The organism is Nocardia asiatica NBRC 100129 (genome assembly GCF_000308415.1).
Classification (GTDB): Bacteria; Actinomycetota; Actinomycetes; order Mycobacteriales; family Mycobacteriaceae; genus Nocardia; species Nocardia asiatica.
The window spans coordinates 1-55,418 of record NZ_BAFS01000471.1 but is presented as its reverse complement, the minus strand read 5'-3'; the positions used below and the strand labels follow the sequence as shown (position 1 = coordinate 55,418).

General features: G+C 69.5%; 56 protein-coding genes and 3 pseudogenes (1 of these 59 running past the window's edge). 28 read left to right on the top strand and 31 right to left on the bottom strand.

What is annotated here, in order from left to right; genetic code table 11:
- The 4 genes in view from ON27_RS37980 to ON27_RS37965 are tightly spaced (at most 11 nt apart) and all read left to right on the top strand, a layout consistent with a single transcriptional unit that may run on beyond the window.
- Positions 1 to 1,192, top strand: partial view of an SCO2524 family protein gene (locus ON27_RS37980; RefSeq protein WP_043738731.1) — the 3' portion only. Its footprint begins 659 nt before the window's first position; only the last 1,192 of its 1,851 coding nucleotides appear in the window; the start codon falls outside the window, past its left edge; the stop codon is at positions 1,190 to 1,192.
- A gap of 11 nt (positions 1,193 to 1,203) precedes the next feature.
- A complete protein-coding gene (locus ON27_RS37975) occupies positions 1,204 to 2,118 on the top strand; it encodes an SCO2523 family variant P-loop protein (protein ID WP_043738729.1) in 915 nt (304 codons plus the stop codon).
- A complete protein-coding gene (locus ON27_RS37970; protein ID WP_043738727.1) occupies positions 2,119 to 3,129 on the top strand; it encodes an SCO2522 family protein in 1,011 nt (336 codons plus the stop codon).
- A gap of 1 nt (position 3,130) precedes the next feature.
- Complete coding sequence (locus ON27_RS37965) at positions 3,131 to 4,102, top strand: SCO2521 family protein (protein ID WP_043738725.1); 972 nt, start codon at positions 3,131 to 3,133, stop codon at positions 4,100 to 4,102.
- Positions 4,103 to 4,114: 12 nt separating this feature from the next.
- Here the strand turns inward: ON27_RS37965 and ON27_RS37960 are convergent, their stop codons facing one another.
- From ON27_RS37960 to ON27_RS37945, 4 genes and pseudogenes are all read right to left on the bottom strand, one after another.
- A complete protein-coding gene (locus tag ON27_RS37960) occupies positions 4,115 to 4,936 on the bottom strand; it encodes a hypothetical protein (protein WP_157227925.1) in 822 nt (273 codons plus the stop codon).
- Between the two features lie 2 nt (positions 4,937 to 4,938).
- Positions 4,939 to 5,415 (bottom strand): GNAT family N-acetyltransferase, encoded by a 477-nt coding sequence (locus ON27_RS37955; protein WP_051047509.1) that lies wholly within the window; start codon positions 5,413 to 5,415, stop codon positions 4,939 to 4,941.
- A 129-nt stretch (positions 5,416 to 5,544) separates the two neighbouring features.
- Positions 5,545 to 6,136, bottom strand: a pseudogene (locus ON27_RS37950) (SDR family NAD(P)-dependent oxidoreductase); the annotation flags it as partial.
- 52 nt (positions 6,137 to 6,188) lie between these two features.
- A complete protein-coding gene (locus ON27_RS37945) occupies positions 6,189 to 6,842 on the bottom strand; it encodes a TetR/AcrR family transcriptional regulator (RefSeq protein ID WP_043738721.1) in 654 nt (217 codons plus the stop codon).
- 449 nt (positions 6,843 to 7,291) lie between these two features.
- Here ON27_RS37945 and ON27_RS37940 point away from each other — a divergent pair.
- From ON27_RS37940 to ON27_RS37925, 4 genes and pseudogenes are all read left to right on the top strand, one after another.
- Positions 7,292 to 7,922, top strand: a pseudogene (locus tag ON27_RS37940) (acyl-CoA dehydrogenase family protein); the annotation flags it as partial.
- 15 nt (positions 7,923 to 7,937) lie between these two features.
- A complete protein-coding gene (locus ON27_RS37935; RefSeq protein WP_157227923.1) occupies positions 7,938 to 8,282 on the top strand; it encodes a hypothetical protein in 345 nt (114 codons plus the stop codon).
- Between the two features lie 108 nt (positions 8,283 to 8,390).
- Complete coding sequence (locus ON27_RS37930) at positions 8,391 to 8,744, top strand: hypothetical protein (RefSeq protein ID WP_157227921.1); 354 nt, start codon at positions 8,391 to 8,393, stop codon at positions 8,742 to 8,744.
- Between the two features lie 57 nt (positions 8,745 to 8,801).
- Entirely contained in the window at positions 8,802 to 9,557 is a 756-nt protein-coding gene (locus ON27_RS37925) for a DUF6882 domain-containing protein (protein ID WP_063711457.1), read from the top strand.
- 35 nt (positions 9,558 to 9,592) lie between these two features.
- Here ON27_RS37925 and ON27_RS37920 read toward each other — a convergent pair whose 3' ends face one another.
- The gene (locus tag ON27_RS37920; protein WP_043738718.1) at positions 9,593 to 10,792 is read right to left on the bottom strand and encodes a lipase family protein; all 1,200 of its coding nucleotides are present in this window, start codon (positions 10,790 to 10,792) and stop codon (positions 9,593 to 9,595) included.
- A 285-nt stretch (positions 10,793 to 11,077) separates the two neighbouring features.
- On the opposite strand from ON27_RS37920, the gene ON27_RS37915 reads away from it, so the two are divergent.
- Both ON27_RS37915 and ON27_RS37910 read left to right on the top strand, forming a co-directional pair.
- Positions 11,078 to 11,662, top strand: a complete 585-nt coding sequence (locus tag ON27_RS37915) for a hypothetical protein (RefSeq protein ID WP_043738717.1) — start codon at positions 11,078 to 11,080, stop codon at positions 11,660 to 11,662.
- Positions 11,663 to 11,844: 182 nt separating this feature from the next.
- Entirely contained in the window at positions 11,845 to 13,800 is a 1,956-nt protein-coding gene (locus ON27_RS37910) for an FAD-dependent oxidoreductase (RefSeq protein ID WP_043738716.1), read from the top strand.
- A 22-nt stretch (positions 13,801 to 13,822) separates the two neighbouring features.
- On the opposite strand, the gene ON27_RS37905 is transcribed toward ON27_RS37910, so the two are convergent.
- From ON27_RS37905 to ON27_RS37885, 5 genes are all read right to left on the bottom strand, one after another.
- Positions 13,823 to 14,197, bottom strand: a complete 375-nt coding sequence (locus ON27_RS37905) for a DUF742 domain-containing protein (RefSeq protein ID WP_043738715.1) — start codon at positions 14,195 to 14,197, stop codon at positions 13,823 to 13,825.
- Positions 14,194 to 14,610, bottom strand: coding sequence for a roadblock/LC7 domain-containing protein (locus ON27_RS37900; RefSeq protein WP_043738714.1), 417 nt, complete (start codon positions 14,608 to 14,610; stop codon positions 14,194 to 14,196). The genes ON27_RS37905 and ON27_RS37900 overlap by 4 nt, the downstream gene beginning before the upstream one ends.
- A gap of 31 nt (positions 14,611 to 14,641) precedes the next feature.
- Positions 14,642 to 16,963, bottom strand: a complete 2,322-nt coding sequence (locus ON27_RS37895; RefSeq protein ID WP_245560557.1) for a sensor histidine kinase — start codon at positions 16,961 to 16,963, stop codon at positions 14,642 to 14,644.
- Positions 16,964 to 17,795: 832 nt separating this feature from the next.
- Positions 17,796 to 19,673, bottom strand: a complete 1,878-nt coding sequence (locus ON27_RS37890) for a 3-deoxy-7-phosphoheptulonate synthase (RefSeq protein WP_043738710.1) — start codon at positions 19,671 to 19,673, stop codon at positions 17,796 to 17,798.
- A 50-nt stretch (positions 19,674 to 19,723) separates the two neighbouring features.
- Positions 19,724 to 21,199 (bottom strand): NAD(P)/FAD-dependent oxidoreductase, encoded by a 1,476-nt coding sequence (locus tag ON27_RS37885; protein ID WP_043738708.1) that lies wholly within the window; start codon positions 21,197 to 21,199, stop codon positions 19,724 to 19,726.
- A gap of 861 nt (positions 21,200 to 22,060) precedes the next feature.
- Here ON27_RS37885 and ON27_RS37875 point away from each other — a divergent pair.
- Positions 22,061 to 22,513, top strand: coding sequence for a VOC family protein (locus ON27_RS37875; RefSeq protein ID WP_043738704.1), 453 nt, complete (start codon positions 22,061 to 22,063; stop codon positions 22,511 to 22,513).
- Positions 22,514 to 22,627: 114 nt separating this feature from the next.
- Here the strand turns inward: ON27_RS37875 and ON27_RS37870 are convergent, their stop codons facing one another.
- Entirely contained in the window at positions 22,628 to 23,962 is a 1,335-nt protein-coding gene (locus tag ON27_RS37870; protein WP_281032801.1) for an erythromycin esterase family protein, read from the bottom strand.
- Between ON27_RS37870 and ON27_RS37865 the strand changes: the two genes are divergently transcribed.
- Positions 23,924 to 24,661, top strand: coding sequence for a TioE family transcriptional regulator (locus tag ON27_RS37865; RefSeq protein ID WP_043738702.1), 738 nt, complete (start codon positions 23,924 to 23,926; stop codon positions 24,659 to 24,661). The two genes, ON27_RS37870 and ON27_RS37865, sit on opposite strands and share 39 nt — an antisense overlap.
- 33 nt (positions 24,662 to 24,694) lie before the next feature.
- Here ON27_RS37865 and ON27_RS37860 read toward each other — a convergent pair whose 3' ends face one another.
- Together ON27_RS37860 and ON27_RS37855 are read right to left on the bottom strand one after the other, a co-directional pair.
- Positions 24,695 to 24,931: a hypothetical protein gene (locus ON27_RS37860; RefSeq protein WP_157227919.1), complete on the bottom strand. Its 237-nt coding sequence runs from the start codon at positions 24,929 to 24,931 to the stop codon at positions 24,695 to 24,697.
- 24 nt (positions 24,932 to 24,955) lie between these two features.
- Positions 24,956 to 25,885 carry an RNA polymerase sigma-70 factor gene (locus ON27_RS37855; protein WP_043738699.1) on the bottom strand — a complete coding sequence of 310 codons (930 nt, stop codon included), beginning with the start codon at positions 25,883 to 25,885 and terminating at the stop codon, positions 24,956 to 24,958.
- A 394-nt stretch (positions 25,886 to 26,279) separates the two neighbouring features.
- Between ON27_RS37855 and ON27_RS37850 the strand changes: the two genes are divergently transcribed.
- From ON27_RS37850 to ON27_RS37840, 3 genes are all read left to right on the top strand, one after another.
- Entirely contained in the window at positions 26,280 to 26,873 is a 594-nt protein-coding gene (locus ON27_RS37850; protein ID WP_043738697.1) for an LppA family lipoprotein, read from the top strand.
- Positions 26,874 to 27,633: 760 nt separating this feature from the next.
- Positions 27,634 to 28,068, top strand: a complete 435-nt coding sequence (locus ON27_RS45280) for a hypothetical protein (RefSeq protein WP_245560556.1) — start codon at positions 27,634 to 27,636, stop codon at positions 28,066 to 28,068.
- Positions 28,069 to 28,173: 105 nt separating this feature from the next.
- Positions 28,174 to 29,391 carry a glycosyltransferase 87 family protein gene (locus ON27_RS37840; protein WP_157227917.1) on the top strand — a complete coding sequence of 406 codons (1,218 nt, stop codon included), beginning with the start codon at positions 28,174 to 28,176 and terminating at the stop codon, positions 29,389 to 29,391.
- Here ON27_RS37840 and ON27_RS37835 read toward each other — a convergent pair.
- The 6 genes from ON27_RS37835 to ON27_RS37810 form a co-directional block, all read right to left on the bottom strand.
- The gene (locus tag ON27_RS37835; RefSeq protein ID WP_043738766.1) at positions 29,363 to 29,872 is read right to left on the bottom strand and encodes an HAD domain-containing protein; all 510 of its coding nucleotides are present in this window, start codon (positions 29,870 to 29,872) and stop codon (positions 29,363 to 29,365) included. The two genes, ON27_RS37840 and ON27_RS37835, sit on opposite strands and share 29 nt — an antisense overlap.
- Before the next feature lie 5 nt (positions 29,873 to 29,877).
- Positions 29,878 to 30,597: an alpha/beta fold hydrolase gene (locus ON27_RS37830; RefSeq protein ID WP_043738691.1), complete on the bottom strand. Its 720-nt coding sequence runs from the start codon at positions 30,595 to 30,597 to the stop codon at positions 29,878 to 29,880.
- 30 nt (positions 30,598 to 30,627) lie between these two features.
- Complete coding sequence (locus tag ON27_RS43745) at positions 30,628 to 31,056, bottom strand: hypothetical protein (protein ID WP_157227915.1); 429 nt, start codon at positions 31,054 to 31,056, stop codon at positions 30,628 to 30,630.
- A gap of 175 nt (positions 31,057 to 31,231) precedes the next feature.
- Positions 31,232 to 32,542, bottom strand: a complete 1,311-nt coding sequence (locus ON27_RS37820; protein WP_043738686.1) for a Dyp-type peroxidase — start codon at positions 32,540 to 32,542, stop codon at positions 31,232 to 31,234.
- Positions 32,543 to 32,577: 35 nt separating this feature from the next.
- A complete protein-coding gene (locus tag ON27_RS40970; RefSeq protein ID WP_063711456.1) occupies positions 32,578 to 33,630 on the bottom strand; it encodes an HD domain-containing protein in 1,053 nt (350 codons plus the stop codon).
- A 145-nt stretch (positions 33,631 to 33,775) separates the two neighbouring features.
- Positions 33,776 to 34,771 carry a GlxA family transcriptional regulator gene (locus ON27_RS37810; protein ID WP_051047507.1) on the bottom strand — a complete coding sequence of 332 codons (996 nt, stop codon included), beginning with the start codon at positions 34,769 to 34,771 and terminating at the stop codon, positions 33,776 to 33,778.
- A 125-nt stretch (positions 34,772 to 34,896) separates the two neighbouring features.
- Here ON27_RS37810 and ON27_RS37805 point away from each other — a divergent pair, with 125 nt between their 5' ends.
- From ON27_RS37805 to ON27_RS37795, 3 genes are all read left to right on the top strand, one after another.
- Entirely contained in the window at positions 34,897 to 35,535 is a 639-nt protein-coding gene (locus ON27_RS37805; RefSeq protein ID WP_051047506.1) for a hypothetical protein, read from the top strand.
- Positions 35,536 to 35,851: 316 nt separating this feature from the next.
- Positions 35,852 to 36,274, top strand: coding sequence for an Hsp20/alpha crystallin family protein (locus ON27_RS37800; RefSeq protein ID WP_043738685.1), 423 nt, complete (start codon positions 35,852 to 35,854; stop codon positions 36,272 to 36,274).
- A gap of 605 nt (positions 36,275 to 36,879) precedes the next feature.
- Entirely contained in the window at positions 36,880 to 37,674 is a 795-nt protein-coding gene (locus ON27_RS37795; protein ID WP_245560555.1) for a PAS and ANTAR domain-containing protein, read from the top strand.
- A gap of 88 nt (positions 37,675 to 37,762) precedes the next feature.
- On the opposite strand, the gene ON27_RS37790 is transcribed toward ON27_RS37795, so the two are convergent.
- Both ON27_RS37790 and ON27_RS37785 read right to left on the bottom strand, forming a co-directional pair.
- A complete protein-coding gene (locus ON27_RS37790; protein WP_043738683.1) occupies positions 37,763 to 38,149 on the bottom strand; it encodes a hypothetical protein in 387 nt (128 codons plus the stop codon).
- A gap of 269 nt (positions 38,150 to 38,418) precedes the next feature.
- A complete protein-coding gene (locus tag ON27_RS37785; RefSeq protein ID WP_043738681.1) occupies positions 38,419 to 39,216 on the bottom strand; it encodes a universal stress protein in 798 nt (265 codons plus the stop codon).
- A 150-nt stretch (positions 39,217 to 39,366) separates the two neighbouring features.
- Here ON27_RS37785 and ON27_RS37780 point away from each other — a divergent pair, with 150 nt between their 5' ends.
- Together ON27_RS37780 and ON27_RS37775 are read left to right on the top strand one after the other, a co-directional pair.
- Positions 39,367 to 40,308, top strand: coding sequence for a universal stress protein (locus ON27_RS37780; RefSeq protein WP_043738679.1), 942 nt, complete (start codon positions 39,367 to 39,369; stop codon positions 40,306 to 40,308).
- 132 nt (positions 40,309 to 40,440) lie between these two features.
- Positions 40,441 to 41,622, top strand: a complete 1,182-nt coding sequence (locus ON27_RS37775; protein ID WP_043738677.1) for an NAD(P)/FAD-dependent oxidoreductase — start codon at positions 40,441 to 40,443, stop codon at positions 41,620 to 41,622.
- A gap of 101 nt (positions 41,623 to 41,723) precedes the next feature.
- On the opposite strand, the gene ON27_RS37770 is transcribed toward ON27_RS37775, so the two are convergent.
- Both ON27_RS37770 and ON27_RS37765 read right to left on the bottom strand, forming a co-directional pair.
- Positions 41,724 to 42,752 (bottom strand): MerR family transcriptional regulator, encoded by a 1,029-nt coding sequence (locus ON27_RS37770; protein ID WP_043738676.1) that lies wholly within the window; start codon positions 42,750 to 42,752, stop codon positions 41,724 to 41,726.
- Positions 42,746 to 43,393 (bottom strand): HEAT repeat domain-containing protein, encoded by a 648-nt coding sequence (locus ON27_RS37765; RefSeq protein WP_245560554.1) that lies wholly within the window; start codon positions 43,391 to 43,393, stop codon positions 42,746 to 42,748. The genes ON27_RS37770 and ON27_RS37765 overlap by 7 nt, the downstream gene beginning before the upstream one ends.
- A 273-nt stretch (positions 43,394 to 43,666) precedes the next feature.
- On the opposite strand from ON27_RS37765, the gene ON27_RS37760 reads away from it, so the two are divergent.
- Positions 43,667 to 43,972, top strand: a complete 306-nt coding sequence (locus tag ON27_RS37760; RefSeq protein ID WP_051047513.1) for a hypothetical protein — start codon at positions 43,667 to 43,669, stop codon at positions 43,970 to 43,972.
- Between the two features lie 45 nt (positions 43,973 to 44,017).
- On the opposite strand, the gene ON27_RS37755 is transcribed toward ON27_RS37760, so the two are convergent.
- Together ON27_RS37755 and ON27_RS37750 are read right to left on the bottom strand one after the other, a co-directional pair.
- The gene (locus ON27_RS37755; protein ID WP_043738675.1) at positions 44,018 to 45,196 is read right to left on the bottom strand and encodes a Dyp-type peroxidase; all 1,179 of its coding nucleotides are present in this window, start codon (positions 45,194 to 45,196) and stop codon (positions 44,018 to 44,020) included.
- Between the two features lie 25 nt (positions 45,197 to 45,221).
- Positions 45,222 to 45,776, bottom strand: coding sequence for a copper chaperone PCu(A)C (locus ON27_RS37750; protein WP_083888118.1), 555 nt, complete (start codon positions 45,774 to 45,776; stop codon positions 45,222 to 45,224).
- On the opposite strand from ON27_RS37750, the gene ON27_RS37745 reads away from it, so the two are divergent.
- Positions 45,775 to 46,050, top strand: a complete 276-nt coding sequence (locus tag ON27_RS37745) for a hypothetical protein (protein ID WP_157227913.1) — start codon at positions 45,775 to 45,777, stop codon at positions 46,048 to 46,050. The genes ON27_RS37750 and ON27_RS37745 overlap by 2 nt on opposite strands.
- A 31-nt stretch (positions 46,051 to 46,081) precedes the next feature.
- Here the strand turns inward: ON27_RS37745 and ON27_RS37740 are convergent, their stop codons facing one another.
- From ON27_RS37740 to ON27_RS37725, 4 genes are all read right to left on the bottom strand, one after another.
- Complete coding sequence (locus ON27_RS37740; protein ID WP_051047505.1) at positions 46,082 to 46,609, bottom strand: hypothetical protein; 528 nt, start codon at positions 46,607 to 46,609, stop codon at positions 46,082 to 46,084.
- 142 nt (positions 46,610 to 46,751) lie between these two features.
- Positions 46,752 to 47,456: a formylglycine-generating enzyme family protein gene (locus ON27_RS37735; protein WP_051047504.1), complete on the bottom strand. Its 705-nt coding sequence runs from the start codon at positions 47,454 to 47,456 to the stop codon at positions 46,752 to 46,754.
- A 34-nt stretch (positions 47,457 to 47,490) separates the two neighbouring features.
- On the bottom strand, positions 47,491 to 48,204 hold the full coding sequence (locus ON27_RS37730) for an endonuclease/exonuclease/phosphatase family protein (protein ID WP_043738671.1): 714 nt from the start codon (positions 48,202 to 48,204) through the stop codon (positions 47,491 to 47,493).
- A gap of 53 nt (positions 48,205 to 48,257) precedes the next feature.
- A complete protein-coding gene (locus ON27_RS37725; RefSeq protein WP_051047503.1) occupies positions 48,258 to 48,887 on the bottom strand; it encodes a TetR/AcrR family transcriptional regulator in 630 nt (209 codons plus the stop codon).
- A 114-nt stretch (positions 48,888 to 49,001) separates the two neighbouring features.
- Here ON27_RS37725 and ON27_RS37720 point away from each other — a divergent pair, with 114 nt between their 5' ends.
- Positions 49,002 to 50,138 (top strand): lipase family protein, encoded by a 1,137-nt coding sequence (locus tag ON27_RS37720; RefSeq protein WP_043738669.1) that lies wholly within the window; start codon positions 49,002 to 49,004, stop codon positions 50,136 to 50,138.
- A gap of 22 nt (positions 50,139 to 50,160) precedes the next feature.
- Here the strand turns inward: ON27_RS37720 and ON27_RS37715 are convergent.
- A pseudogene (locus ON27_RS37715) lies at positions 50,161 to 50,361 on the bottom strand (MFS transporter); the annotation flags it as partial.
- Positions 50,362 to 50,423: 62 nt separating this feature from the next.
- On the opposite strand from ON27_RS37715, the gene ON27_RS37710 reads away from it, so the two are divergent.
- The 5 genes from ON27_RS37710 (at position 50,424) to ON27_RS37690 (ending at position 54,635) form a co-directional block, all read left to right on the top strand.
- Positions 50,424 to 51,119 carry a response regulator gene (locus ON27_RS37710; protein ID WP_043738666.1) on the top strand — a complete coding sequence of 232 codons (696 nt, stop codon included), beginning with the start codon at positions 50,424 to 50,426 and terminating at the stop codon, positions 51,117 to 51,119.
- A 170-nt stretch (positions 51,120 to 51,289) separates the two neighbouring features.
- Positions 51,290 to 52,222, top strand: coding sequence for a HAMP domain-containing sensor histidine kinase (locus ON27_RS37705; protein WP_245560558.1), 933 nt, complete (start codon positions 51,290 to 51,292; stop codon positions 52,220 to 52,222).
- Between the two features lie 314 nt (positions 52,223 to 52,536).
- Positions 52,537 to 54,006, top strand: coding sequence for a DUF4153 domain-containing protein (locus tag ON27_RS37700; protein ID WP_245560553.1), 1,470 nt, complete (start codon positions 52,537 to 52,539; stop codon positions 54,004 to 54,006).
- A 34-nt stretch (positions 54,007 to 54,040) separates the two neighbouring features.
- On the top strand, positions 54,041 to 54,319 hold the full coding sequence (locus ON27_RS37695; RefSeq protein ID WP_043738665.1) for a hypothetical protein: 279 nt from the start codon (positions 54,041 to 54,043) through the stop codon (positions 54,317 to 54,319).
- A complete protein-coding gene (locus ON27_RS37690; protein WP_051047502.1) occupies positions 54,312 to 54,635 on the top strand; it encodes a ribbon-helix-helix domain-containing protein in 324 nt (107 codons plus the stop codon). The genes ON27_RS37695 and ON27_RS37690 overlap by 8 nt, the downstream gene beginning before the upstream one ends.
- Before the next feature lie 267 nt (positions 54,636 to 54,902).
- On the opposite strand, the gene ON27_RS37685 is transcribed toward ON27_RS37690, so the two are convergent.
- The gene (locus ON27_RS37685; protein ID WP_083888123.1) at positions 54,903 to 55,391 is read right to left on the bottom strand and encodes an SLOG cluster 4 domain-containing protein; all 489 of its coding nucleotides are present in this window, start codon (positions 55,389 to 55,391) and stop codon (positions 54,903 to 54,905) included.
- Between the last annotated feature and the right edge of the window lie 27 nt (positions 55,392 to 55,418).

Genomic DNA, 55,418 nt, shown 5'->3' with positions numbered 1-55,418 from the left:
CGAACGGTTGTCGGCGCAGCTGGAACGCCTGCGGGTGCAGGCGGCCAACGAGGTCAGGCTCAGTCAGACCACCGAGGTCGACATCGCCGACGACGGGCGGCTGTTCGAGTGCGGGTGGAGCTGGGGCATCGTGCACAGCTCCGAACCGATCGAACTCGTGCCCGGCCGGGTCAGCAGCGCGATCGGTCACGCCGAACCCCGTCCCTATCTGTACTTCACGGCGGTGGCCCTGGACGGCATCATCGACCTGTCGTCGCAGCGCATCCGGGAACTCGACCTGTTGACCGACGAGCAGCGCCTGCTCGCCGACGCGCTGCAGCTGCGCTTCGAGCTGACCCGCAACTACTGGTCCAGGGTCGCGCGCTTCGGCAGCGGCCGCTGGCCGCTGGAGGACATCCCGTGGCGCACCTCCGACGGTGAGGAATCGGAGTACTTCAGTCTCGTCATCGCCGCCATGCTCATCCAGGACCTGGTCTACCGGGAGAGCACCGAGGATCTGTCGCGCACGGTGTCGGTGCTCGACCAGCTGGCCCGCCGCGGACGCATCACCAGCCGGTTCACCGTCGGCGATCCGGCCGCGCCACTGCACTATCCGGGTGTGCGGCTGAACCTGGCGGGCAGCGAGGAGATCGCTCCCGGCCCGCCGCTGGTCTGGTACGTGCCCGATTTCGCGACCATGCTGCTCAAGCGCTGCCTGCAGGCGGCGAGCCTGCGCACCGACGTGGACACCCGCGACCACCTGATGGCGCTCGCCGAAGCGGCCATGGAACACCTCGACCAGCGCGTACTGCGCGACGGCGAGGTGCTCGGCCTGTGGGACGACATCGGCAGGCTGGTCGGCTCCGCCGACCCGAGATCGGACGGGCCGTCCTGGTTCGTCACGGAGCGGATAATGGAGTGCCTGGTCATCGCCTATGGCACTTTCGAGCAGCCCCCGCTGGCGCCGCAGGCGATGGTCGCCCGCGCGGTGGACCTGCTCAGTGAGGCCGAACATCTGCTCAATCAGGAGGAACTGGAGATCGAGGGCCAGGACCTCTCCCCGAAACAGGCTGCCGTCAACCGGATCCGGCAATCGCTCGACCGGGCTCGCCGCGTGCTGCGTGAGCGTCCCGGCACCGCCTACAGTCTGGCCACCCAGGCACTGGTGCAGCTGGACGAACTGGCGTACGCCCGCCGGGACGCGACACGGTAGGGGGTGGCAGGGTGCTGGTGTTCTCCACCTCCGACAAGGGCGGCACCGGGCGGTCGGTGACCAGTTGCAACATCGCCTACCGGCTGTGCCGTTCGGGCCTGAACGTCGCCTACGCCGACTTCGACCTCGGCTCACCCACGGCAGGCGCGCTGTTCGAGATCGGCGCGGCCGAACGCGGCGTGCCGCGCGGCGGCGTGCATTCCTACCTGCTCGGCGAGAGCGGAACCGTGGCCCGGCTCGATGTCGGCGCGGCGACCGATCGGCCGGAACTGTCCCGCATCGGCCCCAACTCGGGCCGGCTGGTGCTGCTGCCCGGGGACGAGGGCGGCGCGGAGTTCCTCACCGACGACGACGCGGTGGTGCAGCGCTGCGCGGAACTGCTGGTGGCGCTGGACCAAGAGTTCCGCGTGGTGATCGTGGACCTCAGCGCGGGCCGCTCGGCGGCACTGCAGATCGTGTTGCAGGCCACCGCACTGCCCCAACTGCGCGGGCGCATCGCCCGATGGTTGATCTTCCACCGCTGGACGCGCCAGCACATTCTGGCCGCCGCCGGTCTGGTGTACGGCTCGCACGGACTGCTGAAGGCAGGCGCGGAATGCGGTCACGACCCGGAGGAGTTGCTCGGCTCGGTGCGCTACGTGCGTACGGCGGTGCCCGACGCCAACTGGGACGGGGTCGCCCAGCGCCCGGCACAGGCGGCGTGGCTGCAAGAGCAGGACGCCGCCCTGCGGCGGCTGGCCACCGCCAAGCGGCTCGGCACGACCGCGGTCCTCGGCTCCACTCCGATCGAGCCGGTGTTGCAGCGGCGCGAACAGCTCATCCTCGATGCCGACGTCAACGCCCAGATCGCCAATGAGGCGACCGCTTCGGCCTATGCCGAACTGGCGCGCCGACTGGTCGACATCGCCACCTGGGAAAGGCTGTAGATGGGGGATACACAGGGCTACAGCGAGGCGACCGAACAGCCTCGGATCGTGTCGGTCCCGTTGTCGCACTTGTCGATCGAGGTCGGGCATTTCTACCTCAACGACATCACCTCCGATATCGAACGGGTCGGGGCGGAGTTCCGCCGCATCGTGCCTCTGGTGTCGGCCTTCGCCGAGTCGGCCAAGGTGCAGTACGGCCCGAACGCGCGCGTGAGCACTTGCTACCTGATCGACGACTACTTCCAGCCGGATACCGATCCCTCCGCGATCCTCGCCAAGCTGCTGGACGCCGCGGAGGAATCCGGATTGGTCATCGACTATCTGGCGCGCGAATCCGGTTGCTGGCGGGCGTCGAAGTTCGTCGACGGCGTGGCGTTCGGCGAGCCGATTCCGGTGGCGGAGATGGTGGCCGCGCGCATCGTCGCCGAGCCCGCACCGCCGAGCACCGGCCGCAGGCCGCCGACCGCCGAGTCGGGATGGCTGTGCAACGGGCGGCGCTCGTCGGAAGACGAACGCGGCCAGGCCATGCGCCAGCGCAGCTATCAGCCGCCGGAGGAGTTCGGCCGCCGGGAGCACTCGATCTTCCTCGACGTCGAACTGTGGAGCAGGCATGTGGTCGACGGGGTGGCCGTGACGCGCTGGTCGTGCCCGTTCCTGGCCGCCGTCTGGCATCTGCTGCGGCTGGGCATGCTGCGCTATCACGGTGACGTCGTGGTGGATCCGCAACCGTGGAGCCGGGCCGATCTCACGCCGCGGCGCTGGCACGACATTCCGCCGGTGGTGCAGCTGAATCCGTCCGCCGCGCCGTTCGCCGCCTACAAGACGCTGTCGATGCTGCCCAAGCGGTACATCGGCATCGAGCACGCGGTACGGCTGGTGCTCGACCACCTCGATCTCGACGACGACGTGGTCGAGCAGGTCATCGCCCGCGGCGCCGAGGAGGTTCCGCCGGTGCCGGTGCCGCGCGAGGTGAGCGAACGGCTCTCCCACCTGTTGCTCGACGGGACCTGACATGGCCGCGACCACGCCTCTGGTCGTCCTCGGTGAGGTGCGCACCTGCCTGCTGCCGTCGGCGACCGCGCTCACCGGGGCGGAGGCCTGCGATCTGCTGGCGCTCATGCCCGGCTGCACGGTGCGGTGGCGGGAGCGGCCGGGCACGCTGGCGGTGTCGCCGACCACCGCGGTCGGCGTCGACTGCGATCTGAGCCTGGGCGAGCAGTCCGCGCACATCGTCGGAACGGTGGCGACGAGCGCGGTCCTGTCCGGCGGGCGCGTGCTGCAGTCCACCGCGCGGACCCGGGTGGTGCGCGCCGCGAGCCGGCGCAGACAGACCTGGTCGCACTACCTCAGCCAGAAGGGCGTGACCGAAGTCATCAGCCGCGTGCCCGAGAGAGCCACCGCCGGGGCTGCTTTGGCCGAGGGGTATCTCACCGGGGCGGTCGACGCCGAAACACTCGACCTGGCCTCGATCAGCGAACGCCTGCTCGCTCGCCTGCGCGCCGACACCCGATTGGACCAGAATCCGCCGGTGCGGGCAGGCACCACCCGGTTGCGCTGGGTCGCCCGAGTCGGCGGCAGCGCGGGCCCCGCGGCCGCGCTGCACCTGGACGACGCCACCCTCCGCACGGTGCGGCTGATCGTGCGCGAGGAGAAGGATCTGGATGCGGCGCAACGATTCTGTGAGGATCTGGCCGCGCACGACTGGTTGCTGACCGTGGTCGCCGACGCGCTGGCCGAAGCCGACCGTTTCCCCTCGCACAGCCGGGAACGCACCGACATCCTGGCCCCGGTGCTCGAAGACCTCACCGGGCTGTGGATGCCGGGAGCGCACACCCCGGCCTCGATGCGCGCGTTGTGGCGGGAGTTGCAGGTCGATCCCGGCTTGTCCCGGCAGTGGAACACCCTGGTCGCCCGGCTTCGCGACCGCATCGCCGTGGCGACCCTGGACGCGCTGCGGCACAAGGCTTTCGACGCCGAGTGGTAGCGGCCGGTGCGGCTATATCCGGAACCACTTGCGCACCAGCAGGGCGAAGAACACCGACATCGACACCGTGCCGGTCCACGCTTCCACGGCGAACAGCGGCCGGGCGGCCGGGCGCAGATTCTCCGTGTCACCGGGGCCCAGCGGATTGATGAAGCTGGTCACGCAGGTGTAGACGGTGGCAGCCGGGGAAGAGTTCCCGCTCAGGAGCAAAGCGGCGACCGTGAACAGCACCAGCTGCACGGCAACCCAGCCGAGTAACCAGGAAGGCCGGTATCCGTGGCCGCACAGCACATACGACAGCTGGCCCGTCCAGCGTCGGCGGCCCGGCGGCAGTGCGAGGGTGCGCGCCCGCGCCAGTCGCAGACCGCAGCGGTCCTCGGCTTCGTCGTCCTCGTTCATCCGGTACAGCGCGGCGCCTCTGCGGTATGCCAGGGCCGCGTGCGCGGGCAGTCGCGCCGCCGCGAGCTGCGCGCCCAACTGCTCGTATTCCTCGGCGAGCATGGTGTTCTGCCGACTGCTCAGCCGCAGCGGCCCGCGGAATTCGATCTCCGCGGCCAGCAGCGCCGCCGGGATCGCGCTGGGCACTCGCCAGCCCGCTTCGTCGGGCCCGGGTTGGCGCGCGGCGGCGTACAGGTGCCGGAACACCAGGGAGTCGGAGTGGCGCCGCGCGGTGGGCGGGTCGTAATCGGCGAGGATCGCGTCGGCATGCGCGGCGAACTGCTCCAGCGCTTGCTGCTCGGTGCGGCCGCCCCGGTCGATCTCGGCGGTGTATTCGTCTGCGCGCCTGGTGATCCTGGTCGAGACCGAAGCGACGAAGGGCGAAATCTCCCCCATGGTCACGAGTCTAGCGGTCTGCCCCTCAGCCGGTACTCGAAAACGTCCCGGGGCTCCCCCGGGCCGAAATATCGGTCGTCGTGCTCCACGAATTCGAATCCGGCTCGCTTGAACAGATTGCTCGCCTGCTGGTTGTCCGGCCGGACGGTCAGGTACATCACCTCGGCGCCCACGGTCCGGCAGGTCTGCAGGGTGCGCTTCAGCAACGCGCGGCCGTAGCCCTCACCTTGGTACCGCTTGGCCACCGCGAACGTGAACAGCAGCGCCCGTCCGGATTTCTCCAGGGTCAACGCGTAACCGATCACCGCCCCGTCCACCTCCGCGACCAGCCACTCGGATCCGTGCAGGTCGAACAGCTGGCGCAGCATCAGATACCGGTACGGCTCGGCGAACACCTCGGCCTCGATGGCCGCGATGTCCTCGATATCGGCGAAGCAGGCCTGCCGGTATTCCGGCTGAGGCGCTGTTGCGGGTTTCATGCGCTCCCTACTGCCAGAGCATAGGCCGTACGCTTCCAGCTTAAAACGTCGGTCGTGGACCGCGTCAGTGTAGGACTCGCGGAATCGTTCGCCTGGGCAGCAGGGCCGCACGTGTCGCCGCCGTGGCGGCTACTTCGGCGGGAAGCGCAGGGCGCCGTCGAGCCGGATGACCTCTCCGTTGAGATAGTCGTTGTCGATGATGGCGGTGGCCAGCTTGGCGTACTCCTCGGAACGGCCCATGCGCTTGGGGAACGGCACCTGCGGCCCCTAGTACGCCTCCAGCTGGTCGGCGGCCTTGCCGTAGGCGGGGGTGTTCACCGTGCCCGGGGCTATCGTGACCACGCGAATGCCCACCGGGGACAGGTCCCGGGCGGCCACCAGGGTCATGCCGACCACGCCGCCCTTCGCCGCCGCGTAGGGCAGTTGACCGATCTGGCCCTCGAACGCGGCGATCGAGGCGGTGTTCACGATGACGCCGCGACCGCCCTCCTCCTGCGGATCTGTCTTCGGCGATAGCGGCCGCCGTAAGGCGCAGGACGTTGAACACGGCGGTCAGATAGAACTCGATGGTGGTGCGGAAGCCGTCGAGTGCCAGCGGCGTGCCGTCCTTGCCGATCAGGCGGCCGCCGGTGGCCGGACCGCCGTGGGTGTCGACCGAGATACGCAGCGGTCCCAGCGATTCCGCCTCCGCGATGGCGGCGAGAATGGAGTCCTCGTCGGTGTGCACATGAACCCGAGTGTAAGTCAAATTCTCTGAAGGGAGAATATTTTTCTCATTCGCGTGCAAAGCCGTGCGCGCAGAAGTTCCATACTTCGGACGCGGTGATCGGGTGCTGCGTCTCGTCGTCGGACGCTCCCGCGGGCTGCGCGGTGAACATGACGGTCTGCATGACCATCGCCGCCGTCCGGCGCGAATCGACCTCCGGTCGCAGCTGTCCGGCCTCCTTCGCGGATTCCATCAGCTCGGTGAACAGCGCCAGCATCGGCGCGTGCGCGACCTTCACGTGGTCGGGGTGCGAAATCAGCAGCTGCGGCGCGAAATCGGTGAACAGCGGACGCTGCGCCGACGGGTCGGGCCGGCACAGCTCGAACAGCAGCTCGACGGCGACCTGCAACTTCTCCAGCGGGTCGGTCTGGCCGTCGGCGGCTGCGCGCAGCTGGTCGGAGGTGCGGCTCAGCGCGTCTTCGAACAGGGCGAGCAGCAGTTCGTGCTTGCCGTCGAACTGCAGGTAGAAGCTGCGCAGGGATTGTCGTGAGCGGTCCACGACCTCCTGCACCGTGAAGTCGGTGCTGCCCTTCTCGGTGATGATGGCCTGGGCGGCGTCGAGGAACCGCTGCACGCGCTCTTCGGCGCGCAACTTCGCGGTGCGTAAAGAGCGCTCCACGGCGCGCTGCTTCCAAGCCGGTTTCTCGCTCGGGCTGGTCACGGGCACCTCGGTCCTCGGTCATGTGAAGAGAACATGGATGCACTGTACTGGAGAACGGCGTGTCATCGGGTTCCTGGTCACCATGTCCGACGCAATTGCGAGACTATCATTTCCCGATTGGAGGATTTCATTCTTCATATTACTGAGAACAGCATTCTCGAACCCAACTAGTAGATTTCCATGCGGCTGCGGCACTGTCAACGCCGAGGCGGCGGGGGCCGATCCCGCGGCGGGCCCGGACGTGCCCGAGTTCTGCCACCGCGCCTCGTGTAGATCACACTCTCAAAGCGGCATATACTGATTACCCAAATCAGGGAAGATGGTTTCCCTGAGAGCGAGTGTGCCCCCGGGCATGTGCTGCTCATCGACGAGCGAAGGGCGAGACGTCGGCGCAGGCCCCGGCCACCCATCGGGCGCCGAACAGCCCACGGAGGAGGAACTACGGTGAAACCGACCCGGGCGACCGGCGCGCCGGGCTCACCCTGCTGGTGGTGGAGGACGGGATGGCGGGCTTCACCCGCGGGCGCATGCTGGAGAAGATGGGCTGCAAGGTGCAGGACACCATGGAGCTGTCGTTCCAGGACGTCCGGGTGCCCGTGGCCAACCGGCTCGGCGCCGAGGGGCGCGGCGTTCGGCTACCTCGGGCACAACCTGCCGCAGGAGCGGCTGACCGTCGCGGTCGGCTCGGTCGCCCAGGCGCGCGCCGGGATCACCGCGACGGTGGAGTACACCAAGCAGCGCAAGGCATTCGGCACACCGGTCGCGTCGTTCCAGAACACCAAGTTCGAACTGGCCGCGATGTCCGCGGAGGTCGAGGCGGCCCAGACCATGGCCGACCGGGCGGTGCTCGACCTGGTCGAGGGCACGCTGTCGGGGGCGGACGCCGCTCGAGTGAAGCTGTTCTGCACCGAGGTGCAGGCCCGTGTGGTGGACCGCTGCCTGCAATTGTTCGGTGGCTACGGATACATGCTGGAGTACCCGATCGCCCGGTTGTACACCGATGCCCGCGTGGCCGGCATCTACGCGGGCACCAGCGAAGTCATGAAAGTGATCGTCGCCAGGGATCTGGGGCTGTCCTGAAATTCACCGCGCGGCGTGCCGGTGCTGGTCACCCGCCTATTCTCGTCGGCGGCAACAGGCCGACGGTCCTGGATCGCGTGCCGGTCTGGATTTCACGAATATATGCAGGAAGACGAGATCCGCCGCAGGCAGGAGTCCGTCGACCTCAGGTGTCCGTGGTGCGAACGCCAACGCACCTACATCGGTGTTCTCGGTTTCATCACCGGGCATACCGGCTTCCTGACCGATCACCCCAGTGAGCTGGGTCAGCAAGTGCTCGAGCAGCATGCCTACCGGTGTGATCAGTGCGGCTCCATGATGTTCTTCGCCGACGGTTTCCTGCCGCATCCGCTGCCCGGCCGGCCAGCCGCCGCGGGCTGAGTCCGGCCCTCGATGCGCTACGCCCGATTTCACCCGGAAGGGGTGAATCGACTCGCCCGGGATATGGGCAGACTGTGGGGCGAGATCAGCGGACCGAAGGAGAGTCGAATGACCGAGACCGCCAGCATGGCGATCAAGAAGAAGACTGTCACCGTGTCGCCGACCGCCCCGGAGCCCGCCGCGCGCAGTTCGGCCGGGTGGTACAAGCTGCACAACGATTCCGGCGGGCACGTGTCGGTCTATCGGCAGGAGTGGGACAAGCCCAAAGAGCTGTTCGTGCTGGCCCCCGGCGCCACCAGTTCCGAGTACGAGGCCGGGCACGAGATCTACATCTTGTTCTGCGAGTCCGGTGAGTGGTCGCCGGTCACGTGGACGAGTTCGGACCTCTCGTACGAGATCACCTATCACGTCAGCGGTTACACCACCTCGAACCAAGTGAACAACGTCAGTTCCTTCCGGTAGCGGGCACGTCGCCGGTCGGAGGCGCGGCTGTGTGCGCTCGTTGACTACGCTGACGCGGTGTCCCAATCCGTGCCACTGACGAGACTTCTCGATGACGCGGGCTTGCTGTCGCTCGAACACCGGCTGCACCTGGAAGAAGTGCTGGGCGCACACGTGTGGGAAGCCGACCTGGAAGGGCGTCGGCTGGAATTCCTCGGTGAGGAGCGTTCCTTCGTGTGCACCGACGTGCATCTGCTCGGAACGGCCGACGCGGAGTCGTGGCTGTGGGGATGGGCCAATCCCTGGGGCTACCCGCGCTCGCTGCTGCGTTCCGCGCAGACGGTGCGCGAGTTCGGCTTTCGGTACGGCGTGGCCGAATTGTGTTCGGCGGAACTGCCCGTGGCGCTCGGCGGTGCGGCGCCGGAGCCCTATCAGGTGGCCGGGCTGATGGCGGACGCGGCGAAGATCGTCTGCGGCCGCTGGAGTTCCTACTGCGGTGTCATCGATGGCGCCTGCGTCGCGTTCCTCATCGACCATCCGTCGTTCGAGCTGCCCGCTCCCACCGCCTCCGGCCTCGCTCGCGTGCTGGCCTATGGTTTCGGGGCGCTGCCGCTGACCGATCATCGGCGCGCCGTGCACAGCTACCTGACCCGGCGCGGTTTGGTGACCGAATTCCTCGACGACTACCGGTGGCTGGAATTCAGCGGCCGCGGTATCGCGGGCGACGTCGAGTTCGACGCTTCCGGCGACATCGCGCACCTGGACATCCGCCTCGTCGTGGACCGGATGGAGCTGCCCTTGGAGCCGACGACACAACCGGCCGACTCGCACTGACCGCCGGTCGCGCGGTGACCCTCCTCGGGCGCCGGTCAGTCCGGCGGGAACCCCTGCTGGAACCAGCCGAGAATCTCGGGGAGGGCGACCCGGGCCGTCCCGGCATGGTCCACTGCGCCCATGTCGCGCAGCGTGGCGTTGCCGCTGCCGAGGGCCCGCAGACAGCGCTCGGTGTTGGCGTAAGGGACGGCCCGGTCGCCGCGGGCGGCGTAGAGCTGGACGGGCACGCGCGGCGTCCAGTCGCAGGTGCCGTCGCTGTCGGCGATCGCCTTCGCGGCGGCGCCGGTCGGGGCGGCGGCCAAGGCGAGGAACCGGGCGGTGAGCAGTTGCGCGGGTGTGGTCGCCAGCGAGGTCACGATGGTGAGTTCGTTGTGGAAGCCGTCGAAGAGTTCCTCGACTTTGTCGGCGTAGGGCTGCTGGAAGGCTTCGGTGGGATCGTCGTAGAGGTGGTGGATCCGGTTCATCGACGTGATCCAGTAGGAGAGGAACAGGACCGCGGCGCCCGGCACGACCTGCCCGTCGAGCGCGGCGGGCGCTTGAACGTGCCGCAGGTCGTAGGGGCCGCTGATCGGGGCCAGCGCGGCGACGCCGAAGCCGGGGATCGCTCCGGCCTGCAGCGCTTTGCCCAGCGCCATCGCGGCGTGCCCGCCCTGCGAGAAACCGGTCACCAGCACGTTCGGGTCGACTTCTCGGCGCTGCTGGGAGGCGAAGGACCGGGCCGCGCGCAGCAGGTCGGCCGACGCGCTGACCTCCGACGGCGCGTGGACGTAGGGATGCGGCCCTGGGCCGGTCCCCAGGCCCAGGTAGTCCGGCGCTACCGCCGCGTAACCGGCCGCCGCGAACATCACCGTGCGCAGCCGGTCGGGGAGGTTGCGGGTGTCGACGGACGGCGCGTCGCTCTTGAGCGTCATGGTCCCGTGTTCGTAGCTGACCACCCGCAGGCGTCCGGACTCGGTGCGCGGCAGGACGACCAGCCCGCTGGCGGTGGTCGGCTCGCCCTGCGGGGTGATCGTCCGATAGTCGATGCGATACGCGTCGACACCGTTGCGGACGGGCGTCCGGATTCCGCCGTCGGCAAGCAGCGCGGTGGTCTGTTCGAGCGGCAGGCTCAGCAGCGATGCCGTCGCCACGATCTCGCCCCGGACCGGGCGCGACTCGGGCTCGGTGCCTTCGCACCCGACAGCGGCACCGAACAGGACGACCACCGCAACCAGGTAGCGACTCGGACGGTGCATCGGTCGATCCTCTCGACGGTCGTCGGCTCGGTTCCACCCATCGTGCCCGCGATGCCGGGTGCCGACCAACCGAACCCGGCTGGCGCCACGACGTGGCCGGTCCGGTGGCTCGTGCCTTCACTGGCATTTAAGTGAATGCCTGTTCCCGTGAGTCTCTTCTATCTACCTGCAAATTACTGCGATATGTTATGAACCATTGACGCACAGTTGTGGACAAGCCGACCCGGGCCGCGCGGCCACGCGATGGCTGCCGGTCGGAGGGTCGCTACCCCGGAGGGAGTGGACATGGGCACGTTGCCGGCGAGCGCGGGGACGGAGATCTACTTCCGTGCGGCGGCCGCGACACTGGTGGAGGCTGCGACAGTCCTGGCGGATTTCGGTTGCTCTCCGGTCGACGCTTCCGGAATCCTCGATCGGTTGCGCCGCGTCGAGCACGCGGCCGGTGTGGTGATCGGCAATCTGACCGCTGCCCTGGAAGGCGGATCCGTGGCGGCGGACGGTGCGAGGCTGTCCGAATTGGGCCGAGCGCTCGGCGGCGTGGTCGAACGGACCCGGATGGCGGCCGCGCTCGCGGACGCCTACGTCATCACGGCGGTGCCGGACGAGTTGCTCGAGGTAGTGGTGACCATCGGCCGCTGCGCCCACCTCACCGCCGCGGCCCTGAACGCATGCGACCAACCGCTGCTCGGCTCGTATCGCGCCGAGTTGCTGCGCCTCGCGGTCCATGCCGAGCGGACGTTCACCCGATGGTCGCTGACGCGGCCACGGGCCGATGTCGACCGGGCGGTGGAACTCGCCGCGGCCCTCATCGCGGTCGTGCACGCGTTCCTGGGGGTCGGGTGCGCGGCGTCGATCGTCATTCCGGCGTGAGCGTCGAGGGCGGGTCGCGCCTCGGCGCGCGGCCCCGCCTGCCGGGAGCTGGAAGCTTCAGTATGTGGCCACGCATTCTTTCCAGTATGGGGAAGATACGACCAGTGCAAACGCCCGTTTAGTTAGTGGTTGTTCACGTCCTGTGATAGAACTCACTCGGCGAAACGAAGGGTACTTTTCGAATGGAACCAACAGCGAAGCAACGCGCGGCGTTGAACCTGATCTGCGACACGTTCAACCCTGGCGACGGGTTGACGCTTCCGTCGGCGAGCGCGATAGGCGCCGTGGACACCGTCTTCCAGATATTGGGCCGCAACCCGCGCGAGGCCGAGAAGAAACAATTGGCCACGCTGCTGAACCTGTGGGACTCCCGGCTGACCGGCATGCTCACCGGCAGCGGTCCGCGACGCTTCTCCAGCCTGTCGCAGCAGCAGCGGGAGCGGGCGCTGCTGCGCCTGGCCGATTCCCGCTTCGAGCCGGTCCGAGTGATCTTCCAAGCGCTCAAGCAAGCGTCGCTGCTGTCCTACAACGTCACTCCCGGCCCGTCGGGCGCCCACCCGCTGTGGAAGGAGATCGGCTATCCGGCCCCGACCGGTCCGCTGCCGACGGCGCCCGCGCCCGCGTTGCGGCCGCTGCGGGTCACCGAGACCACCGAGATGCGGTGTGACGTGGTGGTCGTCGGGTCCGGCGCCGGTGGCGGTGTAGCGGCCGCGGTCTTGGCCGAAGCGGGTCTCGACGTCGTGGTGCTCGAACGCGGCGACTACTACGACGACCGCGATTTCGGTACCGGTGAACTCGGCGGACTGCAGCAGCTGTACGCGCCGGGCCCGCCCGCGTCCGCCGAAGGTCAGATCACTCTCGTCGCGGGCACGTGCCTCGGTGGCGGGACGGTCGTGAACTGGAGCACCTCGCTGCCGACGCCGCACGACGTGCGGGCGGAGTGGGCCGCGCTCGGCGCCGGTCAATTCGCCGAGGCGGAGTTCGACCGAGCGCTCGAAGTGGTGCAGCGGCGACTCGGTGTCACCGATCAGCGGTCGATGCTGTCGGCCCGCGACGGTGTGCTCGAGCGCGGCGCCAAAGCTTTGGGCTGGGAAGTGGACACACTGCCGCGCAACGTCACCGACGCCTGCGACGCCGGTGTGGAGTGCGGCCGATGCGGATACGGCTGCCGGCTCGGCGCCAAACAGTCGGTGACCAAGACCTGGCTCGCCGATGCGGCCGACCGGGGCGCGCGCCTGGTCGTGGACGCCGACGTGCGCCGGATTCTCGTGCGGGGCGGCCGGGCCGAGGGAGTCTCGGCGGTCACCTCCGACGGCACGGCGATCGAGGTGCACGCGCGCGCGGTCGTGGTGGCGGCCGGCGCGATCCAGACTCCGGCGTTGCTGCGGCGTTCCGGATTGCGCAACGACAACATCGGCCGTCACCTGCGCCTGCACCCGGCGGCCGCGGTCTTCGGCGTGTTCTCCGAAGAGATCCGGCCGTGGGAAGGCGGCCTGCAGACCCGGATCTGCCGCAGGCACAGCGATCTGGACGGCAACGGCTACGGCGTGATCTACGAAACCGGTCCGATCCATCCCGGTCTCGCCACCGGGTTCATGAGCTGGCGCGGCGCCGAGAACCATCGGGCCACCATGCTCGATTTCGCGAAATCGAACGCGATCGGCATCATCACGCGCGACCGTGATCCGGGCCGCGTGACCGTCGACCGCGGCGGTGAGCCGATCGTCGAGTACCGGTTGTCCGACTACGACGCCGCGCATCTGCATACCGGAATCGAGGGCGCGGCCAGCATTCTGGAGGCGGCCGGTGCGCACCGCATCTTCTCCGGGCACCAGGCCGGCGTCTCCTACGAACCCGGTCGGCGCGGCTCGCACGACGAATTCGCCGCCGCGTGCCGGGCCGCCGGGTACGGTCCCGGGCAATGCTCGTTGGGGGCGCTGCACATCATGGGCTCGGCCCGGATGGGCGGCTCGCCGGAGAACTCGGCCACCGATCCGGACGGCGCCACCTGGGAAGTGGGGAACATCGTCGTCGCCGACGCCTCTTGCTTCCCCACGGCCTCGGGCGTCAACCCTATGGTGTCGATCGAGGCGATCGCTTACATGAACGCGAAAAGGCTCGCCGCGCAGTTGGGCTGAGCGCCGGTCGGAGCCGGTGTGGTCACAGCGCTCGAATGCCGTCGAGCACAGCGCGCAGTAGACCCAGATCCGACTCCGACCCCATCGCGGGCTGAGGCGCCCGAGCGATCAACCGTCCGTCGTCGAGCAGATCGCCGAGCAGGACCTTCGTCATCGTCAAGGGCAGGTGCAGCCGCGCGGACACCTCGGCCACCGACTGCGGGGTGCGGCACAGCTGCACGATCGCGGCGTACTCCGGCTCGGTGCGCCGCAGGGCGCTACCGGGCGCGGCGTCGACCACCTGGGTGGTCAAGTTCAGTTCCCGTCGCGCGGCACGACCCCGGCCACGGGTGATGGCGTAGAGCCGGACCAACGGTCCGGCTTCGTCTTCGTACCAGGGATCGTGCGGATAAGTCATGGCTGTGTGGAAGCGGGTGGGTGCGGGCGCGTGTCGACCGACAGATGTGTTCCGACTCGGTGCACCGTCTGGTTCATTTCGTATGCCACCATACCCATGTCGGCGGTCTCGGACGCCAGCAGCGCCAGGCACGCGTTGGCGCCCGCCGCGGTGACGAACAGCACCGCCCGGTCCAGTTCCACCACGGTCTGGCAGACGCCACCGGCGTCGAAATGGTGACCCACGCTGCGAGACAGGCTGTGCAGCGCCGAGGCCATCGCGCAGAATCGCTCGGCGTCGGCCTTGTCCAACTGGTTCGAATGGCCCAGCAGCAGCCCGTCCGAGGACAGCAGCACCGCGGACTGGGCTCCGACCAGTCCGGTGACCAGCTCGTCGAGCAGCCAACCGAGGCCGATTCCCTGGGAAGTAGTCATCGTCGCCTTCCGATGGTGAGGTGGATGCGGACTAGTCGAGGTCGGGACGCTTCCGGCGTCCCTGGCGGGTTCCGTTCTCGATGGCACTCATCAGGTTGCGTGCCTCGTCGGCGGTCCGCTGCCGGACCGGGGCGGCGGCGGGCGCCGCTTGCTCCTCGCGGGACTGACGGCGGCGCCGCGGTAGCGGCGGCCGGGTGTCCGGCGCGGGCTCGGAATACATCGCGGGCTCGGAATACGGTGCGGTGTGCTGGCCGAATCCGCGCGGGTCGCTGTACGCGCCCGGCGCCGGGGACTGCTCGGAAGCCGGGGTGAACCATGCCGATCGCTGCGCTACCGGAGGTGGCTGAGGCGAGGAGCTGTCCGACACGGGTCTCTCCGGGGGTTCGACTGGGCCACTGTCGTTGTGTTCGCGTGGTCCCGTCTCCGACTGCAGGAGCGCGCTCGGAAGCAGCACCACGGCCCGCACGCCGCCGTAGACCGATTCGCCCAATCGCACCGAAACACCGTGGCGGTGAGCCAGTTTCGCGACCACGAACAAGCCGAGCCGGGTCTCGCTGGACAAGGTGACCACACTGAAATCCGGCGGGTTGGACAGCAGTTCGTTGCGCGCGGTGAAGTCGGCGTCCGACATGCCCAGACCCTGATCGATGACTTCGACCGCGACACCACGCCCGACCACCACGCCGGACACCTCGACGCGCGCCTGCGGAGGCGAGAACGCCGTCGCGTTGTCGGTCAGCTCGGCCATCAGATGGATCAGGTCGGCCACGACGTTGCTGGACACCTGGACATCCGGCAACCGGCCGATCTGGATGCGGGTGTAGTCGAGACTCTCCGCGACCGCGGACCGGACCAAGTCCAGCAGCGGGACCGGCTTGCGCCAGCGCCGTCCCGGCTGTTCGCCGCCGAGGATGATGAGGTTCTCGGCATTGCGCCGGGCCCGGGTCGCCAGGTGATCCAGCTGGAACAGCAGCTCGAGCTGGTCGGCGTTCTCCTCTTTGCGCTCGGCTTGGTCGAGCAGCGCGAGCTGGCGATGCACCACGACCTGGCTGCGATGAGCGATGTTGAGGAACACCGCGTTGACGCCCGCGCGCGTCTTCGCCTCCGCCGCCGCGGCCGCCACGGCCGCGACATGGGCACGGTTGAACGCGTCGGCCACCTGCCCCAGTTCGTCGGAGCCGAAATCCAGACGGGTCAGTTCCTTCTCGGTGTCCGGGCTCTCGCCGCGGCCGAGCCGGTGCATGAGATCAGGCAGCTGCTGATCCGCCAGCTCCAACGTGTCGCGCCGCAATCGGCGCATGCGCGCGATGAACCGATTGGCCAGCACCAGCGCCGCGACGAAGGCGAGGGTCGCGACCAGCAACACCGCCGCCCCGCCGAGCAGGGACTGCCGCGCGGTCCGGTCGCCCTGCGCGCGGGCGATGTCGTGCGCGTCGCGGCTCTGGTAGTCCCACACCTTCAGCAGGCCCGACCCGACCTGGCCGGACGCCTCCTGCCAGGCCGCGACGTTCATGGGCAACGCGGGGGCGGCGGTCGTCGAGCGGTTGCCCTGGGTGCCGGCGTCGAAGTCCTCGCCCGCCTCCACCGGCCCGCGCACCATCACCGCATCCTGCATCGCGATGATCTTCTGGTAGGCCGGTCCAGTGGTGATCTCCTCGAGCTGGGCGAGCCGGGCGCCCTTCAGCACGCGGCTCGAATAGGCGATCTGAGCACGGAATTCACCGACCAGTCGATTGAACTCGGTCAGTTGCGCGGGCGTGTGTTCGCCGCGGGTCAGCGCCACCGTGCCCAGTGTGTCCGCCATCGACAATGCCTCGGCAGCGCGCAGAGGTTCGACGCCGTAGCCGAGTTCGATCGCGATATCGGCTTTCGGCGCCACCCGGGCGGCCACCATCGATGCGGCGACGATCGTGCCGATGACCTGGCTGAACACGACGAAGACATCGTTGGGCGGCGCCTGCTGCGAATCGACCCCGGCGCGCACCGTGGGAACCATGGCGAACAGCTTGTTGTAGCCCTCGATGTCGGAGGCCGAGCCGCCGGGATTGAGTTTGCGGGCGGCGTCGCCTTTGTCGATCACCGCCGCCAGCGCCGCGTCCGAGCGCTGCCGCGCGGCGGCGAGCCCGGGCCGGACTTCGGCGTCGCCCGCTAGGTACAACAGCGACAACCGGCGTTCCTCCTGGAACGCCTGCACCATGAGAATGGCGGGCGCCGTGGTGCTGCTGGCCAGCTCCGCCCATTCCTCCGCGTCCCGAGCGGATTTCACCAGGTAACCCGCCGCCCCGACCCCGATCGTGAGCAGCGTGACGCTGGAGATCAGCACGATCGCCAGCAGTCGCACCCGCACACTCACTCGACCACGGACATCGCGCTGACTCGACCGCACCATTCCCACGACGGACGTGCGTAGTTCAGACCACTTGCTCACGGCTGGAAACGCCTACCTCCAACACGGCGCCGCCCGCCCGGCCGACGCCTCACCTGTACCCGCCCGAAGAATAACGAACGGGTAGCGATCTCATCCCGAATCACATGGATTTGTGATACCCAACAAGTGAACCACAATTATTCCTGACTTTGGTCGCGTCCACGAGAGGACCACCGGGCCGGTGCGCGAGCGGCAACATGTTCCTCACCCGAGTAGGCGTCCGGCGGGCGGCGCGGCGGGGCTGCTCGAGGCTCCGGAGGTTCGCAGTATCAGCGCAGGTGATGGGCGTGTGAAGCTTCTGGGGAGAGGAAGGCCACCGATACCGGCCGAGGTCACCGGCGTCGGCTGTTCGAGTTCTCGAGGTGGATTCGAAACTGTCCGGATTGTGGAAGCTGCCTAGGAAATTACCGGCTGTTCTCCTCTAATTCACCGTCAGGGCAGTGGTCGCCGGAGATCAAGATGTCGTCCGTCGCGGTCGGCCGGATGCGTTTCAGCGCATGCCTGCGAAGCAGTAACGAATCACCGAGATACGGGGCATGCGGAGGCTTCGTGGCCTCGATGCCGGAGCGCCCGGGAAATGTCTGGCAGCCGCGCCGTCGAGTGCGCGTGCAAGCGACAGTACCCGACCGCGCGAGTCGCGCTAATATGCTTCCCATTCAGGGGAACTCGCCCTCCGGATGGTCGCGACGACGGCGCTCGGCCGAGGGTCTGCCGGTGCCGACGGTGTGGAACCGGCGCGGATGCAGGCGGAAGGCGATCAGGCGATCCGTGACTCGAGCGCTTCGATGACACAACGCAGTGTCTGTGCCGGATCGAGGCCGCGCCCGTAGCGGCTTCGACGATCGTCGCGAAGGTCGCGGGTCCGACCACCTTCCCGCAGCTCGGTGTGTTCGAGGACCGTTTCGGGCGCGCATTCCAGATGCAGGCCGCCGGGTGCGGTGCCGGTGGCGCGGCAGGTCTGGAAGAACGCGCGAATATTGTCGATGACCACCTCGGCGCGAAGCGGCATGCGGCCGTGTCGGGTTCGTGCCGCGAGCGGCATGGGATCACCCACCCAGCAGACCGGCGTTCCGCACGCGGCGGCCGCGTCGAACAGCGCCGGAAGCCGGGCGAGGGCGCAGGCGGCGTCCACCCGCGGGACGAGGGTGAGTTTGCCCGGCTGCCGCTGTGCGTTCAGCGTTCGGCACAGGTACTCGACATCGTGCGCCGTGGTGGCGGGGCCGAGGGCTACGGCGACGGGATTGCCGACGGCGGCCGCGAACCGCACTTCGGCATGCAGGGCGCGGCGGGCCGAGTGGCCGAGCCAGAGCAGGTGGGCCGAACGATCCCATCGTCGGCGGTCGGCGCTGTGCGGGGAAGGGAACGTCGCGTAGGGCAGGCCCGGTTCCCCCGAGACGCGCAGCGGCACCAGGGGACTGTGCAGTTCCTGCGCTCCCGATGGCGCGATCGCGGTGAGCGGCAGCAGCCCGGCGACCGCGCGCAGCAGTTCGCGGCGCACCGGGTCGTGGCATCGATCTCCGGCACGGCGCAGCATGTTCACACAGAGCGTGATCGGCAGCCGATCGCCGCGAGTCGCACGCGCGGACCTTTCCGCCGGGTCCGGCGTGGGGTCGGCCGCATCGATTCCGGTATGGGTCGCGGCGCCGACGAAAGACGCTGCCATGGGGCCGAGGACGTCCGGCATCCATCGCGGCAGGGGATGCCGCGTGGGCGCTGGTTCGATGGCGACGACCGGCGTTCCCGATCCGTGCGCCATAACGGCTGCCGCGGCGTAGATCAGCGCCCGGCGAGCATCGACCGCGGGAGAAGCGTCATTGTCGGATCGGGCCTCATCGCCGCCGAAATGCAGCACGAAGCCTTGCCCGCGGGCTGCCCGGGCCAGATCGGCGGTCAGCGTCTCGCACTCGTCCGGGTGGGCCGGTGCGGGCATGATGCGCGATCGCGCTGCGCAGCCACGCGGTGGCCGGGTGCCCGTCGACGCGTCGTCGGTGGGCGATGCCGCCGGGAAGGTGGACGATCCCGGTTGCGTGAGCTCCGGTTCGTCGGCCCACGGCGGCTCGCCATCGGTCGTGGCGGTGTAGGCGGGCGGGACGACGCTGGGATTGAACGATTCCCGGATGTAACAGAGAGGTCGGTCGCCGAGCAGCATGACGTAGGACCGGGCCGCGCACAGCCGGCCATCCGGCCACCGAGTCACGCCGGCCCGCAGCAGGCGCCGCCGTTGGGACAGCCCACGGGACATCAAGCCGGACCCGATCGGCACGCGCACGTCGTCCACCCCGGACGCGGCCGCGGGCCCCCGCACCGCGACGACGTAGTTGACGGATGCGGTGACCAGATCGGCGTTGACCAGGCACGAGCGCCGGACGATGACGCGATCGGCGCCGGATACGCCCAGCGCATTCGTGACGATGTCCGGTAAGCGCCCCGCCGCGACATCGTCCTGGCGCAGCACCCGAATCTGCAGCTCGGTGCCCAGAATCGCCGCGAGTGCGGGGGTGGTGAAGCCGTCGCTGCCCAGCAGGGTCCTGGTCAGCGGGTGGCCGAATCGCTCGATCCCGTCCTGTTTACGGAGACCCGAACCACCGGGCGGGCAATCACCCGGTGGTTCGGGGCCGGTGTGCGTGATCGTCACGGCCGGCTCCGTGCGGTGGTCCTCACGAGAAGTCCGAACCGAAACCGGCGCTAGTGGGTGGTGGCGCCGGCGGCCGTCGGTGGGAGAACCGGGCGAGCCACGGCGGCGACTTCCTCGTCGGTCCTCGGCCGATCGGTCAGGCCGAGGACCGGCTCGGTCGTGATGCGCAGTTCACCGGTCGTCGTGTCGGCCAACGGATCACGCCAGTGATCCCATACGACGGACATGTCCAGGTGACCCATGTACTCGAGATTCGCCGCCTCGTCGTGTAGTCGTTCGGCCGCGGAGATGATGGTTTCGGTCGCGGCGCGCTGTTGCGCTCCCGACGACTCGTCCATGTCGGTCAGTCCCGCCATGATCTCGGTGAACTGGGCCTGCTTCGTGTCGCCGCTGTGCCCGGTCGTCAGCGTCCCCGCGTGCGCGAAGTATTCCTCGGACCCGACGTACTGTTCGTACATCCGGGAGACCAGGACCAGGAACCGGGTGTAGGCCCGTCGATAGGCGTGCTCGTAGAAGCCGAGAGCGTCGGCCTCGCTCAGCTCGCCGCGCAGGATGGTCGCGATCGCCGCCGACGCGACCAGACCCGAGTAGGTCGCCAGGTGCACGCCGCTGGACAACAGCGGATCGAGGAAGCAGGCCGCGTCCCCGACCACCACCCAGCCGGTACCGCAGAACCGGTCGGAGCTGTAGGAGTAGTCCTGCTCCGCCTTGACCTCGGCGACCTGCCGCGCGCCCTCGAGCAGCTTGCCCATCGCCGCACTGTCGCGAATGGTCTCCAGGTAGTAGGCCTCGCGTCCCATCTCACGGAGTTTCGGGGCGGCTTTGCGCGCTGAGACGACATAGCCGACGCTGTGGCGGCCGTTCGAGAGCGGAATATTCCAGAACCAGCCGCCCTCGGGGGTGGACACGACGTTGATCGCGCCTTCCGGGCTGTCCGGATGCAGATGCGCGCCTTCCCAATACGACCAGACCGCCACGTTCCGGAAAGCCGGGTGCTGCTGGCGCTCGACGAGTTGCTTCTTGGCCAGCACACCGGCCCGGCCGGAGGCGTCGACGAGGAAGTCGACCTCGATGGTGTGGACCTGGTCGTCACCCTCGACGGTCCATTCGACGGCCGTGGGCCGGTCGCCCTCGAACAGCACGTTGGTCACCGTGGCGTGCTCGATCACCTTCGCGCCCTGCTCGGCGGCGTTGCGCAGCAGCAGATCGTCGAACACGTCGCGCTGGACCTGCCACGACCACGCTTCCGCGTCGACGAGCTTTGACCAGTCCAGCAGCCAGTCGTCGTTCTGCCACTGGAAGTGGCCGCCTCGTTTGATCTGAAAGCCGTGGGCGGCGACCGCGTCGTAGGCGCCGGAGAGACGCAGTGTCGACAGAACCGAGGCCAACAGACTTTCGCCGATGTGGTAGCGGGGGAACTTATCTCGTTCCAGGAGGGTCACTCGTACCCCTGACTTTGCGAGCAGTGCTGCGGTGGTCGACCCGGCTGGGCCGCCGCCGATGACCAGAACGTGCGGATTGTCCATAGCGAACTCCCTGGAACTGCCGACAACGGATCGTGCGCCGTTTCAGTGGCGGAAGAACTCCGGGCGAGCCACGGTGGGAGACCGGCCCGGACATAGTATTGCCGCTGATTAGCTAGGCTAACGGTGCACGTTTCGATTGTAGCAATCGATAGCGAATCATCAAGATTGAGAATGCATTTGGCAACTCCCGGTCCATCGATCCCGAGATTGCTGCGGGGTCGCGAAAATGCCCGCACGAGACCTGCCGCCGAAGGGCTGTCACTCGGGACGGCCTGTGACTCCGAATGAGACGGACATCACAGACCGGGCAAAAACCGTTGCGGGGTAGGGTGTTTGGTCCAACGCGGTGGATTCGCGTCTGGGAACTGGGAACTTCGGGTAGGCGGCGACGGACTATGTCGTATGCACATCACCCCCGCTCTTGGTACCGATTCAGAATACGGCGGGCGGTCGGGTTGCACCGGCTGTTCACCCGGAGTTACCCGACCGGTGCGCTCATCGTCGCTCCGGCCAACTCCGGGCGACGCCCGGTGCGGGCGGAAGAGGTTGCGGCGCGGTCGGTTTGCCGAGAATCTGGTCCGCGCGCACGGTGCGCAGAGCGATGTCGGTGGACCTGACACCGGGCACGAATACCTCGGCGACAGCGTCGGAGGACGCGACGCGCGTCGGTGCCGCGCAGGGCAATTGTCCGGTAAACGCCTGTTGACAGCGGGTCCGGCCGGGGAGCCGGTGCGTTCTGGCCGCCGTGGCGGGCGCGGGTGCGACGACGGCCGGTCACCGCACCGCGGTCGGTGGCCGAGGCCGGGGAGGGCCGGGGGTGCCGACCGCGCCCTACTCCGGTTCCCGATGGTAGGAAGTTACATGGCATTGAACTGGAAACTGGTCATCGACAGCAGAGACGCCCCTGCTCTCGCCGATTTCTGGGGCGCCGCCCTGGAATACGAGGTGGAGGACCCCAGTGCTCTGGTCGAGCATTTGCTGGCCGCCGGGCAACTCGGCGAGGACGCGGTCGCGGAGCATCGCGGCCGCAAGATCTTCCGGGGATACGCCGCGATCCGGCATCCGGACGATCCGTTCGACGAGACCAGCGGTGTCGGCCGCGGCAGACGGCTGCTCTTCCAGGACGTACCCGAGGAGAAGGCGGGCAAGAACCGCCTGCACCTCGATATCCACAGCGAGCCGGGGGGCCTCGAGGCGCTCGTCGCCCGGCTGGAAGATCTCGGAGCGACCCGCGTGCGCGAGTTCGACAAAGGACCCGCCGGGCACTGGTGGGTCATGCGAGACCCCGAAGGCAACGAGTTCTGCGCCGCCTAGGATTCGACACCTGTGTGCTCGACCGGTTCGGCCGCCGAGCGCAGACGGCCGAACCGGAGCGCCCGGCTCGGTGAAAACCCGCTACCTCGATGTCGAGGGGGATGGGCTGCCGGGCTACCCGCCGCGGACTTCGTGTCCACGTGGATCGTGGTGCACAGCGCGGTGTGGACGTTCGAATTCGGGCGGGCGTCGGACGGCTGTGCCGTCACTGACGTGCAGGATCGCGTCGGCGGCGTCGATAGTCGCTCGGTCGAGCGGGAAGTATCCCTGCTCGGGAGTGGTGTCGGTGCGTGTGTGGGCGGCAGGGACATCGGCGGGCGCTGTCAGGCCCCAGGTAGGGATCCGGCTCTGCAGGCAACTTTCGTATGTGTCCGGCTCGGGCTCGCGAAGCCCGATCGCTTCGCTACGACCCAGGCTGCCTGCGATGAAGGCGTATTCCTCGCCCATCAGGGAATCGAAGACGGCCCCCGCGCTGAGCCAGTCGACTTCCATGTCCGCCATACGCATGGCGCTCGGGTTCCGCCGCAAGTGAAGGTTGTGCGCGAAGACCAGGGTCGGGCCCCTACGGCTCTCGACGCGTCGGATATCGAGGAGGTTCTGGGCCATGAGCGCATCCCGGGTGGCGCTCAGGCGCGAGATCCGTGCGGACCGATCGATACGCTGCGCCGCCTGTTTGTGGTAGCGCAGCAGGCCGAGGCAGCCGGTGAGGTGCGCCTCGGCCTTCCGCCATTCGGCGCGTGAGGTCGCCGTGATCAGTTCCGGTGCGCGCGTGTACAGCACGGTGAGCATGTCGTCGGCGAGTACGCGAAGGGCGCCCGCCTCTGCGGTCGCGCCGATCGACGCCTCCGGATCCAGCACCGCCTCGGTGCGGCTCCACTGTTCGTCGTCGCCGAGGAGGCTCGCGAAGTCGAGGTCGAGCCGTAGGTAGGCGCGGGCGTACTCGAGGTAGCGCCGCGGGCTGGGCGCGCTCATCGTCTCCATCGGAGCGTCGAAACCGTGGAAAGCCAGTCGCTGTGCCGGCGGGCGGCTTTCGTTGTAAGCCCGCATCCAGGCGACCAGGTGTCGATTGGCGTCCAGGCTGCCGAAGCCGTGCGAGAAGCCTTCGCTCAGCACGGCGTCGAGTTCGCCCACCCCCTCCTGGATGAAATCGTTCACCAGGAGCGCCGCCACTCGATCGGTCTCCAGGGCGATCGAGCGGAAACCGCGGTCGACCAGCTCCGCGAACAGGCCGTTGCGCACCCACGCGAAGGCGGGTTCCCGGTGCGTCGGCTCACCGAATGCCAGCAGCTCGCAGGGTGGCGTGAGGAAGTCGTCGATGTCGAAGCTCATGTGTCTCGATCGTATCTTTGAAAAATCGGTTGAGAGTTTTGCTGTGCTAGCCAGGTAAGGGGCGCGGTAAAGTCTCAAACAGTGAAGAGCCTTCGGCCTGCCGACCTGGCGCGTGAACACGGCCTGTCGACCCAAGCCGTCCGCAACTACGAGCGAGACGGGTTCATTCCGCGGGCCGAGCGCACCGGCAGCGGTTACCGGGTCTACACCGAGGTGCACGCGGCGGCGCTTCGCGCCTACCTCGCCCTCGTCGCGGCGTACGGGCACGAGCCCGCCGGCCGAGTGATGCGCGAGCTCCACCGCGGCCGGCTCGACAGTGCCCTGATGATCATCCACCGCGGCCACGACCAGTTACTGCGTGATCACGAGACGGTGGTCGCGGTGCGGAAGGCGATCACCGGGCGTACTGCGGAATCCGTTGCCGCGCCCGATGGTTCATCCAACACCCAGGTCCGAACCGTCGGCGAACTCGCCAACCGGCTCCGCGTCACCCCGGCGACCCTGCGCAATTGGGAAGCCGCCGGGATCCTCGTCCCCGCACGCGATCCGTCGACGGGATACCGCGTCTACCGAGCGGATGACCTCCGCGATGCCGAGTTCGCCCATCTCCTCAGACGCGGAGGCTACGGGCTGGACCATATCGCCTCGGTGGTCGAACAGATCCGGACGGTGGGCGGCGTCGACGCGGTGGCCGCCACCCTCGACGACTGGCAGCGGAAACTCACCGCACAGGGCGTCGCCATGCTCGACGCGGCCGGCCGGCTCGGTGAATATCTGCGCCACCCGGCCTTGCCCGGTGCGGGGCAGCACTCGCCTTGACGACAGTGTGCCGCCACGGCCGGTCCGCCGGTATCAGCCGTCGCGCTGTCGCCGCTCGGCTTCGATCTCCGCCGCGAGGGCCGATCGCTCGGCCTGATGCCGAGCGAACAGAGCAGCGCTGTAAGCGGTCCACGCGGCGTCCTGGGCATCGGTCATCTCTGCCGGGAAAATCTCGGATTCGACGTCCGGATGGGCCTCGAGGAACTGGCAGAACAGCGAACCCATCTCCCGGCTGTGCCTGCGGTTGAGGTCGATCCGTCGTGGGTGCATCGGTCCCCGGTCCTCTCGTCGTGTTCAGCGGCGCAGCGCCGTCTCGTGCCGGATCCGCGACAACTTCTCGGGGTTGCGCACCGCGTAGATTCCGGTGATGAGACCGTCGTCGACACGCACCGCCAAGACGGTGTCGAGTTCCCCGTCGAGCCGCAGAATCAGCGCCGGGCAGCCATTGACCTGTGCGGGCTGCATGGACACCGCGGCGGCGACCCTGCCCAGTCCGAAGGTGAGCGCGCGGCCCACCCGGCCGGCGCCCACGATGGGCCGGGCCAGCGCCTGCACCACTCCGCCGCCGTCACCGAGCAGGACGACATCCGGTGCGAGGATGTCGAGCAGGCGTTGCAGGTCGCCCGTTTCGACCGCCCGCTGGAATGCCGCGAGCGCGTCGCGGGTCTCGGCCGGGGAGACGACCCCGCGCGGTCGGCGCGCGGCGACGTGCGCCCGCGCCCGGTGCGCGATCTGGCGAACCGCCGCCGGGCTCTTGCCGACCGCGTCCGCGATCTCGTCGTACCCCACGGCGAACACCTCGCGCAGGACGAACACCGCCCGCTCGGTGGGCGTGAGCGTCTCCAGCACCAGCAGCATCGCCATCGAGACGCTGTCGGCCAGCGCGACGTCCTCGGCCACGTCCGGTGCGGTGAGCAGCGGTTCGGGCAGCCAGGGGCCGACGTAGGACTCTTTCCGGCGACCGAGCGTACGGAGCCGGACGAGCGATTGGCGAGTGGTGATCCGGACCAGGTACGCCCGCTGATCCCGCACCGTGTCGAGGTCGACGCCCGCCCAGCGCAGCCAGGTCTCCTGCAGGACGTCTTCGGCGTCGGCGGCCGAGCCGAGCATCTCGTAGGCGACGGTGAACAGCAGGTTGCGGTGGGCGAGGAACGCCTCGGTGGCGGGGTTCGCGTCCGTGCTCGCATCCCGAGTTCCGTGCGCGTTCGGCGACGTGCCGGTCATGAGTGGCTCCTCTTCACGCTGACAGTGTGACCACCAGACACCGGTCCCTGCCGTTCTGTGACATCGAGACGGTAGCCGATCCGATCCGATCCGATCCGCGGCCGGACGCACGCGCCGCCGCCGCGGCATCGCTTCCCAGAAGGGGACGGTCGGGAGGCGCAAACGCGGCGGTCCGTGCCCCACGGACGGGGCACGGACCGCGATTACGCCGTAATCGGCGGCACTCGGGCGGTGGTCGGCCCCGGCGGGTGCATCGCCGCCCGGCCCACTGTTTCGACGGGCATGCCGGTTCGCACTCCCTCGGCGTCCGCGCGCGGACCGAGCGGGCGGCCGCTGGTCCTGAATAGGATTGCGAGGCAGACATTCTGTGCGGTCGCCGGAAGGACGGGAGGCGATGACGAACCTACGGCGATGGCCGCTCGTGGCATCGCGCCGATGCGCCGCGCTCGTGATCGCGGCATCGACGGCGAGTGGATGCGCGACGCTGCTCGGTGAGCCCGCCCCGCCGCCTTCCGCGGCGGAGATCGCCGCCGCCACCGCCGAGCTGGCCGCCTTGCCGTCCTCCGAGTCGGCGGAGCGCCAGGTGGCCTCGGTCGTCGAGCAGATCGCGGCCGCCGCCTCGGCGATCGAACCGGCGCTGCGCTGGAGCCGAAGCGAGGAACGGGCGCTGGGACCCTGCTACGGCCCCTACGCGCACACCGGCGGCAGGCGCGTCGTCCTGCCGCGCTACCGAGCCGACGGTTCGCTGCCCGAGCAGGCGTGGCCGGAGTTCCGAGAGACGGCCCGCGCGCTGGCCGCGTCCGTCGGCGCGACCGACGTGCTGCCGGGCGCCGGCTCGCCGCCGGACCGGCACGTCACCTTCGACGGCGCGGACGGTGCGGAGTGGGACAGCAACACCGAACTGTCGGTCTTCGCCGATCGCCGTTCGATGACGATCACCGCGACGGTCGGCTGCCGACTGCCCGCCGGCGACCGGACGGGTGGTTGAAGCACAGGGGTCCGCTGTCCGCTGTTCGGTGTCCGGGCGTAGGCAGTCGCCGCCTCGTGGGCGTTCCTGACCCAGTGCGGCGCTCAGCGGCCGCGAACACCCTCAATCGGTAACCGAGCCTTACTCCGTCCGCCGGGCGTGCGGTGAATTCCCATGCGTCTTCGCCTGGTTCGCTGACGGCGGCGACGCCGAGTACGGCGCGCCTGAGCGAATGGCCCGTGAACTGCGGCTGACGCGGGCGGGCGCCTGTTCAGGAAACCGGCGGCCAACCGACCGGCACAGCTCAACCGTTGTTCACGGGGTGGCACGGTTGCCTCGATACCGACGAATCCGTCGATGCAGCGGCGAGACCGACGTCAGGGGTTGCGATGGGCTGCCACGAGCCATCCCGCAGGACCGTGCTCACCGCGCTCGCCGCAGCGGCCGCGCTTCCGGTAGGCGGATTCGGGCTGCTCGCGTCGCGGTCGCTGTCGATGACCGCCCGGGATCTGGAGATCGCCACGGTGAGCGATCAGTCGGTGGCGGTCAGTTGGACGACTGCCGCGGCCGACCCGGTCGGGCGCTGGCGGCCGGTCGCAGCCGACACCGAATTCGCACTCGGACCGGCGGATTCACGCAAGTCACTGCGGGTCGTGCACACCGACAGCACACCCACCGCCTTCCACTACGTCGAGATCGGCGGCCTCGAACCCGGTAGGCCCTACCGGCTGGAGGCACGCTCGCGAGGCGTGCGGGCCGTCTCCGGTTCGACGACGCGCTGGTGGAACGACGAGCATCGGCACGAGTTCCGCACCCTCGTCCCGCCGCCGGGGCGGCTCGGGTGTTCCTGCACCACAGTGGTCATACGCACCGCAACCGCCGTACCCGCCCCGACGCTCCCGTCTCGGTCGAATTCCTGGAGGTGGCCTCCATCAAGGAATATCCCGCCGGTTACTCGCTGCTGCGGTTGTACGAGGGCGGATACATGGTCACCTTCCAAGCCACCCGCACGGCCGCCGCCCGGCGTTGGAGCGCCCGTACCCGGACCCAGCTGTTCGGGCTGCAGTCACGCTACAGTCTGGGCTCACTCGCCGACCGAAACCATGTGGTGCGCCGCGATCTGACCGGAATAGAGCGAGTTTCGCGGGCGCGCAAAGCTTCTCTCGCGGCCGCGCGAAGCCCTCATCACCGATTGCCCAGTGCCGCCCAGCGATAGCGGTCTCGGCCGTCCACGCGGCCTGCGTCATGTGCGGTTCGAGTGTCGCGATGGTTAGGCTGCGGCCTTGTGCGCGGGCTGTCGTCGGTATCGAGGCTGTGGTTGGTGTGGGTGGTCACCCGGATGCTGATGGTGGTGTTCACCGGGGTGACGGGGCTGCCGCACAGCATCTGGGACGCCTCGGCAGCCGACTTGACGCTGTATCGCGAATGGGCCGAATTCATCGTGTATAACGACGCTTTCCCGCTGCACGACCAGCGGTGGCAGTATCCGCCCGGAGCGGGCGCGCTGCTGCTGGTGCCCTGGCTGCTCGGCGGCGGACCCGGCTACAACTGGATCTTCTTCATGCTGGTCGCCGCGGCGGACGCGGGCGTATTGGGCCTGCTGATCCGCGCGGCGCGTCGCGACGGCTGGGCGACAGCGCAGGCCGGTCCCTGGCTGTGGACGGTGGGCGTGGCATTGCTGGGCCGAATCTGTTACGGGCGGTTCGATTTGATCGTGGCCGCGACGGCGGTCGCGGCGCTGCTGTGGTCGACGCGGCGACCGGGCGCGGCCGGCGCTGCCGCTGCTGTAGGCGTATTGCTGAAACTGTGGCCGGTGGTAGTCGTGCTGGGACTGCGCCGGCGCACGCTGTGGCGGATGAGCGCGGTGATGGCCTGCGTCGGTGTGACGGCGACCGTGGGATCGACAGCGTTGGGCCCGGGCGCGTGGTCCTTCCTGCGGTTCCAGTCGGAGCGCGGGTTGCAGCTCGAATCCGTGGTCGCCACACCGCTGTTGATCGCCCGGCTGCTGAACGGCGGCTGGACCATCGTGCACCGTTATGGGGCCGAGGAGTTGTCCGGGCCCGCGGTGTCCGCCGTGGCCCGGGGATGCTTGGTGGCCACGATCCTGGGCGGTGCGGTGTTGCTGGTGATCTGGTGGCGCGTGCGCCCACCGGCAGCGGATCTGGTGCTGGCCGCGGTGCTGCTCGCCTTGGCGACGAGCCGGGTACTCAGTCCGCAGTATCTGGTGTGGGCCGTGGCGGTCGCGTCGGTCTGCGCGCTCGACTCGCGCACCACCCAGCGACCTGTGCTCGCGCTGGTGCTGTTGACGGCGCTGGTGAGTCAGGTGGAATTCCCGTTCCTCTACGACCGCGTCGCCACCGGAAGCTGGCCGGGAGTCATCGTTCTGATGGTGCGCAACGGCATGCTGCTGTGCGCGACCGTGTGGTCGATGACGCTGCTGTGCCGCGACAGGCCCCGACCATCGCGCGAGTGCGCGGCAGCCATCGCGTGCGCCACATCGGACGGCGCACCTACGGTGACGCGTGGAGCCAGTCGGTGACAGTGGCGAAGTCGGCGTCGAGCAGACCCAGCACGCCGTCGACCTTGTGCAGCAGGGCGCGGCCGGGGTGGTTCCCGCGCACCCAAGCCCGATCCTGCTGCCGGATCTCGTCGTCGATCCAGATGAACGGGCGTCCGGCGGCGAGGTCAACCAAAGTTCTGGTCTTCCAGTGCAACTCGTCCTCGAAGTAGTCGCCGTCGGGATACTCGGGCAATGCCACCACCGGCAGCTGGGGCAGTCCGAGGATCGGGGCGAGGACGCGATCGGCGTCCTCCCGCCAGCCGGTGGCCCACATCAGTTCACAGCCCAGGGCCAGCAGGCGGTCACCGAGATTCCGGCTCAACCGGGACAGGATCGGATTCGTCGGCTGCTGCCATGCGGACCAGTCTCTGTCGCCGGCCGCCGAATCGGCGGCGTCGTCGGGCAGCAATGTTCCATCGACGTCGAGGAACAGTATCGGTCGAGTCGAGTCGACGGTCACGCAGATCACGACTGTGGCGGTGTGACAGCGGGCGTGCACGCTCTCGTGACGAGGTCGACCCACACCTGCGGATGGGTGGACCACAGGTTGTGCGCGACGCCGGGTAGTTCTTCGAACCTGCCGCGCGGGACCAGGGCGGCGAGTTGCCGCAGGGGCCATGACGGACGGATGTCGTGCTGCGGGGCGATGAAGGTCATCGCCACCTCCGAGTCGGCCAGCCTGCGCAGCAGATCGGGTTCGTGGATCCACTGCACGAACGACGCGCTCAGGGCGGCGTGAACCTCGGGATTCCACACGATCTCGATGTCGGCTTCCGAGTGCCGCCCGGATTCGTATGCCTCGGACCAGGTACGGTCCTTTTGCAGTCCCCGCCCGGCGACGCCGACCACCGATGCGACTCGGCCGGGATGATCCGACGCGTAACGCACCGCCAGGTCCGAGCCCCAGGAATGGCCGAGCACCACCCAGCTGTCGATGCCACCCGCACGCCGTACCGCTTCGATATCGGCGATCGCGCGGCCGATGTCGTGCGGCCCACCCCCGGAGCGTCCGACGCCTCTCGGCTCCGGGTACCAAGCCCGCATCCCGCGCGGCGCCAGCCGGTCGTCCTCGAGGTAGTGCACAGCGCCCGGTCCGCCGGACAGAACGACGACATCCGGCCCCTGTCCGGTGACACCGACGTGCAGCAAGGTCCCGTCATCGGCGGGCACCGTCAACGATTCCATGTCGTCCCCCTCAGGATCGCAACGCCTGGCTCACAGTTGAGCGGCAGCCGATACGGTCCAGATCCCCAATGCCAGCAGAGACAATATCGCGCCGGTGATCGCCAATGCTTTGCCTCTGCGCGGTCCGGCGCAGCCGAGAACGCCGAAGATCAGACCGGGCAGCGCGAAAACGTATGCCAGGTACTGGCGAACCCCCGACAGGTCGATCGGGAGAAAAGGGATCACCAACCCGGCGGCCCCGAGAACCAAGGCGAGCACGGCGAATCCCGCCCCCTTGGACGGCTCGACAGGAGTCGTCGGCTGCCCCTGGGACCACGCTGGCGGTGGAGCGCCGGGGTACTGCGTGGGTTGATTCCAGTTCTGCCCGAATTGGTCCGGGTAGGGAGGTTGCTGATTCGGCACGGGTGGTGGGCTCGGTGGCCGCGGCCCGGGGCCGGGCACGTGCGGATCGTTCGGCACCGACCGAGCATATCGGTGCGACGACCTACGATCGACCTCCGCGAATTCCACCGTGCGGCGCCGCTGTGGGCTCGCGAATCCCGTTCACGGCACTTCGGGTTCGTCGGCGACGTAGGGCGGCGCGGGGTCGTAGTGGATCTCGCGGCGCACCGCCCGCGCGTGAGGGCGGCGGCGTTCAGCCGAGCAATGCCGCCGCGATCGGCTCGTTCGGGATCGCGCCGGGCGGCACGGCGAAGAACGCGCTGCCGGTGTGCTCGATGAGCGGATTCATCCGGTCTCCGGCGGCGAGAGCTTGTTGCGCTCTGAGGAACTGCTCGGGCGGGTCGTTCATGTAGGCGGCGAACAACAGGCCCGCGTCGAGCTGGTTGTGTCCGCCGTGGGTATGTTCGGGCGTCCCGGGCAGATGGGTGTGCGTCTCCGCGGCTGAACGGGGGCCCCCGGCGTTCGCGATCAGGGTGCCGTAGTCGTAGTTGTAGCCCCGGCGCAGCATCGGGATGCCGTGGACCAGGCGCACGTGAGCGCCGGCCGGAATCGCGAGTTCGCCGTCCCCGCCGCGCTGGTCGAGGTCCAGCGGGTCGAATTCGCTGTGGCCGCCCAGAGGCGCGCCATCGCCGCGTCGGCGGCCGATGACGCGGTCCTGCTCGGCTCGCGGCAGCTGGTCCCATTCGGCGGTCTTCATCCGGATCTTGCGGAACACCAGATAGCTGCCGCCCTGGAACCAGTCCGGTTCGTCCGCGGAGCGAACCCATACCGTTCGGTCGAACTCGGTGGTTCCCGCGCGAGGGTTGGCGGTGCCGTCCTTGTGGCCGAACATGTTCCGTGCGGTTCCGCCGTCGGCAGGCCGGCTCAGGAAGCCCTGCTGGGTCCAGCGCATGCGCGCCAGTCCCGGCATGCGTGCCCGCAACGTGCGGAACGCGTGGCTGACGATCTGGGCGTCGCCGGCGCAGATCTGCACCAGGACATCGCCGTCGCACCACGCCGGATTCAGGAGGTCGCCGGCGAATCCGGGGAGCGGGCGCAGGTGTTTCGGACGCCGCGCGGCGAGCCCGAACCGTTCGTCGAACACCGATGGTCCCAGACCGAAGGTGACGGTCAGGCGAGCCGGAGCCAATCCACTCGCGAAGTCGGTGTGCGCGCTGAACCCCGCTGGTGTCCCCGGTCGTTCCGGAAGCGGCGCGCCGGCCGCAAGAGCGGCGGCGGCAGCGGTCCACCCGGCCAGGAGGGCACGCAATGCCGCACGGTCGGGTCGCGCGATATCGACCGACAAGAACAGTGCGTGCGACTGCGCGGGGGTCGCGATTCCCGCTTGGTGCGGCCCATGGAACGGTTCCGAGCGCGCTTCCGAGCCGGTCGCGGGTGTGGCGGCGCGGCCGGCGACGACACCGGCCGCTGCGGCTCCCGCTGTCACCAGTCCCGCGCCGAACAGGCCACGCCGGGTGACGCGCGGCGAACCGGCATCCTCGCGGCCCGCGGAGGATCCGCTCATGTCGTCTCCGGTTCCTGGACGCGCGCTCGACCGGCTCACAACGAGAAGTAGGGGTCGTCGATCACATACCGCCAGGATCCGTCGCTGCCGCGCCGGGCGATCTCGGTGGAAGTGGAGATCACCGGGTCACCGCCCGGCGTCGCGCCCGACACGGTGGCCTCGTTGGAGAGCAGAGCCAGCTCTCCCATCACGTGCACGCGGCGGGAATGCAACTGGATCTTCGCTCCGGAGTCGATCATCGACCCGAGTGAGCTCCGGATCGCCTCGGCGCCGGATCGCCGCTCATCAGGAGCCGGGAACAGCAGTGCCGCGGGCTCGTACAGCGCCATCAACGCGTCGAGGTCGCCGGCGTTGAAGTACCGCGCGAACAGCGAAGCCAGCTCGGTGGGCTGCGCGGCCGCGACCCGACGGGAGCCGATCCGCACCGGACGATCGTTCCATCCCGCGTGTTCGACGGCGTCGAACCACGTGGTCGGCGCGTGCGTCGGGTAATAGAGCTGGCAGAGCTGACCCGGGAAGGTGAACCAGCTGCCCTTGGCCGGGTTGTCGCGCACCTGCCGGGCCAGCATCTCACCGAACGCGTATCCGAGGTCGTAGCGCGGCCACACCGCGTGCACCCGGTCGGCGAAGCCGTCCGGCAGCGATTCACGCCTGAGCCCGGCGATGTCGGCTCCGGTGCCCATCTGCATCAGGGCCTCGACCGTCCCGAAACGCCGCGCGATGCCGTCGCTGGTGTGCAGGGCGATAGCATTCCAAACGGTCTGTACTCGCTGTTCGCCGACACCTCTGTCGCGGAGGAACTCGGCGGCGGCGTCGGCTCCGTCGAGCTCGAAACGCTGGTCGCCGTTCGCGTATTCCGTCGCCCCGAGATCGTGCAGGAGGCAGCTGAGATAGAGCAGCTCGTCGTCGTAGTCCGCACCGGCCCGCAACCCGTCGACGGCAGCCAATTCGCGCGCGTACAAGTAGGCGCGCACGCAGTGGTGGTAGACCAGCGGCGGCGACACCTCGGCCACCAACGCGTCCGCGGCGACGGCGAGTTCCGAAGTGGGCAGTCCGAACTGGGTCGGATCGGCTTCTGGAGCGGTCATTGTGTTCCCTTCCGAAATGTGCGCACTCAGTGTGTGCTCGGAAGTAGCGGCCGCCCAGTGGCCAGATAGCCATCTCTTGCCAAAATCTGGCCACCTGCCGCAGATCGCGATTCAGGGCGCCGCCGCGGCCGCCGGGCTCCGGTCCTCACATGGCCTGGCGATGGCGATCGACGGACCGCACGGCACCGCCGGAATGATGAAAGCTGTTGCGGTAGGCCTGCGGAGACGTTCGTGTCAGGCGGGCGAAGTGGTAGCGCAGGGTCGTCGCGGCGCCGAAGCCGGCCTCCTCGGCGATGCGGTCGATGGACAGGTCGGTGGTCTCGAGCAGCTGCTGGGCGCGATGGACCCGGGCGCGGAGCAACCACTGCACCGGCGTGGTCCCGATCTCCGCGCGGAAGCGGCGGTTCAAGCTGCGCACGCTGATGGCGCCGTGCGCGGCGATCTCCTGGAGGGTGAGCGGACGGTGCAGGTTGCCCTGCATCCAGTCCAGGACCGGTTGCAGCGACGTGTCCGGGCTCTGCGGGTCGGTGTAGGAGATGAATTGCGCTTGTCCGCCGTCCCGCTGCGGCGGCATCACGATCCGGCGGGCGGTGTCGGCGGCCACCTTCGCGCCGAGATCCCGGCGGACCATGTGCAGGCACAGATCGAGCCCCGCGGTCGCCCCGGCCGAGGTGAGCACCGCACCGTTGTCGATGAACAGCACCGAAGCGTCGACCTCGACGAGGGGGTACCGGCGGGCCAGCTCGGTCGCGTATTCCCAGTGGGTCGTCGCGCGGTGTCCGTCGAGTAGTCCGGTGGCGGCGAGGGTGAAAGCGCCGACGCAGACGGAAGCCAGCCGTGCGCCGCGCTCGGCCGCGCCCAGTAGCGCGTCGCGCACGCGGTCGTCGGGTTCGCGGAAGAAGCCGGCCTGCCCGGGCACGACGACGGTGTCGGCGTCGGCCACGGCGTCGAGGCCCCAGTCCGTCTGTAGTCGCACCGCACCGTGGACGGGGGCGATCGCGGCGGTGCCGTCGATCGTCACGACCCGGATGTCGTAGTGCTGCTTGCCGCACATCGTATTCGCGGCGCCGAACACCAAGCCCGGTAACAGCACCTCGAAGCCCAGCGCGTGCTCAGGGGCCAGAACTGCCACTATTGCCATGGCCAGAATTTAATTCATAGCCGTATTACAGCCACCGGGTAGCCCTTCGAGGGGCCTGCGGCCGGTGCGAGGATCGGCAGGGGCGGGAGGCTTGCGGACACGCCCCGGGTACTCTCCAGGTCGTTATGGTTTCCGCCGTCCTGCTGCTGACCGCCTGTTTTCAGCTGACCTGTGTCTTCCTGCTGTGGTCTCGTACGGCGCGCATCGCCCGGATCTGGTTGCTCGGTCTGGTGGGCATCGGTCTGGCTTATGACGCGGCGGTCGTCGGGCTCGGAGCGATGCTGGGGGAGGGGCCGTTGCTGCACGCCCTGAGTGTCGGCCGATTCGTCGGTCACGCACTGCTCACCCCGCTGCTGGTGCTCTGGGCGGCCGATCGAACGGGAGCCAGCCGATGGTGGCGCCGGTCGGCGCTGATGCTCACCGCGGCACTGGTCGCGTATGGCGTGCTCGCGGAACTCCCGCACCTGCGACTCGTAGCTCGCCGGTTCGCCGACACCCTTCGCTATGGGGCCGAAGCTCCGGCTCCGCCCGTGCCCGCGCTCATCGTGACGGCGGTGCTGCTAGCAGCGGGAATCGTGTTGTGGCGCAGGGAAGGGCGGCTGTCTCCGTTGCTCGGCACGGGGGTGCTGCTGCTCGCGTCCGCGGCGGCCGTGGCCGTTCCCCCACTCGGCAATATCGGCGAAGCCGTGATGCTCGCCGGGCTCGCCGGCGCCGAGGTGCGTCTGCGGCGAGAGAAGCTCGATTCTTCGACGCTTGCCGTGTAGGGCCCGAGACGAGCGTTTCCGCCCCTGGAAAGTGGCCGTCGATCACGCCTGGGATCGCGCGCATCCTCCCGATCCGCCGCTGTCCTGTCCGGCGAGGGTGCTGACCGCTTCGGCGGACGCCGGATCGCGTCCACCGCCGCACCGTCACAGTGCGGACGGCGGCCGCGGCGATCCCACGGCCGCGCACTTCAAGCGCTGGATCTGACCGGGGTACTTGCACTCTCCTGGGTAGAGTGCTAAATAATATCTGTGTCTGATGGCACAGATTACCTTGGTTGCTCAGGGCAAGTGAAGGAGTGAACTGGAGGTGACGACCATGCTGATGCGTACCGATCCGTTCGGTGGTCTGGATCGTCTGACGCAGCAGGTGTTCGGTACGGCGGCCCGCCCGGCGGTGATGCCGATGGACGCCTGGCGGGACGGGGACGAGTTCTTCGTGGAATTGGACCTACCCGGCATCGAGCCGGACTCGCTGGACCTGGACGTCGAACGCAATGTGGTCACCGTGCGAGCCTCGCGACCGGCGCTGGACCAGGGGCGGTCGATGATCGCTGCGGAACGCACCCGCGGCGTGTTCAGCCGCCAGCTGTTCTTGGGGGAGAACCTCGATACCGACCGGATCCGCGCCGACTACCGCGACGGGGTGCTGCGATTGATCGTCCCGGTGGCGGAGCAGGCCAAGCCCCGCAAGATCGAGGTCGCCCGGCACGACAGCGAACGCCAGGCGATCAACGCCTGAGCTGTCCGGGCGCGCTGCCGGCAGGAGGTCCGTGATGACCGCCGCATCCGATGTCGGCTCGCCGGAGTTGTCGTGGTTGGATGCCCGGCTGCTCGCACTGGATCCCGACCTCGAGGAGCTGTTCGCCGAGGTCGACGACATCCTGCGCGGCGCTCGGGCGCGATGGCGGCAGCGTCCCGGCGAGGCGCGCGATCGAAGTGGCGCGCCTCGCTGGCAACCTCCCCGGTTACGGGGACGGCGCCCACGACCGGCGTCGGCTACCCAGCGCAGCCCACCGCCCGCTTGTTGCTGTAATCCCGTCGGTGCGAGGGAGGTGATGCCCGTATACCCAACAGAAGACTCCCGCGCGGAGGGCGGAACGTGCCGGCCCTCGAGCCTGCATCGCGAGCATCGAGCAGACCGCTCGGCCGATCCGGTTGCCGCGGTCGCCGTGCACAGCCACCGGTAGTGGCCCAGCAGGCAGGCGCCGTGCCCGCCCCGCGCGGAGCTCGTGAACAGTCCGCCGAAGCCTTCTCCGACGGTTGGGCTCGGTCGGTACAGCCGTCCGGGCCCACCCGGCCCTTCCGCCGGAATCCGCACATGATCACGTTCGAAGAGGAACCGCCATGACTATGCTCCCGGCCGGCAGCGACTTCAACGGGGCCGAGGGGGAAGCCCGCGTCCCGCAGAAAACTGGCGCATCGAACCCGCTCGCCGATGTGGGAGCTGATGGCGGTGTGGCGACGAAGACAGCGGAACTCGGCAACGGAAGCTCCGCGAAGTACGACGACCGCGGCCGTCCGGGGCTGGAGACCATCGGTAGCTTCCGATTCTGGTTCGCCGACCAGCGGTGGGAGTGGTCGGATCAGGTCGCACGGTTACATGGGTACGCGCCGGGAACGGTGGAGCCGACCACCGAACTGCTGCTGGCACACAAGCACCCGGACGACCGTGCCACGGTGGCCGAAACGCTGGCCACGGCGGTGCGGACCGGCGAGCCCTTCTGTAGTCGTCACCGCATCATCGATTTGGCAGGCCGGGTGCATCACGTGCTGGTCGTAGGCGATCGATTGCACGACTCGACCGGTGCGACCGTGGGAACCACCGGCTACTACGTCGACCTGACCGGCCGGCTGAACGAGAACCGGCAGGCGGTGCTGAAGGAGACGCTGCCGGAAGTCGTGGCCGCGCGCGAGGTCATCGAGCAGGCCAAAGGCATCCTCATGTTCGTGTACGGCGTCAACGCCGAACAGGCGTTCGGGGTGTTGCAGTGGCGCTCCCAGGAGACCAACACCAAGCTGCGCGATCTGGCCGCGAAACTCGTCGCCGCGGTGGTCGCTTCCGGCGGCGGCCCGGTTGCGCAACGTACCCAGTTCGACCATCTGCTGCTGACCGTCCACGAACGACCAGATCCCGTGTAGCCGACCGCGATCGCCGCTGCCAGCGCCGCGTGGCGGTCCCGCTGCCGTCCGAGGTCACACCCACGCTCGTCGAACCGCCCGGCCGGGGTCACCGTGACGGTGCTCGGCGCCCGCCTGCGGAGGAGTTGCCGGAGCGGCACAGCGTTCGCTCGGCGGTCGTGGTCAGCCGCTCGATCGCTTCCTCCACGCCGAGGCCACGACCGGTGATGAGCAGATCGAGGCTCTCGAAACTGGTCAGCGTCCACAACACGTCGGTTGCCCACTCCACCGAGACGTCCTCGCGCAGTTCGTCGGCCGCGGCGAGCCGATGCGCCAGGTGGGCGACGCCACCCCGGCGATCCTCCGCCATCGCCCGCACCGCTTCGGCGGCCGATGCCGGATCGAGACGGTCCATGGCGTGCAGCACGCGATAGATCTCGAGGTCGCGGGCCTTCATTCGACTCGCGGCGGCGATCGCCCGCAGGTGCGCGCGCATCGTCCGAGCCGACGGCCGCGGTGAGCTCCGGTAAGCCGGTGCGGGTGGACAGATCCTCGACGAACGCGTCGAAAAGCCCAGCGCGAGAGCCGAAGTCGACATCGATGGTCGACCGCGACACTCCGGCCGCCTTGGCGACCTTGTCCAAGCTCAACGGTTCGGTCGGCGCCGCTCGTGACCGCCCGCACCGGCCCTGGCTCGGGCTCTGCACTGGGTCTGCGATCGGCTCAGTGCCCGAGAGACGCATGCCACGCCTCGCCCTAAAGAAATCACTGACCACGGGTTGCGAGGACGACCGGAGTACGACTCTTCTGAAGCACTGCGTGACTGACCGAACCGAGTGCCGCGCCCGCGACCTCGCCCCGGCCCCGGCTAGCCAGCACGATCAACTGGGCCCGGTGGGACTCCTCCAGCAGCCGCTGGGCAGGGTGGCCCCCGGCGACGAGGCGGTGCACGCGAACCTCGGGATACTTGTCGGAAAAGATCGCCAACTTCTCCACGAGCAGCGCGAGCCCCAATCGCCGGACGGAGGCTTCGTCGAAAGCGATCTCGACAGCTCGCTCGCTGCACAGCGACCCGTCCACACCGACCAGAACCGGGTACTGCGGCACGGCCGCAACCGGCTCGTCGAAACCGGGCACGACGGCCACCGGACAGCTGGCGTGCCTGATCAAGCCGATCCCGACCGATCCGAGCAGCACCCGCTCGAAGGCGCCCAGTCCACGGGCGCCGACCACCGGCGGTCGGGCGTTGGCGGATAGACGGGCCGAGCAAGAGACCGGCGACGACGATTCGAGGAAGGTTCGCACCGGGATCTCGCCCGCGGACCCGGCCACCTCCTGCGCGATGCTCTGTCCCACGCCGAGCGCGGCGTCACCCGCCTTCCGCAATCCGCTCGTGTCGAACAGCAGCGAGCCCGGCACCGGCACCGCGCCGGCCGAGACGCCGATCGCGTGGACCAGATGCAGCGGCGCGCGACGTCGCGCGGCTGTCGCGGCGGCCCAACGGACGGCGGCGAGCGAGGACGTCGAACTGTCGACGCCGGACGACGACTGGACGGACAGCATGCACAGTCACAACGGTGCCGCCTTTCGAATGGTCTTTCGACCCGCATCCTATGGACGATCAGCCGCATTCGCGCCGGCGGTGCGGCTCATACCGTTGGAAGCGGTGACCCGGCCGGGCGCCACACGACGCGACAGGCTCGGGAGGTCTCCATGACAGCACAGCGATTCGACGATCCGCATCGTCTCGCCACGGCGAAAATCGTAGTCGGTGTGGACGGGTCGGAGGGGTCGTGGACCGCCGTGCGGTGGGCGGCCCAGTTCGCCGCCGAACGCGGCCGCGAGCTCGAGATCCTGCACGGCATGGATCTGGTCGGCACCAGTTCGGTGCTGGGTGACTACGAGGTCGTCGTTCCCGCGGTCATCGACGCCGTGCGCGAACAAGGGGAGAACGTGATCGCCCGGGCCGAACGCCTGGCCCGCTCGATCGCGCCCGGAGCGCGGATCTCGACTCGCATGACCACCGACACCGGTAGGCAACTGTTGATCGAGCACAGTGCCGAGGCGTACGCGGTGGTGATCGGCGCCACCGGCAGCGCCGGAACACTCACCCATCTGGGCTCCACGCTGCTGGCCGTGACCGCCCACGCGCACGGCACGGTGGTGGTGGTCCGCACCGACGCCGGCGGCACGATGCGCGACTCGGGGCCGGTGGTCCTCGGCGTGGACGGCAGCCCGATCGGTGAATCGGCCATCGCCGCGGCGTTCACCGAAGCGGCCGAGCGCGGGGCCGAACTCGTCGCCGTGCATGCCTGGAGCGACTGGGACTCCGGCCGGTTCGCCGGCCGCACCACGCTGCCCGAGGTCGACCTCGACAGCGTCGAACGGGCGATTCTCGCCGAGCGTCTCGCGGGCTGGCAGGAGAAGTTCCCGCAGGTCCGCGTCGCCAGGAAGGTCGAGGTGTCCGCACCGGCTCCGCATCTGCTGAGCTGGTCGAAAGTCGCGCAGTTACTGGTCGTGGGCAGCCGCGGGCGCGGCGGGTTCGCGGGCATGCTGCTCGGGTCGACGTCGAACACTCTGGTTCAGCACGCGGCGTGCCCGGTGATGGTCGTCCACCCGCACGACGATCAGCGGGGCAGTGGACACCGTCGCTGAGCGACTTCTTCACGAGCCGGGCGCTCGACAACCCACTGTTGTGGCACAGGTCACAACAGTGGGTTGTCACGTTCCGCGGGGCTGCTTTGTCCCATAGCCGACCCCGACGAACGAGCCCCCAGGGAGCGAGTGATGAACACCGACACCACCCACGAGATCGTTGTCCTCGGCGCCGGCTACAGCGGACTGATCGCCACGGCTCGGCTGGCCCGCTACACCCGCAAGCTGAACACCCGCATCACGCTGGTGAACCCCTCGCCCCGCTTCGTCGAGCGCCTGCGCATGCACCAGCTCGCCGCGGGCCGGGAACTGACCGACTTCCGGATTCCGGACCTGCTCGAAGGCACCGGTGTGCGGTTCCACCAGGCCGCCGCCACCGCCATCGATACCGCCGACCGCCTCGTCACCCTCGACGACGGTGCGGCGCTGTCCTATGACACGCTGGTCTACGCTCTCGGCAGTGCCACCGACACGAGCACCGTCCCGGGTGCGGCCGAGCACGCTCGGACCCTCGACGATCCCCGTCTGGCCCACCACTTCTCGCAGCGGCTGCCCGAGATCGCCGCCAGGGGTGGCACGGTCACCGTCTGTGGTGGCGGGCTCACCGGAATCGAGGCGGCCGCCGAAATCGCCGAGGCGCACCCCGGGTTGACCGTCGCCCTGATCAGCTCGGCCGAACCCGGTTCCATGATGGGCGAGAAGGCCCGCGCCTACCTGAACCGTGCCTTGGACCGGCTGGGTGTGGTGCGCACGGTCGGGGTGAAGGTCACCAAGGTGCTGCCCGACGCCGTGCGTCTGGACACCGGCGAACTCGTCGCCTCGGATCTGATCCTGTGGACCACCGGCGTGCGAGTGTCGCCGCTGGCCGCCCAGGCCGGAATCGCCACCGACGCGAAGGGACTCGTCATCACCGATCCCACGCTGCGCTCGGTGTCGCACCCGGAGATCCACGCCATCGGAGACGCCGCCCTGGTGCGGCAAGCCTGGGGGCAGATCCACGGCACCTGCCAGAGCGGCGTGGTCACCGCCGACTACACCGCCGCCGTGATAGCGCGACTGCTGCGTGGGAAGACGGTGCGGCCGTTCCGCTTCGGCTACTTCCATCAGCCGGTGAGCCTGGGCCGCAAGGACGCGGTCATCCAGTTCACCAATGCCGATGACACGCCGAAACGGTGGTACCTCCAGGGCATGGCCGCGGTCATCTACAAGGAGCAGGTCAGCAGCACCCCGCCGGTGGCCGCCGAACTGAGCCGCTATGTGAAACTCCCGGTGCAGCTGTCGAAGGGCGGCCGCGCCACCCGTGCGACCGCATGATGATCCGGCGGCCGGGCTCGAGGACCGATCAGGTTCCATCGTCCGCTGGATCCGGCACCGCGCCCGCTCTCCTGTGCGGGAGCGTCGCCTACGCCACGCCTCTAGGGCTGCCCGAGTTCGTTGTCCGGCCGTTGCTCGAGCGTTTCGGCGAGCGCCGAGGCGATGAGCGCTACGGCCCGGTCGTCGTCGTGGGCCAGTTGCCGCAGGGTATCCAGCGCGATGGTGCCCGGCATCTCGGCGAGTGCCTGGGTCAGTCGTATCCGCACCGCCGGGTGCGCTGCGTGCGCGGTGAGTTCGTCCACCAGCGCTCGCATGATCCGGTCCGCCCAGTACGCGTCCCGCGCCAACGCTCCCAAGAGCTCGGCCGCCTCTACATCGTTCGGACCCTCGACCACCGTGCCGACGAGTTCCGGTACAGCCCGTGTCACGCCCCGCGCGCCCAATGCCAGAGCGGCGTGTCTACGGACCGTCGCGTCCGCGTCCCCGAGCGCGCCGGTGAGCACCGCGGTCGCCTCGTCGCCCGGCAGCTCGGCGAGCGCCAGGACCGCCCGCCGCCGGACGTCGACATCCTCAGAGGCCATGCCGGACGCCACGCTCGTCACACCGTCACCGCCGGCCCGTGCGAGGGCCCACCGCAGGGCCCCCGCGACGTTCGGATCGGATTCGGTGAGCACCGCCTCGGCCAGCAGCTCGGCGGGCACCGACACGTCCTCGGCCGGAGCCAGGACAGCCTGCTGCCGCCGGGCGGCGCTGTGCGAACCGAGTCCGTGCAGGAGTTCGACGATGCGCAGGACCCCTTGCCAGTCGGAGGGCTCGGCCGCATCGACCCTACGGAGCCGATCGAGCAGTTCGCGCTCCCGGTTCAGTCGTTCTTCAGTCTTCCGGACGAGGTCGCCGACCAGTGCGGACGGGGTGAATCCGGGACCGTCGAGCGCGCGCTGGATCTGGCTCAGTGACAGGCCGAGGGACCGCAGCCCTTCCACATGGAAGATCCGCCGGATGTCTTCGGGAGAGTATTCCCGGTAGCCGCCCACGGTGCGGCCGGTCGGCCGCACCAGCCCGAGGGAGTCGTAGTGCCTGAGCATCCGCGCGCTCACACCCGAGCGGCGCGCCACCTCGCCGATCAGCACGCAGTCGTCTCCTCTCGGTCGGGCCCGAGCGCGACGACCTTTCTCGCCTCCTCGACGGCGAGGTCGAATCCGGCATCCGGGTCGCGCAGCAGCCGCTGCGTGGCTCTCGCGTGCGCGCGCACCGCCGGGTCGTGACTTGCCGTCGCCGTGCGGAGAACCGGCTCGATCACCTCGCCGAGCGCGACGAGGGCACGGCTCAGACTCAGGCGCAGTTCCCGGTCACCGCGGCCGAATTGGGTAGCCAGCTCCGCGGCCAGCCCGTCCGCCTCCGCGTCGGGCACGAGAACGACAGCAGCGCGCCACGCACTCCGCGCGACCTCGTCGTCGGTGTCGCGCAGCAGAGCCCCCGTGATCGCGGGCCACGCGTCCCGGTCTCCGATCTTGGACAGGGTGTGCAGCGCTTGGCTGCGCGCCTGTGCGCGTTCGGAAAGCAGTTCCGCGCGCAGCCTGGGTACCGTGAGCTCCGGGGGGAGACGGGTCAGCGCCCACGTGAGCATGTCGCGCACGAAGAAGTCGGGCTCGATCGCGCACCGTTCTACCAGCGCGTCGATGAAGCCGGGCTCGGGATGCGTGCCGACTGCCAGAGCCGCCTGCAGCCGCGTCGACGAGTCGGCAGCCGCCAGCGCGCCGAGCAGTCGCATGTTCTGTGGATTCCTGTGTGTCGAGTTGATGGGGACCACCTCCGACAGCCAGTGAAAGCCTTCACACAGTGACAAGGTCAAGTTCGGCGAACGATGTCGCGCAGCGAACATGGTCTCGGCCGAGTCGGCGTCTCCCTTCGAAGTTCGCGACCGGGGCAGGTCCGATGATCATCGAGTCAGTACAGTGAGCTGTCGCCCGAACCATGGGGAGTTTGCCACGTGAACGTGTCGGAATTCGTCTACAACGTCGTAGTCGTCGCGCATCTGCTCGGCATGGCCGCCGTGGTGGGCGGCTATGCCGCCGGGCAGCCACGGGTCTCGGAGGTCATGGTCTGGGGTGCGCGGTTGCAGCTGGTCACCGGGGTGATCCTGGTCGGCATGGCCGAATCGATCGACTCCCTCGGCAAGGACCCGGACATGGCCAAGATCGGGGTGAAGCTGGTCGTTTCGGTGGCAGTGGCCGCGTTCGCCGAGATCGGGCGCGGGCGGGGAAAGCGCGGCGAGTCGCTGCCGTGGCTGACCCACGCCGCGGGCCTGCTGGCGATCGTCAACGTTTTCGTAGCCGTGCTGTGGACCTGACGTGTCGGCGCCGGCGGGTGCGTGCTCGCCGGCGCCGAACACGCGTCACGCCTCGAACAGCGATTGCCCGAGGTAACCGCCCGGGGCCCGAACCCCGGGCGGGATCACGAAAACCGCCGAACCGATCGGCGTCGTCCAGACATTGAGCGCGTCGAACTCCGCGAGTCGGCGTTGCACCGGTACGAACTGGGCGTCCACGTCGCGCTGATAGGCGGCGAACAGCAGGCCCGAGTTGGAGATCCGGCCCGGTGCGGGCGCGTCGTCGTAGTTGTAGCCACGTCGCAGGAAGCGTTCGCCGTCATGGGTGTGATGAGCGCGCGCGATGTGCGACGACGGTGGGATGATCGGTATCCCGTGCGCGTCCACCGCCGCGAAGTCGGGCTCGTCGAATTCGTCGGCGCCGGTCAGCGGCGCACCGTTGGCGACAGTGCGTCCGATGGTGAGTTCCCGATCCTCCGTGTCGATTTCCTCCCAGGTGTCCAGTGTCATCGCGATTCGCCGCAGCACACACGACGTTCCGCCGTCCAGCCACGGCTGGGCCGCCCCGTCGTCCCAGACCAGACGGGCGAACTCCGGCGTGCCGGGAGCCAGGTTCACCGTGCCGTCGACCTGGCCCATCAGATTGCGCGGTGTCGCGCCCGGCGCGCAGTTCCGGAATCCGCGCTGCACCCAGCGCACCGTGACCAACGAGGACACGCTGCGGCACAGCACGCGCACCGCGTGCGACACCGTGGTCACCTCCTCGGCACAGACCTGCAAGAGCAGGTCACCGCCGGTCCAGGCTGGTTCGAGCCGGTCGATGGCGAACGGCGGCAACGGCCGCAGCCAGGACGGCCTGCGCTGCTCGAGCCCGGCCGCCGAGAACACCGCGGGTCCGAAACCCACGGTGACCGTCAGCCGCGCCGGGCGCAGCGCGAGTTCGGGTTCGGTGTCCGCCAGCGCGGGCCGGCCCTGAGTGAGGCGGGCGGCGTCGCCGGTCCAGATCTTCAGCAGTCCGACGAGGTCGTCGCGGCGAGCGCCCGGCTTCAGATCGAAGGCCACGAACGCCGCGTGCGCCTGCGGGACGGTGTCGATGCCGGATTGGTGCGGCCCGTAGAACGGCACTGTCGCGTCCCCGGACGCCGGATCGGATGCCCGCCGCCCGGTGCGGGCGGCCGCGCCGAGCCCCAGCCCGGCCGCGCCTGCCGCGACGGCGCCGCCGCCCAGCAGACGCCGCCGGTTCATCCGTGCGGGTCGCGGTTCGTTCCGCTCAGCCACCGTGCGCGCCGGTATGGGGCTCACCGCCCGCGTGATCGGGCACGTAATTCTCCTGGTTGCCGGAGAAGTCGCGCACCTGGGCGGTGAATGTGGTGGTCGAGCCGTCGTCGAAGGTCAGGGTGACCGACGTCTCCGAGCCGGTGCGCAGCGGTCCGAGCAGCCCCATGAACATGATGTGGTCGCCGCCGGGCCGCAGCCGCGTGCTTCCGTGCGCGGGGACGACGAAGCCGCCGCGTTTGGGCCGCATCGCCTTCGTCCCGTTCGCGTCGGTGACCACCTCGTGCAATTCGATTCGCTCGGAGGCGGGACTGGTCGCCGAGACGATGGTGCGTGGCGCGTCGCCGGTGTTGGTCAGGTCACCGAACGCGGCCGACATCCCGCTGTCGGCGGCTTTGACCCACTGATCGGAAATGGACACCGTGGCGGCCGGGGCGGCGGCTTCGGTCGCGTCGGCCGACGAGCAGGCGGTCAGCAGAAGCGCCGCCGCGACGGTGGCGATCGCGCCGGGCATGAGGCGAGTGGCGTGTTGCCGAGTGCGGATATGCATGAGAACTCCGAAGAAGGTGAGATGTGATGTGGCGCAGCGCGAGACACCGCCCGACCGGCGAAGCGGCCCGGCGCGCGGAGGTCGCCGAGCTGTCGGCGGGATCCGGATCGTCGACACCGAGCCCGCGCAGCGGGTCTCGTGGCGAATCGGTCGTCGGCGCGGCGAGCGGACCGAGGTGTCGACCGACGCCGCCGAAGGCCGCGCCGACCCGCGTTTTATCGGTGGCGATCCGGGCTCCGGCGTGCCCGGCGCATCGGACGCTCGACGTCGGTGACCGGGCGATGTCCGCCTGCGATGTGGAGGAGTCAGCGCGGAAGTGGTGGGCCGCGCAGGCCCGAGCCCGAACTGAGCAGCGGGCGTCGTGGCTGGGGGAGCGCCCGCCCTGACGCGACTGAGCCGGTCCCGGCCGGTGCGACGGGGCCGTCGGCCAGGACGCGCACCGTCTGCCGCAGCTCGGAAGCCGCGCGCAGCACGGCCCGTTCGGCGGCGTGAATGAGCAGCGCGCCGAGTGGAACCGCCGCGAGGTGCGTGCCGAGCATGACCGATGTCGCACCCGCGTCGTGGTGGTGGGCGGTCGACAGCGTGGCCGCGAGGTGGGCGACGGCCTGTGCGATCGCCAGCGTCGCCATGATCTCGCCGACTCCGTGCCGGTGCGGTCGCGCGCCGACGAACACGCCCACCGCCGCGCAGACGGCGATCAGTGTGGCGATCGGCGAGGCGCCCGCGGACATGCCGCCACCGCCGAGCGCGTGCGCGGCGATGCTCACCGCCCCGGCCGCGCATCCGACGAACGCGCCGCGCAGCCGCGCCGCCATCACCGTCGGATCTCGCACCGACTCATACTACCGCCTGTCGTAGCCACGGTGGGCATCGGACGGAGCCGCCGAGGGGTCTGCCCGGGCTCGAGCCGCCCTACGGGCACGGAGCGAGACTGCTTCTCGCGCAGCTCGTCGACGCTGATGCGCGAACGGTTCGTCATCGTGTCGCAGGAGTGCGGGCGACCCGGAAGCCGAGATCGTCGATACGAAAGGTCGGGTGACTCTTGCGGCGGCACGCGGCGCGGCAACTGCGCGGCACGTCGAACGCGCCACCACCGCGGAACACGCGATAGGGGCCGTAGATCGCGGGGTCGTAGACATCCCAGCACCATTCCCAGACGTTGCCGATCGTGTCGTACAGGCCCCAGGCGTTCGGCGTTCGGGTCGCGACCTCGTGCACGGCCGCACCGGAATTGCCCCGGTGCCAAGCGATCTCGTCCAGCTCGCCGTAGCGGACGGCCGAGCTGCCCGCGCGGCAGGCGTATTCCCACTCCGCTTCGGTGGGCAGGCGGTAACCGTCGGCGGCGAAATCGCAGGTGACGTCCTGCGCGTCGGGGTCGTCGCCGAGGGTGTAACAGCGGGTGTACCCGGCGGCGTCGGAGAGCAGGTTGCAGAATCGGACGGCATCCGTCCAGGACACGTCGGTCACCGGCAGACGAGCGCTCGCCTCGTCCGGAGCCGTTGTGCCGTGCACGGCGGCGAAACTCGCGCAGGTGATCGGGAACGGCGCGATCTCGAAGGCGTTCACGTCGACTCGCGTGCTGGTCTTCTTGCTTTCGTCACGCAGCACGATCTCCCCGGCGGGCAGACCGATCACGGTGACGGGGGCGATCGAATCGGCGCGTGCGGAGGAAACACTCATGTCGCGGACAGCTTGTCGAGGCGCACGGACGCGCTCACGCCGTGACGGCCGCGTGGACGAGGTTGTGGTCGGACACTCCGCCGACGTCGTCGACCGACGCCGGGGTGACGCTCGCGCCGTGCACGACCACATGATCGATGTGCTGGGATTTGGCTCCCGAGGACCGCGGGCGGGTCGGCAGCGCACCGTCGGCGTGCTCGGCGACGGCGAAGTCGTCACCGAGCCCGGCGGCGACCGAGGCGCGGTCGGTGTTGAAGTCGCCCAGCAGCACCGCGGCGTTCGCCGGTGCGTCCGAGGCGAGTTCGGCCAGGCGGGACAGCTGCTCGGCGCGCCGCCGGTCACCGGTCACGTGGGTGGCGATCACCGTCAGCCCGCCCGCGTCGACGACCAGGGCGCCTTTGCCGTGATCGTGGGTGAAGGATTCGGCCGCGAGTTCGCGGCTCGGGTCGGCGGTGAGCACCACGAGGTACTCGCCGCCGTCGAGCAGGGAACTGGGCATGCGCCGCGGCGTGGGCAGCCGCTGATACCGCATCGCGTGGAACGTCCGGTCCGGCAGCGCCATTCGCAGGCTGGCCAGTTGATCACCGCTGACCTCCTGTAACGCGATGATCCGTTCGGTGCGTTCGGCCACCCGCGCGGTGATCTCGGCGATCCGGGCGCCCTCGTCCGGCCACCGAGTCGCGACGTCCTCGTACCAGTTCTCGGCGTGGACGCGATGCAGGACGTTCCAAGTGGCCACCGTGATCACTCTCGCGATCGTAGGCGACCCGGGTGGAACAGGTTGCGGCGCGGGCCGAGCGCTCAGCCCGTGCCCTGGAGGTCGACGCCCTGCTGCAGCGACTCGACAGCGCGATCGAGAACGCGGTGCAATGCCGTGACGGAATGGTCCTCGCCCAGCATCCAGTGATCGAGACCGACGCCGAAGGCGGCGAAACACGCCGCGGCGGTGAGCTGCGGCCGCACGTCGTCGGCGCGGAGCCCGGCGCGAGCGGCGAAATTGTGCGCCAGAGCGCGCTGGCGTCCCAGGGCGCCGATGAAATTCTCGCGGCGCAATTCCGGGTTGCCGACCAGCAGTTGCCTGGCCCGCCGTGCCGTCTCGGCTTGCCGGTCGCGCGCCTGCGCGTTCTGCTCGTCGAACAGGAAGTCGCGCAGCGCCGCGCGCAGCGCGGTCAAGACCGATTCGCGGGCGGGGCGCTGGTCGAGCGCGGCGAGCAGCTGCGCCATCAGCTCTTCCTCGTGACTGAAGACGACCGCGAGTTTCGACGGGAAATGCCGGTGGAAGGTGCGCCGGGAGACCCGCACGGCGTCGGCGATCTGCTGCACGGTGGTCTGCTCGAAACCGTGCCGCTCGAACAGCCGCAACGCGGCGTCGATCAATTCCCGCCGCACCCGCGCCTTCTCGCGTTCGCGCGGACCGCTCACGCCCGTCATGCCGCAATCTCCTCCGCGATGTACCGGTATTGATGTCTCAAAGTGACACATTAGGGCAGTGCCGGGTTACAGTGTCCCGGCGAGACGGCAAGTCGAGGACGAGAGGTGGCGCCCATGCCCGTGCGACATGTGGGAATCAGCGTGGCCGTCGCGGCACTGCTGTTCGCGGGGCCGTCGGCCGGTTCGGCGGGGGCCGACCCGGCGTCGGCGGGCGCGCTGCCGGGCACGGTCGCGACCGATGCGGTGCTGCCCGAACAGCTCTGGATCGAGGGCACGGGCACGGCCCGCCGCTTGACCTACTGGACCCGCACCTCCGACGACCAGCCCGCATTGTCCAGCGGCGCCGTGTTCGTTCCCGCGGGCACACCGCCGAGTGGCGGCTGGCCGGTGCTGTCCTGGGAGCACGGAACGGTCGGCCTCGCCGACGACTGCGCTCCGTCGACCGTGGGCCGCAGCAAACGGGACCTCGATTACCTGGCCACCTGGCTGCGGCAGGGTTACGCCGTCGTGGCGACCGACTACATCGGTCTGGGCACCCCGGGCCCGCACGCCTACCTCGACGGGCGCGCGGAGGCGCACGCGGCGATCGACATGGTGCGCGCGGCCCGGGCCGTCGACGGTTCGCTGTCGCCGAAGTGGGTCGCCATCGGCCAGTCCCAAGGCGGCGGCGCCGCGGTGTTCACCGCGTCGCTGGCCACGCGCTACGCTCCCGAGCTGGACTATCGCGGCGCGGTGGCCACCGGTCCCGCCTCCAACGTCGTCGACGCCGCTTCGTTGCTCGGGCCCGGCGCGCCGGCGATCGACAGCGCGCATCTCACCGCCTACATCGCCTACGTGATGAACGGGCTGAAAGCAGCGCGGCCCGGCTTCGACCTGGACAGCTACCTCAGCCCCGAGGGCAAGCAACTGGCCACCGCCGCGGAGTCGCTGTGCTTCCAGCCGCTGGCCGACCGCGCGCGGGGCGTCCCGGTCAACCGGTTGTTCTCCCGCCCGCTCGCCGACGGCGATTTCGTTGCCACCGCCCGCCCGGTGATGGACGTTCCCCTCACCGGCTACGACCGCGCGCTGTTCATCGGTCAGGGCACGAACGACACCGACGTGCCCGCCCCGTTGACCGCGAAGCTGGTGGCGGACATGGCGACGCACGGCGTCCGTCCTGAAGTGCACGTGTATCCGGGAAAGGATCACAGTGCCACCATGGCCGCTTCCCTGGCCGACAGCATCCCGTTCGTCGCGCGCCTGTTCGCCTGACCTCGGGCCGGGCGCGAGCGCCTCAGGCGCGTTCGGCCGCGGGTTCGAGTTCGAGCGCGTCCCGCAGCGGCGCGGCCGGTTTGCGGACCGGGATGGCGAGCGCGACGAGCGCGGCCGGCACGGAGACGCCGCAGCCGATCAGCAAGCCCGTGCGGAAACCGGCCTCGGTGGGAATGGTGTGGGTGCCCAGGCGGGTGCTCATCTGCGCGAGCACGACGCCGATGCACACCGAATCTCCACAATGGACGCCGGATCTCTCCACAGCCGGTGGCTAGGGTTCGGTGCATGGAACACAGCGCACCGGCGCAAACCGCACGGCGGGTCCTGGTGGTGGACGACGAGGTGACCATCGCCGAATCCGTCGCGGCGCGTCTGCGGGCGGAGGGGTTCACCGTGGACCTGGCCCACGACGGTCCCGCGGCCGTCGCCGCCGCCGAGGCCGTCGAGCCGGACCTGGTGGTCCTCGACGTCATGCTGCCGGGGTTCGACGGGTTGGAAGTGTGCCGGCGAATCCAAGCGCGCCGACCGGTGCCGGTGCTCATGTTGACCGCGCGGGCCGACGAGACCGACCAGCTCGTCGGCTTGGGCGTCGGCGCGGACGACTATCTGACCAAACCGTTCTCGCTGCGCGTGCTCGCCGCCCGGGTGCACGCGCTGCTGCGCCGGATGGAGCGGGCGGCCGACCGCGAGGGCGCGACCATTCTGGTGGGCGACCTGCGCATCGACGTGGATCAGCGCCGGGTCTGGCGCGCGGAGGTCGAAGCGCGGCTCACCCCACTGGAATTCGATCTGCTCGCCCGGCTGGCTCGACGCCCGCGCATGGTGCTCGCGCGCGAGCGGCTGCTCGAGGACGTCTGGGACTGGTCCGACGCGGCGGGCACCCGCGCGGTCGACAGTCATGTCAAGGCGTTGCGCCGCAAACTCGGCGCCGACCTGATCCGCACCGTGCGCGGTGTGGGATACGCGCTGGAGGCCCGATGAGCGCCGAGCCGGACCGCGCACCGGAGCCGGAACGAATCGGCTCCGACCTGCCCGGCGCCGCCGTTCGGGCCGGGTGGAGCCGGGTGCGCCGGATCGGTGACCGCGCGGCCGAGCTGTTGCCGCGGCCGCTGGACCCGGTGAAGTCGATCAAGCTGAAGCTCGCGATCCTCATGCTGTGTTCCGGCGGGGTCGCTTTCGGGTTCTTCCGCTTCAAGATCGGGTGGCTGCCGCCGCGCACCACCCTCGCCGCGGTCGTGATCGCCTTGGTGACCTCGCAAATCCTGGCGCACGGCATCACCAGGCCGCTGCGCGAGATGACCGCGGCGGCCAAGCGGATGGCCCAAGGCGACTACACCCTGCGGGTGCGGGCGACCTCCCGCGACGAGGTGGGGCAGCTGGCCGAGGCGTTCAACCAGATGGCTGCCGACCTGGCCGCGGCGGACCAGCAGCGCCGTGACCTCATCGCGAACGTCTCGCACGAATTGCGCACGCCCATCACCGCTTTGCAGGCGGTACTGGAGAACCTGGTCGACGGCGTCTCCCAACCGGACCCGGCGACCCTGCGCACCGCGCTGGCCCAGACCGAGCGGCTGACGCTGCTGGTCGCGGAATTGCTCGACCTCTCCAGTATCGAAGCGGGCGCCTTGCGGCTGGACCGCGAGGATCTGGCGATCGCGCCGCTGCTGGCCGACGTGGTCGCCGAAGCGGAGGTCATGACCGCCGCGCTCGGGCGCGGCGTGCGCTTTCGCACCGATGTGCTCCCCGGCACGGCCCGCGTGTACGCCGACCGCGCGCGTTTGCATCAGGTGCTGCTCAACCTGCTCGACAACGCCGCTCGGCACGGGCCGGCGGGCGGCGAAGTCCGCCTCGCCGTGCGCGCGTCGCCGGGCCAGGTCGTGATCGACGTGGCGGACGACGGCCCAGGCATCCCGCCCGCCGAACGCGCTCGGGTGTTCGACCGGTTCACCCGGGGCGGGCGCACCTCGGGTGGCGGCACCGGCCTGGGCCTGGCCATTTCTCGCTGGGTGGTCGACCTGCACGGCGGCACCATCGCCGTCGCCGACCCGGGCTCCCGCATCCGGGTGGTTCTGCCCACACGCTGACCTGCCCCACCACCCGACCCGGACCGCAAGGACGGTCCCGGGGCCATTTCGCACGCCTGCAGAAGGGACGAATCATGCCTCCAGAACCCGAATCCGAGTCGACCGCCGAACCGGCGCCTTCCGCGCCGGCAGCCGCGATCTCTGCTTGGAGCGCCGCATTCTCGCGATCGGCAACATATTCCGGCGCGACGCCCGCCACACCACCTGCTCAGCCATCGGAGGCGCCGTCGCCGGGCCGTGACCAGCAGGCATGGAGGAGCGCCGCGCCGGGCTCACCTGTCCGGGACGGCGCTCCCGGCAAACCGTCCTCGGGCGTGGCCGTGATCATGCGGCCACCGAACTGGCGCCGGGTCGCCTGCCCACCGGGTGTGGCGCTCGCCGCGCTCGTCTCCGGGCTCGCCGCGGCGATCCTGATCCACTGGGACCGGCCCGGTGTCGGCTGGGTCCTCACCGCCGCGATCACCGCGTCGGCGGTCTTTCTCGTCGACCGCAATGCCCGCAAAGGCACGACGGGCACGACGGTCGAAGCCTCCGAGGAAGCCGAACCGGTGCCCGCACACGTGAAGGCGAATTACCTGCGAGACGCCGGCCGTTGGTGGTGGGCGACGGTCGCCCTCGCTCTGCTGGCGGTGGGTGCCGTACGCGCCGCGGGGTGGCTGTTCGCGTTGTGCGTGGTGGCGGCATGTGTCGCCGGTTCACTCGCCGTGGTCGGACGCCGGTCGGCGAACGGGATCGTCTACGACACCCTGGCGGTCGGGCTGGCGGCGGTGGCCGCCGTGCCGTGGGCGTACGCGGGCACCCCTCGGATGCGCGAGGGCAACGCTTCCCGCGCATGGCGGCTCGGGCTGTCGGTGGCGGTGACCTCGGCGCTGCTCGCGGTGTTCGTCCCGCTGCTCGGCAGTGCCGACGCGATGTTCGCGGCGCTGCTCGAGACCGTGACGCCGGAGTTGGAGATCCCGTCGGTGGTGCGGTGGATCGTCCTGTTCGTCGTGGTCGCGCTCGGTGCGCTCGGCGCGATGTTCGTGCTCGCCTGCCCGCCGCCGCCCGCCGCCGGCGTGGCGGGCGGGCGGACCTTGCGCCGCACGGAATGGGTGCTGCCGGTCAGCGCGCTCGCGATCCTGTTCGCCGCTTTCGTCGCGACGCAGTTCGTCGTCCTGTTCGGCGGCGACGACTACGTCCAGGAGACCTCGGGTCTGACCTACGCCGAATACGCCCGCACCGGGTTCTGGCAGTTGTCGGCCGTCACCGTGCTGACCCTGGCGGTGTTGCTGATCGTGCTGCGCTGGGCCGCCCAGGACACCGCGGCCGACCGGTGGTGGCTGCGCGGGCTGCTCACGACCGTGAGCCTGCTGGCCCTGGTCATCGTCGCCTCGGCCCTGGGCCGGATGTGGACCTACCAGCAGGCCTACGGCTTCACGGTGCTGCGCCTACTGGTGGAAGCCTGCGAATTGTGGCTCGGCTTGGTCTACGTGCTGGTCATCGTCGCGGTCGTGCGGCTGCGCCGGGCGTGGTTGCCGCGCGCCGTGCTGGGCACCGCGATGGCCACGCTGCTCGTGCTCGCCGTTCTCGACCCGGAGCGATTGATCGCCGAGAAGAACATCGATCGCTGGCAGCAGGGCAGAACGCTGGACACCGAGTATCTGCGCACCCTGTCGCCGGACATCCTGCCCGCGATCGATCGGCTTCCCGAGCCCGTGCGCACGGACGTCCGCGCCGGCCTGAGCGCCGACCTCGACGAGGACAGCTGGCAGAGCTGGAATTTCTCGCGGGCGAGAGCGCGCTGAGCTCCCGTGCAATACACTTGTATTATCGCTGTTCGTGGGTTATAACTGGCCGGAGTGGGCACTGTTGTCGCTGGTGGGGATCGATCCTCGCGAAGTGCTGCAGGTGCTCATGGGCGCACGCCGATGGCCTCGGCAGGCGCGTGGCCGGAACGAACTCGCGGTCCTGACGGTGTGGGGCCGGACCGAGACCGGCCGGCCACTCATCGTCGCTGTCCGCCGCACCGAAGGCTGGCAGTGGGACATCCTGGGCGCGGTCGAGATGACCGAACTCCAGGTGGCCGAACTCGAGCGTTGGGAGCACGCCGATGACTGACTATCCGACGAATCCGGAAGACGTCCAGGACTTCCTGTCCGGTCTCGAATACACCGACGCGCCGGTGGCCCCGGCCGAACTGCCCCCGCCGCTGCGCGCCGAGGACACGGTCACCGTCACCACCTCGCTGCGCATCCCGTTCGATCTGCACCAGCGTGTGAAGAAGGCCGCCGAGCAGCGCAACGTGACCATGTCGGCGCTGATCCGGGATTGGATCGAACTGGAGCTGGCCGCCCTGGAGAACGACCAGCCCATCTCCCGCGCCGACGCCCTGCGGGCGCTGGCGGCTCTGCACCCCCTGCGTCAGTCGGCCTAGCGCGCCGCCGCGACGAAGGCACCGGCCACTTCTCGCCGTCGGGCAGCGGCGGTTCGTGCGCGACGGGCGTGCCGGAGCTGCTGCCGGGCACTCGGGCGCACTGGTCGGTGCGGTGGGTGAGCAGCGCCGGCGTCTCGGCCGTCGGCGACCACGCGATCGTCCGGCGGTCTGTCGAGTGGCTGTGGTGAGCTAGGCGATGCTTCGGCGGGACAGGCGATAGTGCGTGAGCGGAAAGTTCGGGCGAGCGTGCCCGGCCGACCGGTGGTCTCAGGTCGGATCGGGCCGCGGGACTTCGTCGAGCGCCCGGCGCACCGCGTCTACCGGGTCGGCCGCGATCGTGGTCGCGGTCAGGGGATGTCCGTTCGCGTCGCGAATCTCCCAACCGCCGAGTGAGACAACCGGGATTCCACCGCGCCGCCGCGCGAGCGCCACTTCCGACAGCGTGCCCCACGAGCCGCCGATGACGATCACCGCGTCCGCCGACTCGACGAGGATCGCGTTGCGCGCCTCACCCATGTTCGTGAACAGCACCGCCGACAACCCGGGACACACCGCACCGCGGTCGGTGTCCGGACGCACGCCGATCACGAGCCCACCCGCCTCGGCGGTACCGGCGGCGACCGCGGCCATCACGCCGTCGCCGCCACCGCAGAGCACGGTCACGCCCGCTTGCGCCAAGAGCCCGCCGACCGCGCGCGCCCACCGCGCTTCCTGTTCCGTGCACTCCCTCGGCCCGCAGACCGCAACCTGCCGCACCGGCACACCTCTCTGTCCTCACCCCGC

Excerpts from the sequence above, each read along its gene's own strand:
- ON27_RS37970 (WP_043738727.1), top strand. The coding sequence starts at position 2,119 with ATGGGGGATACACAGGGCTACAGCGAGGCGACCGAACAGCCTCGGATC.
- ON27_RS37965 (WP_043738725.1), top strand. The coding sequence starts at position 3,131 with ATGGCCGCGACCACGCCTCTGGTCGTCCTCGGTGAGGTGCGCACCTGC.
- ON27_RS37960 (WP_157227925.1), bottom strand. The coding sequence starts at position 4,936 with ATGGGGGAGATTTCGCCCTTCGTCGCTTCGGTCTCGACCAGGATCACC.
- ON27_RS37955 (WP_051047509.1), bottom strand. The coding sequence starts at position 5,415 with ATGAAACCCGCAACAGCGCCTCAGCCGGAATACCGGCAGGCCTGCTTC.
- ON27_RS37930 (WP_157227921.1), top strand. The coding sequence starts at position 8,391 with ATGACCGAGACCGCCAGCATGGCGATCAAGAAGAAGACTGTCACCGTG.
- ON27_RS37920 (WP_043738718.1), bottom strand. The coding sequence starts at position 10,792 with ATGCACCGTCCGAGTCGCTACCTGGTTGCGGTGGTCGTCCTGTTCGGT.
- ON27_RS37915 (WP_043738717.1), top strand. The coding sequence starts at position 11,078 with ATGGGCACGTTGCCGGCGAGCGCGGGGACGGAGATCTACTTCCGTGCG.
- ON27_RS37910 (WP_043738716.1), top strand. The coding sequence starts at position 11,845 with ATGGAACCAACAGCGAAGCAACGCGCGGCGTTGAACCTGATCTGCGAC.
- ON27_RS37905 (WP_043738715.1), bottom strand. The coding sequence starts at position 14,197 with ATGACTTATCCGCACGATCCCTGGTACGAAGACGAAGCCGGACCGTTG.
- ON27_RS37900 (WP_043738714.1), bottom strand. The coding sequence starts at position 14,610 with ATGACTACTTCCCAGGGAATCGGCCTCGGTTGGCTGCTCGACGAGCTG.
- ON27_RS37885 (WP_043738708.1), bottom strand. The coding sequence starts at position 21,199 with ATGGACAATCCGCACGTTCTGGTCATCGGCGGCGGCCCAGCCGGGTCG.
- ON27_RS37875 (WP_043738704.1), top strand. The coding sequence starts at position 22,061 with ATGGCATTGAACTGGAAACTGGTCATCGACAGCAGAGACGCCCCTGCT.
- ON27_RS37860 (WP_157227919.1), bottom strand. The coding sequence starts at position 24,931 with ATGCACCCACGACGGATCGACCTCAACCGCAGGCACAGCCGGGAGATG.
- ON27_RS37855 (WP_043738699.1), bottom strand. The coding sequence starts at position 25,885 with ATGACCGGCACGTCGCCGAACGCGCACGGAACTCGGGATGCGAGCACG.
- ON27_RS37850 (WP_043738697.1), top strand. The coding sequence starts at position 26,280 with ATGACGAACCTACGGCGATGGCCGCTCGTGGCATCGCGCCGATGCGCC.
- ON27_RS37830 (WP_043738691.1), bottom strand. The coding sequence starts at position 30,597 with ATGGAATCGTTGACGGTGCCCGCCGATGACGGGACCTTGCTGCACGTC.
- ON27_RS37820 (WP_043738686.1), bottom strand. The coding sequence starts at position 32,542 with ATGAGCGGATCCTCCGCGGGCCGCGAGGATGCCGGTTCGCCGCGCGTC.
- ON27_RS40970 (WP_063711456.1), bottom strand. The coding sequence starts at position 33,630 with ATGACCGCTCCAGAAGCCGATCCGACCCAGTTCGGACTGCCCACTTCG.
- ON27_RS37810 (WP_051047507.1), bottom strand. The coding sequence starts at position 34,771 with ATGGCAATAGTGGCAGTTCTGGCCCCTGAGCACGCGCTGGGCTTCGAG.
- ON27_RS37805 (WP_051047506.1), top strand. The coding sequence starts at position 34,897 with ATGGTTTCCGCCGTCCTGCTGCTGACCGCCTGTTTTCAGCTGACCTGT.
- ON27_RS37800 (WP_043738685.1), top strand. The coding sequence starts at position 35,852 with ATGCTGATGCGTACCGATCCGTTCGGTGGTCTGGATCGTCTGACGCAG.
- ON27_RS37795 (WP_245560555.1), top strand. The coding sequence starts at position 36,880 with ATGACTATGCTCCCGGCCGGCAGCGACTTCAACGGGGCCGAGGGGGAA.
- ON27_RS37790 (WP_043738683.1), bottom strand. The coding sequence starts at position 38,149 with ATGCGCGCGCACCTGCGGGCGATCGCCGCCGCGAGTCGAATGAAGGCC.
- ON27_RS37785 (WP_043738681.1), bottom strand. The coding sequence starts at position 39,216 with ATGCTGTCCGTCCAGTCGTCGTCCGGCGTCGACAGTTCGACGTCCTCG.
- ON27_RS37780 (WP_043738679.1), top strand. The coding sequence starts at position 39,367 with ATGACAGCACAGCGATTCGACGATCCGCATCGTCTCGCCACGGCGAAA.
- ON27_RS37775 (WP_043738677.1), top strand. The coding sequence starts at position 40,441 with ATGAACACCGACACCACCCACGAGATCGTTGTCCTCGGCGCCGGCTAC.
- ON27_RS37765 (WP_245560554.1), bottom strand. The coding sequence starts at position 43,393 with ATGCGACTGCTCGGCGCGCTGGCGGCTGCCGACTCGTCGACGCGGCTG.
- ON27_RS37760 (WP_051047513.1), top strand. The coding sequence starts at position 43,667 with ATGGCCGCCGTGGTGGGCGGCTATGCCGCCGGGCAGCCACGGGTCTCG.
- ON27_RS37755 (WP_043738675.1), bottom strand. The coding sequence starts at position 45,196 with ATGAACCGGCGGCGTCTGCTGGGCGGCGGCGCCGTCGCGGCAGGCGCG.
- ON27_RS37745 (WP_157227913.1), top strand. The coding sequence starts at position 45,775 with ATGAGAACTCCGAAGAAGGTGAGATGTGATGTGGCGCAGCGCGAGACA.
- ON27_RS37750 (WP_083888118.1), bottom strand. The coding sequence starts at position 45,776 with ATGCATATCCGCACTCGGCAACACGCCACTCGCCTCATGCCCGGCGCG.
- ON27_RS37735 (WP_051047504.1), bottom strand. The coding sequence starts at position 47,456 with ATGAGTGTTTCCTCCGCACGCGCCGATTCGATCGCCCCCGTCACCGTG.
- ON27_RS37725 (WP_051047503.1), bottom strand. The coding sequence starts at position 48,887 with ATGACGGGCGTGAGCGGTCCGCGCGAACGCGAGAAGGCGCGGGTGCGG.
- ON27_RS37720 (WP_043738669.1), top strand. The coding sequence starts at position 49,002 with ATGCCCGTGCGACATGTGGGAATCAGCGTGGCCGTCGCGGCACTGCTG.
- ON27_RS37710 (WP_043738666.1), top strand. The coding sequence starts at position 50,424 with ATGGAACACAGCGCACCGGCGCAAACCGCACGGCGGGTCCTGGTGGTG.
- ON27_RS37705 (WP_245560558.1), top strand. The coding sequence starts at position 51,290 with ATGCTGTGTTCCGGCGGGGTCGCTTTCGGGTTCTTCCGCTTCAAGATC.
- ON27_RS37690 (WP_051047502.1), top strand. The coding sequence starts at position 54,312 with ATGACTGACTATCCGACGAATCCGGAAGACGTCCAGGACTTCCTGTCC.